This is a genomic window from Streptomyces clavuligerus (assembly GCF_005519465.1).
Taxonomy (GTDB): Bacteria; Actinomycetota; Actinomycetes; order Streptomycetales; family Streptomycetaceae; genus Streptomyces; species Streptomyces clavuligerus.
Window position 1 is genome coordinate 1609955 of record NZ_CP027859.1, and the last position, 57671, is coordinate 1667625.

At 72.3% G+C, this 57671-nt stretch carries 42 protein-coding genes (1 of these 42 cut by a window edge); 20 read left to right on the forward strand and 22 right to left on the reverse strand.

Features of this window, described 5'->3' with window-relative positions; translation table 11 throughout:
• Together CRV15_RS34940 and CRV15_RS34945 are read right to left on the reverse strand one after the other, a co-directional pair.
• Nucleotides 1-51, reverse strand: partial view of a hypothetical protein gene (locus CRV15_RS34940; protein WP_003963685.1) — the 5' portion only. Its footprint begins 1275 nt before the window's first position; 51 of the gene's 1326 nt are visible here — the first part of the coding sequence; it begins with the start codon at nt 49-51; its stop codon lies beyond the left edge, outside the window.
• Nucleotides 52-187: 136 nt separating this feature from the next.
• The gene (locus tag CRV15_RS34945; protein WP_003963686.1) at nt 188-1318 is read right to left on the reverse strand and encodes a PP2C family protein-serine/threonine phosphatase; all 1131 of its coding nucleotides are present in this window, start codon (nt 1316-1318) and stop codon (nt 188-190) included.
• Nucleotides 1319-1696: 378 nt separating this feature from the next.
• Between CRV15_RS34945 and CRV15_RS34950 the strand changes: the two genes are divergently transcribed.
• Both CRV15_RS34950 and CRV15_RS34955 read left to right on the forward strand, forming a co-directional pair.
• Entirely contained in the window at nt 1697-2176 is a 480-nt protein-coding gene (locus CRV15_RS34950) for a hypothetical protein (protein ID WP_230864285.1), read from the forward strand.
• A 214-nt stretch (nt 2177-2390) separates the two neighbouring features.
• Nucleotides 2391-3578, forward strand: a complete 1188-nt coding sequence (locus CRV15_RS34955) for a Clp protease N-terminal domain-containing protein (RefSeq protein WP_003963688.1) — start codon at nt 2391-2393, stop codon at nt 3576-3578.
• A gap of 504 nt (nt 3579-4082) precedes the next feature.
• Here CRV15_RS34955 and CRV15_RS34960 read toward each other — a convergent pair.
• On the reverse strand, nt 4083-5657 hold the full coding sequence (locus CRV15_RS34960; RefSeq protein ID WP_003963689.1) for an alpha/beta fold hydrolase: 1575 nt from the start codon (nt 5655-5657) through the stop codon (nt 4083-4085).
• A gap of 362 nt (nt 5658-6019) precedes the next feature.
• Between CRV15_RS34960 and CRV15_RS34965 the strand changes: the two genes are divergently transcribed.
• Complete coding sequence (locus tag CRV15_RS34965) at nt 6020-6919, forward strand: hypothetical protein (protein ID WP_003963690.1); 900 nt, start codon at nt 6020-6022, stop codon at nt 6917-6919.
• A gap of 268 nt (nt 6920-7187) precedes the next feature.
• Here CRV15_RS34965 and CRV15_RS34970 read toward each other — a convergent pair whose 3' ends face one another.
• Nucleotides 7188-7883 (reverse strand): hypothetical protein, encoded by a 696-nt coding sequence (locus CRV15_RS34970; protein WP_003952629.1) that lies wholly within the window; start codon nt 7881-7883, stop codon nt 7188-7190.
• A 402-nt stretch (nt 7884-8285) separates the two neighbouring features.
• Here CRV15_RS34970 and CRV15_RS34975 point away from each other — a divergent pair, with 402 nt between their 5' ends.
• Entirely contained in the window at nt 8286-8870 is a 585-nt protein-coding gene (locus tag CRV15_RS34975; RefSeq protein ID WP_003952631.1) for an SMI1/KNR4 family protein, read from the forward strand.
• Nucleotides 8871-9019: 149 nt separating this feature from the next.
• Here the strand turns inward: CRV15_RS34975 and CRV15_RS34980 are convergent, their stop codons facing one another.
• A complete protein-coding gene (locus tag CRV15_RS34980) occupies nt 9020-9469 on the reverse strand; it encodes a MarR family winged helix-turn-helix transcriptional regulator (protein ID WP_009999636.1) in 450 nt (149 codons plus the stop codon).
• Between the two features lie 83 nt (nt 9470-9552).
• On the opposite strand from CRV15_RS34980, the gene CRV15_RS34985 reads away from it, so the two are divergent.
• On the forward strand, nt 9553-10410 hold the full coding sequence (locus CRV15_RS34985) for an SDR family oxidoreductase (protein ID WP_003952633.1): 858 nt from the start codon (nt 9553-9555) through the stop codon (nt 10408-10410).
• Nucleotides 10411-10509: 99 nt separating this feature from the next.
• Here CRV15_RS34985 and CRV15_RS34990 read toward each other — a convergent pair whose 3' ends face one another.
• The 4 genes from CRV15_RS34990 to CRV15_RS38015 all read right to left on the reverse strand — a co-directional run bounded on the left by CRV15_RS34990 (nt 10510) and on the right by CRV15_RS38015 (nt 17479).
• A complete protein-coding gene (locus tag CRV15_RS34990) occupies nt 10510-14094 on the reverse strand; it encodes a CHAT domain-containing protein (RefSeq protein ID WP_009999638.1) in 3585 nt (1194 codons plus the stop codon).
• A gap of 304 nt (nt 14095-14398) precedes the next feature.
• Nucleotides 14399-15556 (reverse strand): S1 family peptidase, encoded by a 1158-nt coding sequence (locus CRV15_RS34995; RefSeq protein WP_009999640.1) that lies wholly within the window; start codon nt 15554-15556, stop codon nt 14399-14401.
• Between the two features lie 243 nt (nt 15557-15799).
• The gene (locus CRV15_RS35000; protein WP_003963695.1) at nt 15800-17221 is read right to left on the reverse strand and encodes a sulfatase family protein; all 1422 of its coding nucleotides are present in this window, start codon (nt 17219-17221) and stop codon (nt 15800-15802) included.
• A 165-nt stretch (nt 17222-17386) separates the two neighbouring features.
• Nucleotides 17387-17479 carry a putative leader peptide gene (locus tag CRV15_RS38015; protein WP_368860404.1) on the reverse strand — a complete coding sequence of 31 codons (93 nt, stop codon included), beginning with the start codon at nt 17477-17479 and terminating at the stop codon, nt 17387-17389.
• Between the two features lie 576 nt (nt 17480-18055).
• Between CRV15_RS38015 and CRV15_RS35005 the strand changes: the two genes are divergently transcribed.
• Both CRV15_RS35005 and CRV15_RS35010 read left to right on the forward strand, forming a co-directional pair.
• A complete protein-coding gene (locus CRV15_RS35005; protein ID WP_003952637.1) occupies nt 18056-18733 on the forward strand; it encodes a hypothetical protein in 678 nt (225 codons plus the stop codon).
• Between the two features lie 305 nt (nt 18734-19038).
• Nucleotides 19039-19590 carry a hypothetical protein gene (locus tag CRV15_RS35010; RefSeq protein ID WP_003952638.1) on the forward strand — a complete coding sequence of 184 codons (552 nt, stop codon included), beginning with the start codon at nt 19039-19041 and terminating at the stop codon, nt 19588-19590.
• A 257-nt stretch (nt 19591-19847) separates the two neighbouring features.
• Here CRV15_RS35010 and CRV15_RS35015 read toward each other — a convergent pair whose 3' ends face one another.
• The 5 genes from CRV15_RS35015 to CRV15_RS35040 form a co-directional block, all read right to left on the reverse strand.
• The gene (locus CRV15_RS35015) at nt 19848-21332 is read right to left on the reverse strand and encodes a class I SAM-dependent methyltransferase (protein WP_003963696.1); all 1485 of its coding nucleotides are present in this window, start codon (nt 21330-21332) and stop codon (nt 19848-19850) included.
• Nucleotides 21329-26311: a non-ribosomal peptide synthetase gene (locus CRV15_RS35020; RefSeq protein ID WP_003963697.1), complete on the reverse strand. Its 4983-nt coding sequence runs from the start codon at nt 26309-26311 to the stop codon at nt 21329-21331. The genes CRV15_RS35015 and CRV15_RS35020 overlap by 4 nt, the downstream gene beginning before the upstream one ends.
• Nucleotides 26312-26780: 469 nt before the next feature.
• Entirely contained in the window at nt 26781-28346 is a 1566-nt protein-coding gene (locus CRV15_RS35025; protein ID WP_003952642.1) for a prenyltransferase/squalene oxidase repeat-containing protein, read from the reverse strand.
• Nucleotides 28333-29325, reverse strand: a complete 993-nt coding sequence (locus CRV15_RS35030; protein WP_003963698.1) for a terpene synthase family protein — start codon at nt 29323-29325, stop codon at nt 28333-28335. The genes CRV15_RS35025 and CRV15_RS35030 overlap by 14 nt, the downstream gene beginning before the upstream one ends.
• 380 nt (nt 29326-29705) lie before the next feature.
• Nucleotides 29706-31133 (reverse strand): beta-propeller fold lactonase family protein, encoded by a 1428-nt coding sequence (locus tag CRV15_RS35040; protein WP_230864283.1) that lies wholly within the window; start codon nt 31131-31133, stop codon nt 29706-29708.
• Between the two features lie 512 nt (nt 31134-31645).
• Between CRV15_RS35040 and CRV15_RS35045 the strand changes: the two genes are divergently transcribed.
• Nucleotides 31646-37345, forward strand: coding sequence for a DUF7507 domain-containing protein (locus tag CRV15_RS35045; protein ID WP_003963701.1), 5700 nt, complete (start codon nt 31646-31648; stop codon nt 37343-37345).
• 206 nt (nt 37346-37551) lie between these two features.
• Nucleotides 37552-38199, forward strand: coding sequence for a sortase family protein (locus CRV15_RS35050; protein ID WP_009999643.1), 648 nt, complete (start codon nt 37552-37554; stop codon nt 38197-38199).
• Between the two features lie 110 nt (nt 38200-38309).
• Here the strand turns inward: CRV15_RS35050 and CRV15_RS35055 are convergent, their stop codons facing one another.
• Nucleotides 38310-38723: an SHOCT domain-containing protein gene (locus tag CRV15_RS35055; protein WP_003952650.1), complete on the reverse strand. Its 414-nt coding sequence runs from the start codon at nt 38721-38723 to the stop codon at nt 38310-38312.
• Nucleotides 38724-38876: 153 nt separating this feature from the next.
• Nucleotides 38877-39395: a hypothetical protein gene (locus CRV15_RS35060; protein ID WP_003952651.1), complete on the reverse strand. Its 519-nt coding sequence runs from the start codon at nt 39393-39395 to the stop codon at nt 38877-38879.
• A gap of 232 nt (nt 39396-39627) precedes the next feature.
• Here CRV15_RS35060 and CRV15_RS35065 point away from each other — a divergent pair, with 232 nt between their 5' ends.
• The gene (locus CRV15_RS35065; RefSeq protein ID WP_009999646.1) at nt 39628-40002 is read left to right on the forward strand and encodes a hypothetical protein; all 375 of its coding nucleotides are present in this window, start codon (nt 39628-39630) and stop codon (nt 40000-40002) included.
• A gap of 118 nt (nt 40003-40120) precedes the next feature.
• Here the strand turns inward: CRV15_RS35065 and CRV15_RS35070 are convergent, their stop codons facing one another.
• Both CRV15_RS35070 and CRV15_RS35075 read right to left on the reverse strand, forming a co-directional pair.
• Nucleotides 40121-41362 (reverse strand): ATP-binding protein, encoded by a 1242-nt coding sequence (locus CRV15_RS35070; protein WP_003963704.1) that lies wholly within the window; start codon nt 41360-41362, stop codon nt 40121-40123.
• On the reverse strand, nt 41359-42021 hold the full coding sequence (locus CRV15_RS35075; RefSeq protein ID WP_009999648.1) for a response regulator transcription factor: 663 nt from the start codon (nt 42019-42021) through the stop codon (nt 41359-41361). Before CRV15_RS35075 ends, CRV15_RS35070 begins: the two co-directional genes overlap by 4 nt.
• A 195-nt stretch (nt 42022-42216) precedes the next feature.
• Here CRV15_RS35075 and CRV15_RS35080 point away from each other — a divergent pair, with 195 nt between their 5' ends.
• Nucleotides 42217-43677: an ABC transporter permease gene (locus CRV15_RS35080; protein WP_003952655.1), complete on the forward strand. Its 1461-nt coding sequence runs from the start codon at nt 42217-42219 to the stop codon at nt 43675-43677.
• Between the two features lie 4 nt (nt 43678-43681).
• Nucleotides 43682-44368 carry an ABC transporter ATP-binding protein gene (locus CRV15_RS35085; RefSeq protein WP_003952656.1) on the forward strand — a complete coding sequence of 229 codons (687 nt, stop codon included), beginning with the start codon at nt 43682-43684 and terminating at the stop codon, nt 44366-44368.
• 85 nt (nt 44369-44453) lie between these two features.
• Here the strand turns inward: CRV15_RS35085 and CRV15_RS35090 are convergent, their stop codons facing one another.
• On the reverse strand, nt 44454-45152 hold the full coding sequence (locus tag CRV15_RS35090; protein WP_003952657.1) for a hypothetical protein: 699 nt from the start codon (nt 45150-45152) through the stop codon (nt 44454-44456).
• Nucleotides 45153-45800: 648 nt separating this feature from the next.
• Here CRV15_RS35090 and CRV15_RS35100 point away from each other — a divergent pair.
• The 3 genes from CRV15_RS35100 (at nt 45801) to CRV15_RS35110 (ending at nt 47783) form a co-directional block, all read left to right on the forward strand.
• Nucleotides 45801-46763 carry a DUF11 domain-containing protein gene (locus CRV15_RS35100; RefSeq protein WP_003963706.1) on the forward strand — a complete coding sequence of 321 codons (963 nt, stop codon included), beginning with the start codon at nt 45801-45803 and terminating at the stop codon, nt 46761-46763.
• 151 nt (nt 46764-46914) lie between these two features.
• Nucleotides 46915-47223: a lipoyl domain-containing protein gene (locus CRV15_RS35105; protein ID WP_003963707.1), complete on the forward strand. Its 309-nt coding sequence runs from the start codon at nt 46915-46917 to the stop codon at nt 47221-47223.
• On the forward strand, nt 47214-47783 hold the full coding sequence (locus CRV15_RS35110) for an EF-hand domain-containing protein (protein WP_009999651.1): 570 nt from the start codon (nt 47214-47216) through the stop codon (nt 47781-47783). Before CRV15_RS35105 ends, CRV15_RS35110 begins: the two co-directional genes overlap by 10 nt.
• Before the next feature lie 220 nt (nt 47784-48003).
• Here CRV15_RS35110 and CRV15_RS35115 read toward each other — a convergent pair whose 3' ends face one another.
• Entirely contained in the window at nt 48004-48441 is a 438-nt protein-coding gene (locus CRV15_RS35115) for a hypothetical protein (protein WP_003963709.1), read from the reverse strand.
• 530 nt (nt 48442-48971) lie between these two features.
• Between CRV15_RS35115 and CRV15_RS35125 the strand changes: the two genes are divergently transcribed.
• Nucleotides 48972-49703, forward strand: a complete 732-nt coding sequence (locus CRV15_RS35125) for a class I SAM-dependent DNA methyltransferase (protein ID WP_003952663.1) — start codon at nt 48972-48974, stop codon at nt 49701-49703.
• Nucleotides 49704-49812: 109 nt separating this feature from the next.
• On the opposite strand, the gene CRV15_RS35130 is transcribed toward CRV15_RS35125, so the two are convergent.
• Nucleotides 49813-50664 carry a hypothetical protein gene (locus tag CRV15_RS35130; RefSeq protein ID WP_003963711.1) on the reverse strand — a complete coding sequence of 284 codons (852 nt, stop codon included), beginning with the start codon at nt 50662-50664 and terminating at the stop codon, nt 49813-49815.
• 401 nt (nt 50665-51065) lie between these two features.
• Here CRV15_RS35130 and CRV15_RS35140 point away from each other — a divergent pair, with 401 nt between their 5' ends.
• The 4 genes from CRV15_RS35140 (at nt 51066) to CRV15_RS35155 (ending at nt 55919) form a co-directional block, all read left to right on the forward strand.
• Nucleotides 51066-52271: a cytochrome P450 gene (locus tag CRV15_RS35140; RefSeq protein ID WP_003952666.1), complete on the forward strand. Its 1206-nt coding sequence runs from the start codon at nt 51066-51068 to the stop codon at nt 52269-52271.
• Between the two features lie 46 nt (nt 52272-52317).
• Nucleotides 52318-53709 carry a glutamine synthetase family protein gene (locus CRV15_RS35145; protein WP_003952667.1) on the forward strand — a complete coding sequence of 464 codons (1392 nt, stop codon included), beginning with the start codon at nt 52318-52320 and terminating at the stop codon, nt 53707-53709.
• Between the two features lie 290 nt (nt 53710-53999).
• The gene (locus tag CRV15_RS35150) at nt 54000-54875 is read left to right on the forward strand and encodes a peptidase S1 (protein ID WP_230864282.1); all 876 of its coding nucleotides are present in this window, start codon (nt 54000-54002) and stop codon (nt 54873-54875) included.
• 558 nt (nt 54876-55433) lie between these two features.
• On the forward strand, nt 55434-55919 hold the full coding sequence (locus tag CRV15_RS35155; RefSeq protein WP_230864281.1) for a hypothetical protein: 486 nt from the start codon (nt 55434-55436) through the stop codon (nt 55917-55919).
• Here the strand turns inward: CRV15_RS35155 and CRV15_RS35160 are convergent.
• On the reverse strand, nt 55881-57464 hold the full coding sequence (locus CRV15_RS35160) for an NRAMP family divalent metal transporter (protein ID WP_003952671.1): 1584 nt from the start codon (nt 57462-57464) through the stop codon (nt 55881-55883). The genes CRV15_RS35155 and CRV15_RS35160 overlap by 39 nt on opposite strands.
• Between the last annotated feature and the right edge of the window lie 207 nt (nt 57465-57671).

A 57671-nucleotide genomic window follows, 5' to 3' on the forward strand; every position in this document is an offset into this window, starting at 1 on the left:
GTCCGCGGCCGGGCACGGGCCGTCCGGGGGAGCGGGGAGCTGCGTGGTCATGCGCACACCACTACCCGGTGCGCGCACGCTGCCACCCAGGGCCGCGGCGAGGCGGCCGAAACCCTCTGTGCCCGCTGCCGCTTCGGACTCCTCTTCCCTTCCCCCCGTCCGTTCCGTTCCGTCTCCGCTCGCCCCGTCACCGCGGCGGGTGGTGCTGCGGGCGGTGGACGGTCAGGACGGCGATGTCGTCCTGCTGGCCGTGGTCGCCCGTGAACGTCCGGACGTCGTCGTACAGGGCTCCTGGCAGCTTGTCGGGCGCCAGGTCCGCAAGGCGCTCAAGGCGTTCGTCGACGGGGTAGAAGGTGCCGTCCGCCGCGCGGGCCTCCATGAGACCGTCGGTGCTCAGCACCAGGGTCGTCCCGGGAGGGAACGGGAACGAGCCGACCCGGGCGGGCTCGTCGGCGAGCGCGGTGAGCCCGAGGGGGACCCCGGTGGGGAGCGACGGGCTGGTCACTGAACCGGCGCGCAGCAGATGCGGGGGAAGGTGGCCGCAGTTGACCGCCTGGACCTCGTCGGGCCCGCCGATGGTGACGACGAGGGCGGTCACGAACCGTTCGTCCTCCCCTGCCCGCTCGGCGTAGAGGTTCTGCCCGGTGACGGCCGCGTCCAGAGCGGCGACGACCGCGGTCAGCCCGGCCTCACGGCGCGCTGCCGTGCGGAAGGCGCCGATGACGGCGAACGCGGCGCCGACCGCGGCCAGCCCCTTGCCCTGGACATCGCCGATCAGGATGCGGGTTCCCCAGGGGGACTCGACGACGTCGTACACGTCGCCGCCCACGAGCCGGTCCTCGTGCAGCGGCTCGTACACGCCGTTCACCAGTACATCAGCGGTGAGAAGGGGAAAAGGGCGCAGAAACTGCCGCTGCATCGCGCCGGCCACGGAACGCAGCCGCAGCATCTCGTTCTCCCGCGCGATACGACGGTGGCAGGCGTACACCGACGCCGTGCCCAGGCACCCGGTCAGCACCAGCACCAGCACCCGGTCGAGCGGCGAGCCGCCACCGTCCACCCAGACGAGCGCGATACCGGCGACGACGAGCGTCGTCCACACGCAGACGGCGATCGTCTGACGCACGGTGCACAGCGCAGAGGAGGCCGCGGGCAGGAACACCATGAACCCGATGAGCCACACCAGCGAATGGGCCAGTCCGCCGACGACCACCACCAGGACCGTCACCGCGGCCACGCTGATCAGCAGCCGACCGCTGCTCGGGGGCCCGCCGGGTGCGACGTCCCGACCTGACGGAGTGTGACGAGTGAGCAGCACGGGATCTCCCGGTCGGCGGCCCGCCCCGGCCGCCGGGCGACTGCCGCGGCGGAGGCTCAACGGAGACCTTGGCAGCGATCCTAACAGGGCCTATGCGTTGAATTCGGGCATTTCCTGGCCTCGGGGTGTGGCGCCCGCCCCGCCGGTCCCTGAAGGCGCGCACGGCCTGTACGGTACCGCCGGAGCGGCCGTCCCGTGCGGGAGCTTCTGGAAGGGAGAGGGAATGGGGGACCACAGTCGTCACCAAGACGAAGAAGGGCAAGGCGTATATCTCGGCCACAACAAGAGCCGTCTGAACAAGCCGTTCAGCCGGTTCCTGGCCGACGGGGGCAAGGGGACCAAGGCAACGATCGTCAGGGGCGGGCCGGGATGGTACTGATGACCCCGGCCCGCCTCTGGACGGCCGCCGCCGTCGCGGTCGTGGGTGCCGGTACCGCGGGCGTCCTCTGGTGGACGGCCGACGGCCCCGCGCCCTACGCCCTCCAGGACACCCCGGCCGTCACGGTGGAGGTCCGGGCAGAGAACTCCCGTTACCCGGACACCCAGGAGACCACCGAGGACGTCAGCGAACTGGTCAAGGTCTACGTCCAGCGCCTCCTCGCGGGCGACGCGGGCGAACTGGCCGGGATCGGCGCGCCGTGGTTCACGGGGCGGGAGACACAGGCCGGTGAGTGGATCAGGAAGTACCAGCGATCGGCCGACGAGCCGGTACGGGCCACCGTGCGGGAGCCCGTCGTGCCCTATCTCGCGCAAGTGGAACTCCGTTTCGACGGAGGCGGTGAACAGGTGGTCGAACTCACCCGCGGGGACGGCACCTGGTGGGTGGTCATGGGGGACGGTGACCCCGTCAAGCCCTGACGGCTCCTGACCCGGCCGCAGTGCTCCTCCCGCTGCGCCATGGGCCCGCCGGCGGCCCATGACCGGAGCAATGTGTTTCGCCCCGTCGCTCAGCGGCGGGGCGAAACCGCTTTCCGGGCGAGCTGGTTGACCACCTGGGCGCCGCACGTGAACAGGCGGGACCGCCCGTACGTATGGGTGTGTGGCCGGTGCGGCCCGGACACAAGGGGCGGGAATGACGGAAACGGTGTTGGCGGCGGACGAGACGGTGCTGGGGGTCGTCGATGTGGCATGGGGGAACATCACCGAGGGGGGAAAGGTCATCGGCACCGAGCACCTCCTCACGGGAATCGCGGAGCTGGCGGAGGAGACCACGGCCGGAAGAGCCCTGTACGCCGCCGGCGCGACCGAGACCGCGCAGCTCGCGGTGGTACGCGAGCGGGAGCGCGGTCACGGCCCCCGGGCCGTCACCGCGGCTGTCGGCTGGCTCAGCGGCGACGGGCGCGACACCGGGGCGGACGTCGCCCAGGTCCTGACCGGCCAGGCGGAGCCCGGCCGTCCGCTGTCCGGCGCCGCCGTACGGGCCTTCACCGCCGCGCGGGAACTCGCCGGGCGGGACGGCGGCGCCGAGTTCACCGCGGGCCATCTGCTGCGGGCCCTGCTCACCGACGGAGCGAACCGGGCGACGGAGACCCTGGCCGGCTGCGGCATCACCCCCGGGCAGGTCCTTGCCCGCCTCGACGCACGCGACTACGAGCCTGCGGAGGACGGCCTCGACCGGGCCCTGTGGCCGACACGCGACGTCCTTCTCGGCCGCCCCGTCCAGGGCGACGTCCCCTTTCTGTGGCGGCAGGTCTTCACCCTCACCCGAGGAGTCAATCTCGCCACCGCCCCGGTCGTCTGGACCGCCTGGGACGCCCGCGAACAGGCCCGCGCGCTGGGCCACAGACGCGGCACCGAGCACATCCTCCTCGCGCTCCTCGCGACCTACGAGGCAGGCCGTGTCCATCCGCACCTGGCGGGTGAGGGAGGCCTCACACCCGAGGAACGCCTGGCGGGCGGGGCCCGGCTGGCGCGGCAGGGCCTCGACCACGCGACCGTGCGGCGCGCCCTGGCACAGGCGCCCGAGCTGGGCAAGGACGACGAACACCTGGACGAGTACCTGAACGACGCGCGGAAGGCCGCGACGACCGGTCCGCTCCTGGACGCGCTCCTGCGGGGCAGGAACCGGGCCGGGCGGCTGCTGGCGTCCCTCGGCTATGTCCCCGACGCCAAGGACAAGAGCGACGACGACGGCGACGACGAGAGCGGTCTGGCCGCCGAGCTGCTCGACGCGCTCGACGCCGGATGGGTCCTGGACATCGCCCCGGTCGGCGGAAAGCAGATCAGAAAGCTGTGGAGGTTCCTGCGCGACTCCGACTGAGAACACGGCCCCGGCCCGGGGCCCGGAAACGATGCGCGCCGTGCGCGCGGACCGTGGCTGTCGCCCCGCCGCCCCGGCCCGGCCCCGCACCGGGGCCGGGCCGGGGGAGCGGGCGCGAGGCGGAGCAGCGCGCCCGCGCTGTCTGATCGCGCCTCAGCCGCCACCCCTGCCCCTGCCCCGCGTGCTCCGCCGGTCGCACGCCTGCCCCGATGTCGCAGGCGTCCCGTACTGTTCCCGGAATTCCGCCGTTCTGGGAGATCACGTGTCCGTTCGCGCCCGGCTCCGTGCCACCGTCCACACCCCCCTGTCCTCCGCGCAGGCCGGTCCGCCGAAGATCGTCGGCCCGCCGGGGCGCAGGCTGCTCGTGCAGCGGGACGACGACGGGGTCGTGGCCCAGCCCCTGGACGACTCCTGTGCCGTACGCCCTGACGCACTCGGCCGAACGTGCCGTGGCCCCCGCCCCGGTCCAGGACACGGGCGGGGGCGGTCGGCCGCTCCGCGGGGTCAGCGGGTCCGGACGAGCGGGGCCGTGCCGGACAGCGGGGCGGTGCGCTGTGTGCCGACGGGCGGGGCGCAGATGGTGTTCTTGGCCGGCAGCCTCCCGCTGACCAGGTATTCGTTGACCTTCTGGTCGGCGCAGGCGACCTTCTCGCCGGCCGCCGGGTAGACGCCGTGGCCCTCACCGCCCGCGACCTGGACCAGGACGGAGCCCTTCAGCGCCCTGTTCAGGCCCCGGGCCGAGGACAGCGGGGTCTGCGAGTCCCACTCGTTCTGCGTGATGAGCGCCTTCACCCTGTTGTCGATCCGCACCTCGGGCTCCCGGCCCCTGTCCCAGTAGGCACAGGGGGTGATGGCGGACCCCAGGTCCCCGTACAGCGGATACGCGACCCTGTCCCGGGCGACGTCCTTGCGGTACGTCTTCGGGTCGCGGGGCCAGGAGCGGGTGTCGTTGCAGACGATCGAGTAGTAGGCGCCGAGCTGGTTGTCGGTGCTCGCTCCGAAGAAGTCCGGCAGGGCCGGTCCCGGCTTGCCGGTCGCCGCCGCCGTCCTCAGCCGGGCCACCACCTTCGACGCCTCCTTCACCGTGGCGAAACGGAAGGCCGTCTTGATCCGTATGCCGTTGCCCCTCAGTTTCTCCCTGCCCATGACGACGGGCTCGCGGTCGGCGTCGGCGACCAGGCCACGGAAGGTCCTGGACACCTTGGCGGGGGTGTCGCCCAGCCGGTACGTGGAGTGGCGGGCGGCGGCCCACACCGTCCAGCGCGCGTAGGCCCGTTCCGCCTCCCCGGCCATGGCCTGGAAGGTGCCCCGCCACATCAGCGCGGGATCGGCGGCGCTGTCCAGGACCATCCGGCCCGCGTTCCCCGGGAACAGTTGGGTGTAGACCGCGCCGAGGTAGGTCCCGTACGAGTAGCCGATGTAGTTGAGCTTGCGGTCCCCCAGCACGGCCCGGACGATGTCCAGGTCCCGTGCGGTATTGGCGGTGGTGATGTGCGGGACGAGAGAGCCGGACTTCTTCCGGCACTTGTCGGCGATCTTCTTCGCGTTTGCCTCGTCCCGGGCGAAGTCGACGCCCGCGTTGGGGTCGCTCTTGCGCTCGGCGGCGGTGGTGCCGCAGGTGACAGGGGTGCTTCTGCCGACGCCCCGCGGGTCGAAGCCGATCAGGTCGTAAAGGGCGGTGACGTGCTCCGGCATCGCGAAGCCGAGAGCGAAAGGCATGCTCAGCCCGGAGCCGCCGGGGCCACCCGGGTTGAGCAGCAGGGAGCCCACCCGCTTCCCCGGGGCGGAGGTCTCGATACGGGACAGCGCGATGTCGATCTTCTTGCCGCCCGGGGCCCGGTAGTCGAGCGGGACCTTGATCGTGGCGCAGGTCTCGGCCGCCACGTCGTCCGGGCACGCCTTCCAGACCGCCTTCTGCCGGGTGTACTGATCCAGCGCGCCCTCGGCCGGGACCATCGGGGCGGGGCCGCTCCGCCCCGCGTACGCCGGTGTCGTCAGGGCCGGTGTGAGCGCCGCCAGCACGCCGACGGCCAGAGCGGGGGCGAGGGCAGACGCGACGCCTCTGCGGCGAGCAGACATGGTCAATCCTTCCGTCCGGGTCCCTCCCGGTCACCGGAGAGCTTCGCCGCACGGACAGACCCGCCGCGTCCCCCGAACGGCGCGGGCACCACCGCCGAAAGACAGGCCCACGCGCTCCGGCCAACAGGCCGAACACCCTTCGGAGGTACCACTTTTGGCGGATCGGCCTCCTTCCGACACCCGGGCGGACGGTGCTGAAACAGGGCAGAAACGGAAGAGAGCGCGAAGCCGTGCGGCCGTGCGGCGTCCTCCTTTCGTCTCGCTCCCCGTCGCTGCGGACCAGCGGCACGCCGCACCAGGGCCCCGCCCTCCCGGCATCCGTATGATCACGGCTGATCGCACGGGAAAACGGGGGGAACGCCATGAAACACACGGAGAACACCACCGGAGATGTCACGGGCCACGGCCGTTGCCCCACGCGCTTCGCGGCGGCCGGAGCATGGGCCCTCGCGCTGCTGCTGACGGGATGCTCCGGAGCCGGCGGGAGCGACAAGGACGAGAGGAACTCGACGTCCCGGCCGAGCGGATCGGCGTCCACGGCCGGTGCGGACGGCGGTGCGGACGCCGGTACGGACGGCGATACGGGCGAGCGCGCGGACAGCGGCACCGACGCGGACGCGGACGCGGACGGCGGCACGGGCGGGGGGACCGGGCCGGTCAAGGCGACCGTGCTCACCGCCGGGCAGGTCGCGGCCGTGCTGCCGCGCGAGGGCGATCTGCCCGGCTGGGGCGGCCCCACGGGCGCACCCCGGGCCGTCGACCTCCGCAAGGAGGATGCGATCCCGGTGAGCTGCGTGCGGCGGAAGGACCCGGTCTGCGCGGGCGCGCTCTTCGCGAGCAGCACCCTGTTCACCCACCGGGAGGCGGGAACGATCACCATCAGCGTGTACGCGTACGACAGCGCCTCGACCGCCACGGCCGCCGCGAGGCCCCTGCTGGACCGCTACGCCGGGGCGAACCTGCTCCCGGGCGGCATCGCCGACAGCCGACTGCCCGGACCGGTCGGCGAGACCTCGTGGGCCAAACGCGGGACGAACAAGCTGCGCTCCCAGGGCTCGGTGGTCGTGAGCAGGGTCGGCACGAACGTACTGATCGTCGAGACCGGCGGACTCGACGCGAAGATCTACACCGGAGCGGAGCTGGTGGCCCTCGGCAAGGTGATCGCCGACCGTTCCCGCCAGGCGCAGAACGGCGGGACGCCGTCCGCGAGGCTCAAGAACGACGCCCTCGGCCTCGACCACCGCAGGCCGGGGACCTCCTGACCGCCGCGGAACCACGCTCCCGGCCCGCTCGCGTCGGCCACCCCGACGCGGGGCCACGGCCGGGTCCGCGTCCGGCTCCACGCCGAACGGCAACGTCGGTCCTCAACGCCCGGTGGGGCCTTGAGGACCGACGCCGCGCCAGGACGATCCGAGCCCGGGACACCGAGCCCGGGGCGCAGAGCCCGGGCCCGGGGCCCGGCCACCGGTCACCCGTTACCGGCTGCCCGTTACCCGCTGCCGAGCGGGGCCGACAGGAGCGATCCCGTTCTCAGTACGCGGCGAACGACGAGGTCCGGTCGTTCCAGCCGTAGTCGCCGAGGCTGCGTACCAGGGTGCGGCTGGGTATCCAGAGCCTGGACCCGCCCCAGTGGATGTGCTCCCAGAGCATCTGCCCACCCGGGGTGTCGGCCACGGCCGATGACGGCCTGTCGTTCCAGTCGGTGCAGAAGGGCCAGAAATAGCACAGGCTGACCTCGGTCAGATCCGGCCACCCGTACCCGGTCGACACCGACAGCGCGCCGTCGCCGTAGTCGATGTTGTCGAAGACGAACGCGTTGTAGCCGGGTGGGGCCGCGTTCGGCGTGCTCCCGCCGCCTGGACCCCTGACCGTCGGCACGGCTTGCCCCGGCTTCAGCGCCCGCGGCTCGGCCAGTGGCCGCGCGGGCCCGTTGTTCGCTCTCACGAAGCGCTCAAAATCCTTGGCCTCGGTGAAGGTGACCAGACGCCCCCGTGGACCCTCGTCCGGAAGCGCCGCCATGTAGAGAGGACGGCCGTTGTACTGGGTGATGCTCCGCGGATCGACCGATCTGCCGTCTATCGTGAGCGGCACGCTCGGCACCTGATGCACGATCGACGGGGTGACGGGAGACGGGGCGGTGCCCGCCACGCTCGGCTGTGTACCGCCGATCACGGCGAACAGCGCGATGGCGCCGACGGCCGAGGCCCGGAATGCTCGAATACGCATATCTGCTCTCCTGGGTGAGAGAGGACGGGAACCGGCTGTCCGGCGGTCCCCCTGACAGATCCCGGCAGCTCCGATGGACCGGGTCGCCACCGCCTGGCTGCGCGCAGAAGAACGGTGCCCGGCTGCCGCCGCTCGACGATCCGCTGGAAACCCCGGATCGATCCGAACCGATACTGACGTTTCTCGCATTCGAGCGTCAATGGACGTTTCCATCGACTTTGAGACACTTATTCGAGTCTCGTCAATGATCGTCGCTTCAGACCCGATTGATGGTGCTGTCGGTGAGTTCGGAACCTGATGCGATCTCACCCTCCGCCCCTGCTGATTCCGCCCGGTGCCGGACAGCCTCGGCCGACCTGCGCGAAGGCCATGCGCCGGCCGGACGGGGAGGTTGTCAGTGCGGTGGGCGAGTATGTCGCCGTGAACACCTTTGAGCACTTGATCGAACGAGTCGCGGCCAAGGCCGCCGAGAGCGAGCGGCTGCACCCCCCGGTCTCCCCGGAGGCCCTGGAGGAGGCCGAGCAGAGGCTCGGCTTCCGTCTGCATCCGCTGCTCGCCGCGCTGTATCTGGAGGTGGGCGACGGCGGGTTCGGCCCGATGGACTCGCTACTGCATCTGATGGGTGGCCCCAATCAGGACGGTGAGGAGGCCGTGGTCGAGGGCTACCTGGCGCGGTTCCCGGCTGCGGACGCGGACAGTCGGTGGTCGTGGCCCAAGGGCGTCCTGCCGGTCCTGGACTGGGGTTGTGCCATGTTCGCGTGCGTCGACTGCCTGAGCGAGGACGGAACGGTCCTCCTCTTCGAGCCGAACGCGATCAGCGGGCAGGACCTGTCCGATGCGTGGTTCGTGGACGCGGGCAGCCTCGCAGCGTGGCTTGAGACCTGGCTGACCGACCGGGGATGGTACGAGGGCGATGCCGTGGACGAAGGCTCCGGTATGACCCGGTGGCCCGAAGCCTCCGCGCGGTTGCGGGCCGTGCTCCCGTGAAGCGACCGCCCGGCCCCTGACCCCGGCCCCTGACCCGGGTCCCGAGGAGCCAGGGTGTGTTCCGGCCGTTCCGCGATCTCCCACGGCGTCCATTCCGCGTCCGGTGAAGGCGGTCAGGAGCGGGGCGTCCTCTGTCTCCTGGCTCGGACCTATTTCTTGAGCTTGGACCAGACCCTCTCCAGGGCTTCGATGTCCGCTTCGTCCAGTCGGTCGTCGAACACCTCGCGCAGGGCCTCCCGGCGGGTGGCGTCGGCCGCGGCGAAGGTCGTGCGGCCCTCGGGGGTGAGGGTGATCCGCACCGAGCGGGCGTCGAGGGGGGAGGGGACGCGGGCGGCCAGTCCCCGGGCCTGGAGCGAGTCGACGACCCGTGAGACCTGGCTGCGGCTGAGGAGGGTCTTGGCCCCCAGGTCGGAAGCGGCGACGGCGTCGTCCTGGGCGTTGAGCCAGAGCATGACCTCGAACCAGGAGAGCGGCAGATCGTGAGCGCGGACAAGCGCCGCGTCGACCCGGCCCGCCAGCGTGGTACCGGCCCAGATGAGGCCGTAGAAGGCGTGGTCGCGGTGGGTGAGGCCGCCCAGGGTGATGTCGTTTCGCGCCATACCGTTCAGGCTACCGGTTTGTGTGCACGCACACATAGAGATAGTGTGTGTGCACGCACGCACCTTCTCGATATGGAGTACCCATGGACACCCAGGGCAACGACATGAAGACCGTTCTGATCACCGGCACCTCGTCCGGCATCGGCCTGGCCACCGCCGTGGCCGCGGCCCGGGCGGGGATGCGGGTCATCGCCACCATGCGCGACACGGGGAAGGCCGGGCCCCTGCGCCACGCCGCCGCCGCGGCCGGGGTCGCCGACCGGGTCGAGGTGCTGCGCCTGGACGTCGTCGACCCCGCGTCCGTCTCGTCCTGCGTGGCGGAGGCCATCGACCGGCACGGGCGGCTGGACGCGGTCGTGAACAACGCCGGTGCGGGCCGGGTGGGCACCATCGAGATCGGCGGGACCGACGAGGTCCGCTCCACCATGGAGGTCAACTTCTTCGGGGTCGTCGAGGTCACCCGCGCCACGCTGCCCCAGCTGCGCGCCTCGCGCGGTCGGCTCATCACGGTCACCAGCGTCGGCGGCGTGGTCGGCCAGCCCTTCAACGAGGCGTACTGCGCGGCCAAGTTCGCGGTGGAGGGCTTCATGGAGTCGCTGGCCCCGGTCGTCGCGACCTTCGGTGTCGACGTCACCGTGGTCGAACCGGGAGCGGTGGCGAGCGAGTTCGTCACCAGCGCGGTCCCCGACCTGCCCGCACTGGTCAACACCGCGGGTCCGTACGCCCCGGCCCTTCAGGCGTACGTCGACCGCACCAGGAAGTCCTTCGGGACGGCCCAGACCGCCGACGAGGCGGCCGCGTCGATCATCGAGGCGCTCACGGCGGAGAAGCCCGCGTTCCGGATACAGACCTCCGACTGGGCCCGCGGATTCGTCGGGACCAAGCTCACCGACCTGGACGGGTCCGCGGTCCAGTCGCTCACCGACGCCTGGGTCCGGTGATCCGGTGATCCGGTGACCGGCGCCGCCGCCGACCCGGACCGTGCCCACCGGCCGACGGGACGCGGCTGAACGGCGTGGGCGGGACGCGCCGACGGGACCTCAGCCGAGATGACGGCCGACGGCCGACGGATTGCCCTGGTGGATGAAGGCCGCCCAGGCGACGACCGCCGTCAGCCGGGCGCCCTGCCGGTCCGTACGGGTCAGCAGCTCGCTCCGCAGACCGGGCACCGGGCGGCGGTCCGGGTCGAGCATCCACCGCTGGGCGGCGCGCAGGGCGTCCGGCGGGGCCAGGGCACCGACCGTCAGATGGTGGTGGAAGACCACCATCAGCGCGGCGGACGCCCCGTCCGACACCTCCCAGCGGGAGCCGACCACATCGGTCGCGCCCCGGGCCAGCAGCGCCGTCGTCGGGGTGAGTGCCTCGTCGTGGTCCCGGCTGCTGAGGTCGGTCTCGCAGGCGCTGAGCACGACGAGCGGCCCGCTCGCCGCTTCTGCCGTCCCGTCCGGAAGAGTCGGCACATCCGGCAGGTCCAGGACCCGGGTGACCGTGAGCCGCCCCTCCGCCGACCCGTCGGGCGCGGCGAGCCGGAGCACGGAGTCGGTGGGGCGGAGCCCGGCCGTGCCGTGGACCACGAGATGCACCAGCGAGGCCGCGGCCTCCGGCGCGCCGGAGGGCCGCCCGGGAAGAAGGGAGAGCACCTCGTCGGGGGTTCCCGGGGCGTCCTCGGGGAGGTCGTCGTACCAGCCGTAGAGCAGGGCGTCCGGATAGTGGGCATCCCGCAGGGCGAGCACCTCGTCCTGCGCCCACTCCAGATCGGCGGTCGGGTCGGCGACGAGGACCACCCGTTCGTCCGGCCGCCGCCGGGCCCGGGCGGTGGCGCGCAGGAACTCCCCGCCGGACGCGGCGTACGAGACGACCGCGCGCTCACAGAGGTAGGCGCGCGGACGGGACGGCGCGGGCACCGTTCCCCGGCCCGGTGCGAGCCGCGCGGCGTGCCAGGGGACCGCGCCGAGGTTGCCGCACACCACCAGGACCAGCCGCACCTCCTCGCCGTCGGCCGGGTCCACGCCGAGCGCGCCGAGCACCGGTTCCATCACCGACGCACCGGCCCAGTCGCAGAGCGCGTCGAGCGCCGCCTCCCAGCGCTCATGGGCCGCGTCCCGGGCGGCGGCCGTGCCCGCCCGCACGGCGGAACGGTGGGCCCCGGCGTCGAGGTACTCCGTCAGGGGCCCCTGCCCGTGCGGTGTCAGCCCGGCGGGCCGCACGGTACGCGGTTCCCCGCTGCGGGGGACGAGGAGCGCGAGCCCCGGATCGGTGTCCGCGCCGGGCACCAGGTAGACCAGCGCGTGCGCGCCCGCCGCCCGTACCCCGTCCCGCAGCTCGGCCGTACCGGGGACGCCGAGCAGCCCGGCGAGCGGGTCACCGGCGCCCCGGTGGCCGTGGCGCAGGGTGTCCAGGGCGCGGCGGCGCAGCTCGCTGGGGATGCCCCGGCCGGGCCGCGCGGCCGTGCGCCACCGTTCCGCCAGCTCCTGTTCGCCGCGTGCGGAGAGCTGTTCGGCGACCCCGGCCGACGCCGCCACGGACCGCAGCACGATGGCCCGGCCGGTCTCCAGCGCCTCGACGACGAGGTCGGCGCGCCCATCGTCGGCGGCCCAGCGGGCCGCGGACAGCCCCTTGCTGGCTCCCGCGCGGGCCGCTTCGAGGCTGTGCTCGGCGCTCAGTTGCAGCAGCACGTCCTCGGCGACGACCCTCAGCGAGTCCCGCGCGGCGGTGACGGCGGCGGCCCGGTCGCCACGGTCCGGATCGCCGCGCAGACGGTACGCGTCGGCGAGGGCCCACAGGACGCGCCGGGCGATTTCCGGTGACACCGTTCCGGCGAGGTCCAGGTCCCCGCGGGCGGTCTCCAGCTCCTCGACGGCTTCGGTGAGGGCGGCGTGGTCGCGGTGGGAGTGGTACAGGTTGGTCAGGGCGTAGCCGATCCCCAGCCGGGTGGCCACCTGCTGATCCGCGGTGAAGGACGGCCTGCCCAGGCTCCGGCGGGCCTGTTCGACGGCCGCGCGGGTCTCGGTGGTGTCGGGCTCGTACCAGGTGGAGAACGATGTCAGGAACGCCCGGAGCGTGTCCAGCAGGGGGCGGGCGAGGGCGGGGACGTCGGGGTGGTCCATGCCCTCGCGCAGATCGGCCAGGGCGGCGCGCAGCGTCGGAAGGGAACTGTCGCGCACGGCCTGTTCCAGCCGTACCAGGCCGGTCTGGAGTGGAAAGGAGTAGTGCCCGGGACCGTCGGTATCGGTTTCCGAGCGGAGGCGCAGCAGTTCCGCGAGCATCGTGTCGAGTTCGTCGGGGTCGCCGGGGCCACCGGGATTGCCGGGGCCGTGCCCCGTCTCTGCCCTGTTCCCCTCCAGCGTCGCGCCGAGTCGGAACAGTGTGTGCATGAACCGGCTGTGTGTCCGCAGCTCCCGCAGGTGCGGGTCGGGGGCATCGAGGGCCGGGGTCCCCGACGCGAGAAACGAGTCGAACAGGTCCCGGGCGTGGTCCCGGTCCGTGAGGTTGCCGCCCATCCGGCCGGCCAGTGTCAGAAGCACCGGCTGGAGGATTCGGGCCAGCGGTTCGAGAGGCTCGGGAGCGGCCCCTTCGCCCATGGCGTCCATCAACCGTGCCGCTTCCGCGAGTTCACGGTAGTCGCCCGTCCCCATGCCGCCGGCCAGCCGGAGCAGCGCGTTCAGGAGTGTTTCCACGGGCTCGCCGTTCCCGCTGCCACCCCGCCCCTCGTCGACCAGGTTCTTCAGCTCCTGCGGGCGCAGCAGCCCCGGAGCGTTCGTGCGCAGCAGGAAGGCGAGGTCCCGAAGCCCGTTCGCGTCGTCGGCCGGCCGGTCGGGAACGCCGCGGTCCGGGTGCGGGTGGTCCAGGTCGCGCACGCTCTTGAGCAGGTCGCCGAAGCCGTCGAAGGGCCCGGTGAGCTGCTCGGGAAAACGCTCCAGGAACCCTTGCAGTACTTCCGTCGCACGGTCGAGATCCCGGTAGGTCCGCACTCCGGCGTACGCGTCGAACAGTTGGGCGTACGACTGGGCGAAGGATGCCTGCCCGGTGGGCAGTTCCGGCAGAAAACCGGTGATCAGCTCGCTCAGCTCGTGGAGATCCCGCAGGTTCTCGGGGTCGCGCCGGGAGAGCAGACGGCCCGCTTCGTGCATGTTCTGAAGACCGTGCAGGCTGCCGTCCGGGGTACCACTGAGCATCACGGGCGGCAGGAGGAGCATCAGCAGATGCGCCCGGGCCGACCGGTCGGCGCCGGTGTCGAGCGCGCCGGAGGCACGGGCGGCGCGCAGGGCGGCGACACCGCGCCGACGGTCGGTTTCGGTGGGACCGGCCAGATAGCGGGTGGCGCACACGCCGCCGAGCCGGGCCCGCAGCAGGGCGAGACCGGGGTCGTCGCCGGGGAGCACGGCGGTCAGCTCGGTCTCCAGCGCGTCCAGTTCGGCGAGTGTGCGATCCAGCAGGGCGGGGTCGACCGTGAGCGGAATCCGGACCGGGCCCGGCCCGGTGGGCAGGGGCGGGCGGTCGGACCGGGTGCCGGGCGGGCGGTCGACCAGGGTCCTGAGTGCGAACGGCAGGGCCTCGGCCGCCGCCCGCCGGGCCCGCTCCCGTCCTGCCGCCGTCCTGTCGTCCCCCGACCGGCTCCGCTCCATGGCCGCTCCCCCTTCGACACGTCATGGGTGTCCCCGGTACCCATGGTGCGACGGCCTGCCGTAACGGGGGAAGCCATGGGCGGTGTCCTGCCGGGAATCGACCGGCAGCCGCCCGGGTCCGGTCCGGGTCCGGTCCGGACCCGGACCGGACCCGGGCGGGGCGCGCCCCGGCGGCCGTCCTCGCGGTGACGGGGCTCCCGGTGCCGGGTGGACCCTGGCGGCGCCGGGACACCGCCGCCCGCTGTCCGCGTGCGGCAGGGCCGGTGCGCGGTGGTCGCCGGGACGGCCCGGGCGCCGGTTGCGGTCAGGCGGTGTGCAGGGTGAGGCCGTAGCGGCCGAGGATCTCGTTCACCGGCTGGAACCAGGTCTGGCCGCCGGTGGAGCAGTTGCCCCAGCCGCCGGAGGTGACGCCCTGGGCCTGGTCGCCGCTGATGAACGAGCCGCCGGAGTCGCCGCCCTGCGCGCAGACGCTGGTCTTCGTCATCTGGTGCACGGCGCCCTGGCTGTAGTTGACCGTCTCGTTCTTGCCGAGGACGGTGCCGCAGTGCCATTTCGTGGTGGAGCCCGAGCGGCAGATCGACGCGCCCACGGGTGCCTCGGCGGAGCCGCGCACCAGCCGGTCGGGGATGGCGCCCCAGCCGAGGACGACGGGTACGGTCCACCAGCCGCTGTGGATGCTCACGTACGCGTAGTCGTTGCCGGGGAACGAGGAGCCCTGGAAGGTGCCCATGGCCGAGCCGTCCCAGCCGCGCACCGCCGCTCCGGCCGGGCCGCAGTGACCGGCGGTGACGAACCCGCCGTGCACGGAGAAGCCGATCGAGCAGCGTACGTTGCCGGTGTAGTACGGGTCGCCGCCGACGGTCCCCGCCGCGTAGGTACGGGGCGCGGTGGCCGCCTCGGCGACGGTGACGGGCCCGTTCGTCCGTGCCTTCGCGACGAAGGCGCGCACGGCGGGGGTGTCCCGCTCGGCCCGTACGACCGTGACGACGACGCTGTTCCTCCTCGGGTCGACGTGCCAGCCGGCCACGCCCTCCGGCGCGGTGAGCGTGTCGAGGCGGGCCTTGGCCCGGTCGAGGGCGGCGGCGCTGTGGCGGACCACGCGGGTGTCGGCGCCGAGCGCCCGCACCCGGTCCTCCTTGGCGGGGTCGGTGAGGGCGACGACGATCCGTTCCGATGCGGGGTCGAACCACGAGCCTCCGTAGCTGCCGCCCGCCGTCCGCCGGGCGGTCTTCTCGACAGCCGTCGCGGCCTTCTCGGCGCGCAGCCGTTCCTCGGCCCGGGCCGGGGTCAGGCCGAGGTCCCGCTGGAGGGCGTCGAGCAGCCCGGCCGAGGCGGCCGGGGCGGAGGCCGAGGCCGGCTCGGGGGGCGGTGCGGCGTTCGCGGTCCCGGTGTGGGTGGCGCCGAGACCGAGTGTCAGTAACAGGGCCGTGAGGGAGGAACCCAGGGGGATGATGCGTTTCACGGAGCCTCCTGGTGGGGGGAGTCGAACGCCGGAGAGCGTTCGCACGGGGCGTGGGCCGTTACGGTAGCGGCATTGACTTGACAGGTCCATACCAAGGTGCGGAGGTGTTCGCCGGCCCCGCGCCGCCGACCCGGCCGGTCGTCGGAGGTCAGGCCGGTACCGAGCCGCCGGAGGGCTCGGACCGGTACCGAGGCCGTACCGCCGGCCGGGCCCGCTCCACGGCCCCGGTCGCGCGGGGGTTCCTCACCCGGGGTACGGCAGCAGCCCCTGGTCGATCCGCTCCCACGCGGCCCTCAGCTCCGTCAGCAGTCCGGGGTGTACGGCGGACCGGTCGGCCTGCTCACGGATGTCTTCCGACAGCCGGTGGAGGCGTTCCCTGCCGTCCCTGCCCCGGTAGTACTTCCACTCGCCCCGCCGCAGCGCCCGCTCGCCCCGGACCCGCCAGAACAGGTCGCGCGCGGGCGCCTCGGCGCCGTGCAGCAGATGGCCGGCGAGGCTGACTCCGTCGAGGGGGTACGCCGGATGGGGCCGCGCCCCGCCCACCTCCAGGAGGGTCGCGGTCCAGTCGGGGGAGTACACCGGCACCCGGCTGACCTGCCCGCCCTCGATCCGCGCGGGCCAGCGCAGGATCGTGGGCACCCGGATGCCGCCGTCCAGGAGCGACCCCTTGCCGCCGCTGAGCGGCCAGGTGTACGAGAAGCGTTCGCCGCCGTTGTCGCTGGCGAAGACCACCAGGGTGTCGTCCTCCTGCCCGGACCGCCTCAGGGCCGCGAGCACGGCGCCGACCGAACGGTCGAGATCCTCGACCATCTGCCGGTACGTCGCGAGCGAACCCCCGTCCTGGTGCCACAGCGCCCGCCGGTCGCCCGCTCTGATCCGGCGGACGATCCGGGCGCTGGTCTCCTCGTCGCCGTCGGCGATCCACGGCCAGTGCGGGGTGGTGAAGTTGAGGTTGAGGAGCCAGGGGGTGCGGCCGTGGTCGCGGCTGACGTACCCGACGGCCCGTTCGGTCAGGACACGGGTGTAGTAGCGCAGGTCGCGGTATTCGGCGTCGCCTTCGTAGAGGTCGTACTCGCCGCCGGAGCCCAGCTTGGAGTAGTACTCCAGCGCCCCGCCGAAATTGCCGAAGAACTCCTCCCAGCCGGACCGGGTGGGGCTGTGGTCGGGCAGATGGCCGCAGTGCCATTTGCCGATCAGCGCGGTCCGGTACCCGGCGTCGCGCAGCAGCGACGCGAGGGTGGGATGAGCGGGATCGAGCCCCACCGACCGATCGGCGATCGGCTCGGCGAGCCCGCCCTCCGTGCGGCCCGGGTAGCGGCCGGTGTAGAGGCTGAACCGGGTGGGCGAGCAGGTCGCGGAGCCGCTGTACGCGTCGGTGAACCGCACGCCCCGGCGGGCGAGCCGGTCCAGATGGGGGGTGCGGATCTCCGGGGCGCCGTAGCAGGACAGATCGGCCCAGCCCAGGTCGTCGCCCAGGATGAACAGCACGTTCGGGCGGCGGGCACCCCGGCCGGGCGTGCGGGCGGCACAGAACGGACGCTCGGCGGGAGGGGCTCCGCCGCTGTCGGCGGCGGCACCGGCGGCGGGCAGCCCGAGAGCCGCCACGGCACCGGCGGCCGTACCGCCGAAGGCACGCCGGGACAGAGGGGAGTCGAAGGAGGTCACAGGGGTGCTCCAGGGCAGGAGTGGGGGCCCGCGCGGATGCGGGGCATCGCGCGGGGACGGGAACCCGGGAACCGGAACCGGGGTGGCGAGCTGCGGGGGCGGACGCTCCCGGACGCGCCGGATCACCCACAAGGCCGACAGGGCCTCAGGACGCGGCGGAGTGCGTCAGACGGGACGACAGATGGCGCTCGCGACACGGACCAGGTCGACGTGGCGGCGCTCCACACGATGGACCCGCAGGTCACCCAGTGGCTGCATGGCTCCAGACCATTCCCGATGCCCCACCTCCTGTCAACGGCCCGCCCATCCCTCGGACCTCCGCCGGGGCCCGCCCGACGGCGGGCGTGGGCAAGGGGCGGTGGGCAAGGGGCGAGGCGATACGCCGACCGTTGTACGCATCGTGACGACGGGGAGCCGCAGGGGCAGGTGCTGTGGGCGCGGCGGATGTTCGCCGAAACCCTCGGAGACGTCCGGCACAGGTCGTTCCCGCTGAGCGTCAGGCCCGTGGCGGGTGCGGCACCCCGGACCTCCGGGGCCCGGCGCAGCAGTGGCTCCTGGGACCGCGTCCACCCGGCATCTCCTCCTCGCCGGTGTGGACAGGGGCGTCCGGCAGCCGACCGGCCGTCTCCGCCCGGCGCGGGCGGCATGCCGCGTCCACCTCCCCCCCCAAGGAGCAACGACCCGATTGATTCCGCGGGTTCCTGTCGGGGGAGGACATCACGGCCGTACGGTACGGCGACGGCGTCCGGCCTGCCCTGAGGCCGGAACTCCGCGGGACAGCGGGCCCCTTGACCCCGTGACACCCGTCCGGAACACGAGCACGGAGAGACACCCATGGCTGAGAACACCGGCACGACCCCACCACGACCCGGCGGAACCTCCCCCGAGGAGGGGCCGCCGCAGCCCGCGAGCAGCCCGCGGCCCCGGCTGCGGACGCTGTTACGGGACCGGACCCACTGGACGACACTCGTCGTGCTGCCGCTGCTGGGCGCCATCGCGTTCTGGGCCGTCCAGGGCTCATGGGGATGGATTCGGGACAAGGTCTTCGGACCTCCGGGGCTGACGGCGTACACCTCGGGCCCCACCGCGTGCACCCCCGCTCTCCTCCCCCTGGTGCTCCAGACGAAGAACGCGCGGGCCATCGTGGTCACCGGGGTCAGGGCCGAGGTCCTGCCCGGCGGGGAGGCCGTCCAGGACGAGGAGAAGCCCGCCGCGGAGAACTGCGCGGGCAGCGCGCACCAGCCCGTCTTCGATGTGCGTCTCGATCGGACCCCCGCCCTGGCGGTGCCCACGGTCGAGAACCCCGAACCCGACCGCACCGACTTCCCGTTCACTCTCTCCGCCGACCAGCCGAAGCAGCTGAACCTCAGAATTCATCCGGGCGGGCGCGAGGTCCGTTTCACCGTGACGGTCGAATGGGTCGCCGACGGCGAGTACGGCAGGGTGACGCTCGACAACGACCGCGACCGCGATCCCCTGACCGACGGCGGCGGATACCGGGCCGGAGCATGAGACTCCGGGCCGGACCGCCCCGCGCGGGGAGTGCCGCCGAACCGGCCGGTGGATACCGCGCCGACCCGTCAGCCGGTACCCGGGCCGTCCCTCGTCCGTGTGTATGGTCCGCCGCGTCCGGGACGTACGGATGCCGCCCGATCCGTCCGCCACAGGCTCCCCGGGCCCGGTGCCGTCCACGTGGCGGGGACGCGCCGGCCCCGGCGGCGGGCGGGCGGCAGGCCGGGACTCGTCCCTGGGCCGCGGGGAACGACCGCGCCTGGACGTACCATGCCCTTCACCACCTTCCCGGAAAGAGGAAACCCATGTCATCGTCCTGCGACCCCGGGTGCGCTCCCGCCGGCGATGTGAGCGCGGCGCTCATGAACACCGATTCGCGGCTCAGGGAGATCCATGCCGGACGGCCCGGGGAGGGCCCCGAGCAGCGGATGCTGACCGAGCAGTTCATGGCGTCCCTGGGGCCGGGGGAGGCCGACGCGCTGCTGGACGGGACGTGCACCCTGATCTTCCTGTTCATGAAGTGGCTGCGGGAGGCACACGAGGACCAGGACGAGGATGTTCTCGCGCATGTGGTCCCCAGTGTCGTGGCCATGATGCGGGCGATGCCCAGGAGTGTGCGTCCCGAGGCGATCCCCACGATGTCCGGTCTGCTCGTCGCCTCCGCCATGGGACTGAGCCCCGGCCTGTGGCGCAAACAGTACGGATACTGGACCAAGGAGGAGATGACTCCCCTGGAAGTCACCGCCGTTCTGCTCGCGGAACACATCAACCGCCTCGCCGGTGACCCCGACTACGCCACTCGCATCATCATTGACGCTCTGTCCGACGACGGCGACGAGGAGGACTCCGAGGACTGAGCGGACGGGTCCGGGCCGGACCCGGCGGCCGTCGCCTCCCGAGTCGCCGGGTTCGCGCGCGCTGCGCCGACAGGTCGGCGGCCCGTGCCGAACCGGGTCGCCGACCAGCGGCAGAAGTATGGTGAACGGACCCGCCCCGGCTCCCGGGCGTCCGGCGCGCCTTCCGGGGTCTCCTTCGGCGCTCCGTCGGCGGCTGCGGCACCTGCGGTCACCCGCCCGCGATCACCGTCCACGGTCCGTCCGGATGCGCGGCGGTGTCAGAGGGCGGGCACGACCGTGATCCGGCCGGGGAGCAGACCGGCCGGGAGGCGGTCGGTGAGCCGTTGACGCAGGAGCTGGGGGGCCTTGCGTTCCAGATAGGCGGTCAACGGTTCATTGGCGAGCCGCGCCGGGTCGGCCGGTGGCTCGTCCCACAGCTCGCAGTGCAGACCGCGAGGTGCCGCGACGACCGCCAGATCGCCCTCGGTCCGGCCGGTGGGGGAGAGGCACACCTGGGCCGGAAGACCGGCCAGGGCCTCGGCCAGCTCGGCGGGGGTCACCCCCGCACCGCTCGGATGCGGCGCGGTGAACGGCCGGACCAGGCGGTTGGGTATCCCGGTCACCCGGACCGCCCGGCCGAGCGCGGTCGCGGACCTGACGGTCGCCCGCAGGTCCGCGAGGCCGTCCGTCCCGTGCCACTGCCACGACACGGTGCCGCACGTCCGCGCGACCGTCGGTTCGACGGTCAGGACGACGTCGTAGCGGAAGCGGTTGAGTTCGTTCTCCGCCGTCCCGAGCTTGGGCCGTACCGACACCCGGACCGGGCGCGGCCGGCCGTTCGCCCACACGGAGAAGAACGCCGGGTCGACGAGGAGTTCCCGTTCCGTCCGTATGCGCTCGGCCACCCGGCGGTCCTGCTCGGCGCCCGCCGGGTCCGGACCGGCCGCCCGTTCCAGCGAGGTCGCGAACGCGCCTTGCAGCGCGAGGTTGCGCACATCCCCGACCACGATGGTGCCGCCGGGCCCGAGCAGTGCGACGGCCGCGTCCAGGACGTCGGTGAGATAGGCGGCGGACGGGAAGCACTGGGTGACCGAGTTCATCAGCACGGTGTCCGGCCGGTGCGGGGCGGGCAGACCGTGCAGGGCTGCGGCGCAGCGGCCGGTGAAGCCGGGTGCGCCGATGTCCTGGGCCGACGCCTGCATCAGCCGGACCCGTCCGGTCGCAGGACCGAGCCGTTCCCCGAGATAGGAGATGGCGGTGGCGGAGAGGTCGAGACCGAGATACCACTCGGTGCGCGGCGCGAGCCGGAACAGCAGCAGCCCGGTGCCGCAGCCGATCTCCAGCACCCGGGACGGACCCGTCCCGCCGACCAGATCGACGGTGTTGTCGATCCACTCCAGCATCTGCCGCTGCTCCAGCGGCTCACCGGTGTAGCTGTCGTGCCAGCCGCTGAGGTTGAGATCGGCGGCGATCAGACGGTCGCTCCGGGTGTACGTCCACTCGTAGACGTCCTGCCAGTCGTGGATCAGGTCGGCGGCGGCTGCCGTGCTCCCCCGGGACTCCTCGACGGCCTGCGGTGCCAGCACGACCTGGGCGACGGGCCGGCGACGGCCCCGGCGGTCCGGCTCGACGGTGACCCGGGCGGCGGCCACCAGATCCAGCGCCAGGAGTGCTGCCGTCACCTGCTCGACGGCGCGGGCCTCGGCGGCGGCCCTCTCCTCGGCTGCCCTTCCCTGACCGGGAACCGTTCCGTCGGCCGTCATCGCGTCCCTCCCCGCCGGAGTCCCCCGTGGCCGCCCGGCCGGCTCTCCTGCTGTATCTGCCGCTGGATGGCCCGGGCGATCACCGCGGCCCCGGGCTCCTCGATCAGGTCGTAGTGGTGGCCGGGAACCGTGACCTCGCGCACGGCACCGGTGATGTGCGGCCGCCAGCCGAGCAGCTCCGCCTCCCGGGCGTCGTCCACGCCGATGCCCGTACGGGAGTTGCGCGGCGCGGGCTCGGCGGCCCGTAACAGCAGGGCGTCCCCGTGGAAGGCACGCGGCCGGTGGGCCAGCAGCGCGCGCAGATGCCGTTCGAACACCCGTGTGCGGAACGTGAGTTCATGGAGCGCGCCGTCCCGGGGGAGCAGCCCGGCGGCCGACAGCCGGTCCGCCACCCGCTCGGCCCGGTCCGGCCCCGGCAGCGCGGTCAGCTCCTGATCGGTCTCGGCGAGCAGCGGCAGCCCGTGGCGGGCCTCCAGGGACCGGGCGAGGCGCAGCATCGGATACGCGTCGCCGGGCTCGTCGAGCCAGCCGCGTGCCGCGATGGCGTCCGGGGCGTTCGCGTCGATCAGCGCCAGCAGGGACACCCGTTCACCGGCCTCCTGGAGTCCGCAGGCGATCTCCTGGGCCAGGACCCCGCCCAGTGACCAGCCGGCCAGGGCGTACGGGCCGTGCGGCTGCCATGCGCGGATCGCCCGCAGATAGCGGGCGGCCATCTGCGGGACGGTGGCCGCGCCGTCGGCGGGTGCGCGGCGGTCCGGCGAGGCCGGGTCCTGGACGCCCACGACGGGACGGTCGCCGGTCAGCCGGGCGAGCCGCGCGTAGCACAGCACATCGCCGCCGGAGGGGTGGAGCAGGAACAGGGGCCTGCTGTCCGCTCCCGGCCGGATCAGCACGGTGATCGCGCCGTCCTCGGCCGTGCCGCCGGCCCCGCCGCTCGCGGGCGCGCCGTCCAGCAGGGCCGCGAGGCCCCGTACGGTCGGCGCGGCCAGGAACGCGGCCGGGCGCAGGTGTCGGCCGAACTCCCGCGCCACGGCCGTGAGAAGCCGGATGACGAGCAGGGAGTCGCCGCCCGCCCGGAAGAAGTCGGCGGTGACGGAGATCCGGTCCACTCCGAGCACCTGCTGCCACAGCGCGCAGAGCGCTTCCTCGACCGGGCCGTCCGGCGCCTGGTGGGTGTCCGCGCCGGGGGCGACGGCGGCCATCGGGTGGCGCAGCACCAGTGTGGCGTCGTCCGTGCCGTCCGCCCGCCGGTCGGTGCCGATGGCCCGTTCCCATGCCCCGTCGCCCGCCGCGAGTTGGCAGACCAGTTCCTGGAGGTCCGAGGCGAGGGTGTCGATCGTCCCCGGCACGAACAGTTCCTCGGTGGCGTCCAGGTTGTACCGGAGTTCGCCGTCCTGCTCGTACACCTGGAGATCGAGGTGTACCTGGGGGGTGCGGACGCGTTCGTACACGTCCCGGACGGTGATCTGCTCGGTCTGCGGCCTGCGGTACCAGGAGCTGAACCCGATCGTGCTGGTGAAGACCACCGGCATCAGCGGCACATCGGTGGCGCCCTGCCGCCGGGTCAGCTCCCGGATGGCGTCCACACCCGAGAACAGGTCGTGCGCGACCGCCCTGCCCAGGTCCCGGCGGAGCCGCAGCGCGCGAGTGGTCAGATCCGACGCGGCCGAGCCGTCCGTCTCCAGGAGTGTGGTGGTCGCGAACGGGCCGAGGGTACGGCCGAAGTCCGGGTGGAGCGGCAGCCGGTTGAAGTAGAGCACGTTCAGGGTGAACCGCGACTCGGGTGTCCGCCGCGCGATCACCTCCGCGTACGCGGCGGCCAGCGCCATCGAGGTGGTGAGGCCGCGCTCCGCGCAGCGGGCCCGGAAGGTCTGCCACGACGCGGGTCCGAGCCCGCCGACCCGGCGGGTCATGAGGTCGGTACGGGACCGCTCCGGGGCGTCCACCAGGGGGAGCCGGGGGGCGGGGGGCAGGGTGTCGAGCCTGCGCAGCCAGTACTCCCGGTGCCGTCGGTAGTCGTCGCCCGCCCGCAGCCGCTCGCGGGCGAGCACATAGTCGCGGAAGGTCACCCGCAGGCGTTCGAGACGGGCGTCCGGGTCGCCGTGGACGGCGAACAACTCCTCGAAGAAGAGGTTGAAGCTCCACCCGTCCGCGATGAGCAGACTGCAACACAGGTACAGCCTGCTCACGCGCTCCGTCAGCAGGTCCACCCGGAGGTCGAACAGCGGCCAGGACTCGGGGCGGGGTCCGCTGCGCGCCAGCTCCTCCCGGGTGTGCTCGACGGTCGCGTCCTGCTCGGCGGCGCCGAGTCCGCGCAGGTCCCGGACGCGCAGCGGGTAGGCCGGCACCTGCTCAGGGTTGAGGATCTCCTGCCGTCCGTCGTCCAGGAGCCGGGCGCGGAGCATCGGCTGGTGGGCCACGATCCGGTCCACGGCCCGTTGCAGCGCCGCCGGGTCCAGCCCTTCCGCCTCGAAGTCCAGAGAGAAGTGGGCGGAGTGGTAGCTGAGCCGGTAGAGATCCTGCTGACCGATCCAGTACGCCTGTTGCAGATCGGTGAGCGGGAACGACCTCTCGTCCGGGTCGGCGGCCAGGGCCTCCGGAGCCGCCGGGCGGTGGTCGTCCCGGTCGGTCATCATCCGGGCGAACTGTTCCAGGGTGCAGCCGTCGTAGACACCGGACACCGGGAGCGCGACGCCCAGCCGCGCCTTGACCGCTCCGGCCATCCGGGCGGCGAGCAGCGAGTCACCGCCCAGCCCGAAGAAGTCCTCGTCCAGACCGATGTCGTCGATACCGAGGATCTCCGACCAGATCCCGGCCAGCGCCTTCTCCGCGGGGGTGGTGGGCACCCGATGGGCGTCGGCGGGTGTGTCAGGGGCCTCGGGATCGGTGTGCGGGTCGGGCAGCGCGGCGTAGTCGATCTTTCCGTTCGCCGTGGTGGGCAGCCTGCCGAGGCGGACGATCCGGCTCGGCAGCATATAGGCGGGCAGCAGCGCCGCCAGGTGCTCGTGCAGTACCTGCTCGGCGTCGGACAGCGGCCCGTGCAGGACCGCGTAGGCGATCAGCCGGTCGCCCTGCCCGGCGCGCAGCACCTTGACCGCCGACTGCCGCACCCTCGGGTGGCAGGCCAGCCGGGCTTCGATCTCCGCCAGTTCGATGCGGTGGCCGCGCAGTTTGACCTGGCGGTCGTTGCGGCCGAGGAACTCGATGGTCCCGTCGGGGTGCCAGCGTCCGAGGTCGCCCGTGCGGTACAGCCGGTGGCCGGTCACCGGGTGGACGAGGAACCGCTCGGCCGTGCGCTCGGGGTCCCCCAGGTACTCGCGGGCCAGTCCCGCACCGCCGATGAACAGCTCGCCGACCGCTCCGACGGCCACCGGCCGCAGTTCCTCGTCCAGGATGTGGAACCACTGGTCGCGCAGCGGGACACCGTACGGGACGCTGCGCCAGGCGGGGTCCACCTCGCCGATCGGATGGTGGATGGACCAGATCGACGCCTCGGTGGCGCCGCCCAGGCTGATCACCCGGGCCCCGGGGGCGAGCGCCCTCAGCCGGTCGGGCAGGGTCACGGGTATCCAGTCGCCGCTGAGCAGGACCAGGCGCAGCGAGGAGAGGTCGGCGCGGGCCTGCTCCGGGTCGCCCTCGCTGTGGTCGACCAGCATCTCCAGCAGCGCGGGCGCGGTGTTCCACACGGTCACCCGGTGGGTGGCGGCCAGTTCCCGCCAGTGCGCCGGGTCGTGCTGCGCGGAGGGGTCGGGCAGGACGATCCGGCCGCCCGCGCCGAGGACGCCGAAGATGTCGTAGACGGACAGGTCGAAGCTCAGGGCGGACAGGCCCAGCACGCTGTCGTCGGGTCCGACGCCGAACCGCTCGGTGATGTCGTCGACGGTGTTGCGGGCCGCCGTGTGTTCGACGGCGACGCCCTTCGGGGTGCCGGTGGAGCCGGAGGTGTAGATGACATAGGCGAGGTCGTCAGGTCCGGCGGTGTCTTCGGCGGGCCCTCCCTGCCCGGCGGGCGGGGCGGGCGGCGTGGTGTCGACCGTCAGCAGGCCGACGGAGGGCCGTACCCTGCCTTGTTCCACGAGGTCCGTGGTGGTCAGCAGGGTCTGTGCGCCGGACTGTTCGATGACCTGGGAGACCCGTTCCGCGGGCCAGTCCGCCCCGATCGGCACGTACGCGGCCCCGGCGCCCACCACCGCGAGGACGGCCGCGATCTGTTCCGGGCTCTTGTCCAGGGCCACCGCGACGACGTCGCCCGGGCCCGTGCCCCGTTCATCGAGACGGGCGCGCAACGCGTCGACGAGGGAGGCCAGTTCGCCGAAGCGGACGGTCCGGTCGGCGGTGTGGAGCGCGGGTGCCTCCGGGCGGGCGGCCATGGCCTGCCGCACCGGTCCGTCCAGCGGGCCGCAGCGGGCGGGCGGCTCGTTCGGGAGGATCGGGTCGAAGCCGGGTATCCAGCCGAGGTCGGTACGGCTCCAGGCGGCGTCGTCCGTGGCCAGCAGGGAGAGCAGGCGCCGGGTGGCGGCGTGGAGACCGGCGGTGTGGCCCGGCAGTGCCCTCCCGGCCCGCGCGGCTTCCCCGCCTTCCCCGGCCTCGGTGTCTTCCTCGGCCTCCTTCGCCGCGCTGCCTTCCTCGGTTCCCGCGCTCTCCTCGGTTCCCGTGCTCTCCTCGGCAGACCATCGCAGGGTCAGTGCCGGATCCGTCCCGAGGACGGCGAAGCTCACGCGGACCCGCGTGGGTCCGCCGGTGAGCAAGGCCCCTCCGCTCCGCTCCCCGGCGGGCAGCAGGTGCGCGCGGTCGGCGACGGACCGGCGGGTGGGATCCCCGTCCCAGGCCCCGGCCACCAGCGCGCAGGCGGCCGCCACGGCGGTGACAGGGACGATGCCGTGTTCCTCGGACCTTTCGCCGAAGGCTTCCCATCGTTCGGCGTCAAGGACTTCGTCCTCGACCTCTTCGGGTGAACAACCCTGTTCAGGACGTCGCATGGGCTGGAGGTTCCCTTCATCCGGGTGGATCGGAACGTCTTCAGCGGCAGGTGGCAGGAGATGGTGCCGTCCCGGCTCGGCGGGACTCACCACCCCTTGGCGGACTCACTGCCGTCGACGTGTGCGGTTCTTCCTCCCATCACGCGCCCATCCCACCCGAGGTTCGAAATTCAACTTAATATTCAACCGAAGTGCCGTTGTGATGCGTATATATGTAGTGGATCGCCCGTTCACAGTGATGAACAAGAGGAACCTGAACGAATCAGAGGGAAACGCGATGAAGCGGTAAGCGGGTGGAACGTACGGGGAATGCGGCCCGTACGGCAGGGGCGCGCGGAACCTCACCGGCGCGCGCGGTCCTCAGCAAGCAGGCAGCAGGCAGCAGGCAGCAGGCAGCAGGCAGCAGGCCGGGCCGGAGGCCGGGGCGAAGGCGGGACGGACGGCTGCGAAGGCGGGCGGGCGGGCCCGGTCAGGGAAGCAGGGCGGCGAGGCTGCGGGCGGCGTGGACCAGGCCGCGCAGGACATACACCCGGGGCAGGCTGGTGATCTCGATCATCAGCGGCCGGGGCGAGTAGGTGTCGTACTCGGCGTCGACCCGCCCGGCCGTGTCGACGCGGGAGCACAGGAAGGCGGCTCCGGCGGGTGCGGCCTGGTGGCGGCCCGCCAGGGAGAGGGTGGTCAGCGCGTAGGCGGTGGAGATCGCGTCGCTGTGCCGGGTGGGGCGGAAGCCCCAGCCTCCATCGCTGTTCTGCGAGGTCAGCAGCCGGGTGACGGCCATGTCGACGGCCTTGCCCGCCCGGTGGGCGAGGCCGTCGGGCAGGACACCCGCGTCGGTGGCGCGGAGCAGGGCGTAGACGGCACGCAGAATGACATTGCCTTCGCTGGCGCTCCACTCCAGGCCCCATGTCCCGTCCGGGCACTGGCCGTCGATCAGGAAGCGCACCGCGTCCTCGATACGGGCGGCGTACCGGTCGGCGTCGGTACGGGCCCAGGCGGTGACGGCCTCACCGGTGGTCGCGGCCTCGGAGGGGTTGCCGCGCGCGTACAGGGGCAGGCCGCCGTCGGTGTTCTGCATACCGGCGAGATAGGCGCATCCGGATCGGAGCGCGCCGCGGTGGCGGGCCGGGTCGATCGACGCCAGGGCTTCGAGGACGAAGGACGTGGTCTCGATGTCGGTCTGGGAGGTCTCCGCGGTGTAGTTCCACGCGCCCGAGGGGTGCTGGCGGGCGGCGAGCCAGTCGCCCAGCCGCGCCTGCGCCGCCGGGTCGGCCCCGGATTCGGCCAGCGCGGTGCCCGCCAGACCGGTCAGCACCGGGTCCATGTCGGCCACCAGCGGAAAGCCTCCGTCCGGCCGCTGTCGCGCGATCAGCGTGGCCAGACCCGTACGCACCGGGCCGTCGTGCCCGGGGTGCCGGGCCAGGGCGTGCAGGAGCAGCACATGGTCCAGGAGGTTGCCCTCGAAGACCTCACCGGCCCGCACCGTCCCGGCCAGCAGGGCGAGATCCTCGGCGGTGACCCGCTCCGGCCGGCCGAGGGCGGCGGCGAGGACGGCCTTGCAGGCGGTCATCTCGATCTGCTTCCACACCTGTAGATGACGGGCCTCGAACGCCTCCCAGACGGGTTCGGCGACCCGGTCGACCGCGCCGGTGAGGTACAGCAGCGTCTCCAGCAGGAGCCGTTTGCGCACGGCGGTGAAGTGGGTGAAGCCCGTCAGGAGCCTGTCCGTCAGCTCGGGTCCGGCCGGGACGCCGGTGCCGAGCGCCGCCGCCACCACCATCCGGTCCAGCTCCGACGCCCGCTCCTTCTTCCCGGCCTCGCACAGGAATCCGCGGGCCCGGGCCACGGCCGGATCGGACGGCACCAGGAGCTGCAACAGCCGCAGAGCCGCCGCCGACTCCAGCACCCGGCTCTCGCACGTGCCCGGATACCGGCCGTCCTCCGCCACCAGAGCCGCTGTCGACGCCGCGACCAGTCTGACCGCGTCGCGCACGGCCTCCGCACCCGCGACGGCGGCCTGTTCGTCAGAGCGCCGCATCCCGTTCTCCGTTCGGGGTCGTGCCCGCTTCCCGGGCCGGGTCGGTGTCGCGGTAGCGGCCCAGCTCCGGCAGCGACCGGGCGGTGGCCGCGAACCGGCGCGCGGCCGTCACATACCGTTCGGCCTCCGCACGGTCCGCAGGGGGGAGAGCGCCTTCTCGGACGAGCTTCCCGGCGGCGGCGTCGAAATTGTCGAGGCGCCGCGCGCACATCTCCCGCAGCCGCTCCCGGGCCGTCCGGAGGCAACCGTCACCCTCTGCGGCGAGGGCTTCGACCAGGTTCGGGTGCCCCAGGGCCCGGTCCCTCCCGACCGAGAACAGGTCGTTGGCGAAGCCGATCGCGTCCGCCAGCGCCCTGTGCATGTCCCCGGCGGCGTCGAGGGTTTCCACGGCTCCGGGGAGCCGGATTCCTTCCGCCGCTTCCAATATGTGCAGCGCCGGAACGACGGCGGACGTCCGGCGACGAAGCGCCATCCGGGCGCCCAGTGCCAGTACCTCGCCGTTCGCGCGGACGCGGACCTCCTCGACGCACGCGTCGAGGAGGTCGGCGAAACCGGCGGTGAACCGCGTCAGCCAGGACCCGTCGGCCTCCCCGCCGACGCGGGTCACGAGATCGTTCAGGGCATGCTCGAACGGACCCCGCCCCTGCTCCGCCGTCCCGTCCAGGACGGCCCGCAGCCCCCCGGCCAGAGCCGCCACCTCGTCGGCCTGCACACCGGGCCGGTCGAACGCGTCGTCCAGCAGGCACACCAGCGCCGCGAACTGCGCCACCAGCGCCACCGGCTCCAGCTCCCGGCGGGAGACCACCGCGAGAGCGTAGTGGTGCAACCCCATCCCGCTCAGATTCGCCCGCTCCTCCGGACCGTCCACCAACGCCAGCGCTTCCGCCCAGGTCAGCAACTGCCGCTCGACCAGCGCGGGGGACACCTCGGGGGGTGTCCCGCCCGTTCTCGCCCCGGGTGCGCCGTGCGCGTCGCCCATCGCCACCACTCCGACTCCACCTGACTCCAGGGTCTTGAGTGGCCATGTAGTAGCGGAAGGCGTCCGGCGTGCACCAGTGCGAGCCCTCGCGCCCTGGCCGAAACCGGCTCAGCGCCCGCCGGGAGCGGGAAGGCGGTGCGACAAGCCCGGTCCGGACCGGACCTCACACGGCCGACCGCCCCTGGGCGGTGAGTTCGGCCGACCGATCGTGGAACCCGGCCGGACCGGTGGTCGACCATGCGAACGGATTGGCGAAATCATGATGGGTGAGACCCCGGCGGGACCCCGGTAAGACCCTGGAAACGCGGACGCGGGGCCGGTGACCGGAGTGACGGTCACCGGCCCCGCCTGCTGTTACGGGGATCAGAGGTGTGGACGTGTCACGTGCAGCGGATGATGAGGGAGGTGGTGGCGGTGCAGGTACGGCTGGCCGTGTCGTTGGCCGGATCGGGGTCGGTGGGGGTGGAGTCGGTGCGGGTCGCGGTGGCCGTGTAAGGGGCGCCCAGGCTGAGCAGACCGACGGGGACCCGGAAGGTGCGGGTCGTGCTGGCTCCGGGCGCCAGGTCGGTGAGGGTGCAGCGCACCGTGCCCGGACCCGTGGCGCAGTCGGTGCTGGTGGGTGTGGTGCTGCCGGTCAGGGTGGTGGTGACGGTGCCGGTGGCGGCGGTGGCGGGGCCGTTGTTGGTGACCGTGAGGGTGTAGTCGATCCGGCCCGTCAGACCGGGCACCGGGGTGGCGGCCAACGCCACGGCCAGGTCGGCTTCGGGGCGGGCCGGGGTGATCACCACATAGGCGGGCTGCTCGGAGAACGGGATGCTCGCGGTCGTGGCGTGGGTGGTGGTGTCGATGACGGACACGGTGCGGCCGGCCACGTTGGGGACGTAGGCGTGGCGGCCGTCGGGGGTGAAGGCGATGTCGTAGGGGCCGTCCCCGGCGGGGACGGTGGCGGTGACCGTGTTGGTGGCGGTGTCGAGGATCGACAGGTTGTCGCTGCCGGCGTTGGCGGTCCAGGCGCGGGCTCCGTCGGCGGTGACGCGGGTGGCCATGACGTCGCTGCCAGTGGTGACGGTGGCGGCGACCGTGCGGGTGGTGGTGTCGACGACCGCGACGGACTGGTCGTTGCCGCCGGAGGCGACGTAGGCGCGGGTGCCGTCCGGGCCGAAGGCGACGGAGCGCGGGTGGCCGTAGGTGCGGATGCCCCGGGCGGCGGTGTTGGTGGCGGTGCTGATCGCCTGGACCCCGCCGGCCACGGACAGGGAGGCGTACACCTCCGTCCCGGCCGGGTTCATCTCGACGTCGTACACGTCACCGATGGTCTGCACGGTGGTGATCTGTGTCTGGGTGGCCAGGTCGTACACCTTGACCTGCCGCTGGAAGCTGTCGCCGATGTACGCGCGGGTGCCGTCCGGGGTGATCGCGATGTCCGTCGGCAGGCCCCCGACGCTGAAGCTGGTGGCGGTGTTGGTCGCGGTGTCGATGACACCGATACCGCCGGAGTACTGACCGGCGACATAGACACGGGAACCGTCCGGCGACACCGCCAGTTTCGCCGTCTCGACACCCACCGGGATCCTGGCCACCGTCTCACCGGTCACGGTGTCGATCGCGGTCACCGTCCGGCTGTTGAGCGCGGAGACATACGCCGTCGGATGCGCCGGCGGCTGCGCCGCCCGCGGCGATCCCGCCGCTGCCGGGGCCGCCTGCGCGGTCTGGGAGACCAGTCCGGACGCGGCCAGCGCCAGCGCCCCCGCCCAGACGGCGGCACCCCGGCCCGCCCGGCACAACCTCTTGTTCGTCACCACACGCACGACACACCTTCTGCTTTCTCCCGCCGCTCCCTCACCCTCTGGTGACACCGGGAGCACGGCGGGCGGTACGGAGCAACACATCTGGTACGCCGTCACCGTCCGGGCGGGCCGTCCGCGGCACAGCGGCATCACAGCCGGCGCATGGATGGTGACAACAGGTAAAGAATCTTGTGTGGGGTCACCCTCCCGGCAAGGAGATTTCAGGCCAACACCGGCTCCGCGCGGTCGGCGCCGACACGGAGGCCCTCTCCGGTCGTGGACGGCGGTGCCGGGGGCGGCCGGGTCCTCGGTCGCGTGCTCCAGTCGCCTTCAGCCCTGAGGCCCGGCGGCCGGGGTGGGCTGCCAGGGTGAAACAACCTCGACTCCGGGGCCCGCATCCCCGGTGGGCCGCCCGTGGACCGCTCCAATGAACGGGATTGCGCGCACGTCCTTGACACCCCTCCGGCACCGGCCCCCCTGTGCCGTCGGCCCGTGCGCGCGCGCCTGTCACGCGAGGAGAGGTCACACCCCGGATGTTGAGAAGAACACGGCTGGCGGCGGCGGGCGTGGCACTCGCCCTCGCGCTCGGCGCCGCCGCCACCTCCACGCAGGCTCAGGCGCATGCCTCCACAGCCTCCCGGCCCGGCATGGCCGCCCCTCCGGCCGCCGCTCCGCACCGGGCTCCCGCCGCGCCCGGGGCTCCCTCGAAGGCCCCGGCCGCGGCCCGCGCACAGGCCCCCTTCACCTGCTCGGGTGACATCCTCCTGGAGGCGGGAAGCACGGCGAGCCAGCTCTACAGCGGGGTGACGGGCCCGGGGGAGATCGCCTTCATGCCCGTGGGCGCGGCGACCGTGGCGTACAACGCCATGAGTGTCGACCCGGACGACCACTACATCTACGCGATCCAGCGCGGTACCACCCCCAACCTGCTGCGGATCGACGACACCGGGGCCGTGACCACCCTCGGCACCGTCGGACTTCCCGCGCCCTCGGGCGGCGGGGGGAACTACGCCTCGGGCGCGTTCGACGACAACGGCGCCTTCTACGTCGCCAACGGCTACAACAACCAGATGTACCGGGTGGACATCACCGGGATGACGTCCACACTCGTCACCCTGAGCCAGTCCCTGAACGGCGTCATCGACTTCGCGTACAGCGGAGGCTATCTCTGGGGCGCCGACGTCGACGGTGCCGTGGTCCGTATCGACCCCGCGACCGGAACCGTCACCAGCTACCCCGGCGTCCTCCCCAACCCCGCCCCGGGCGACGGCTTCGGCGGCACCTTCACCTACGGCAACGGCGACCTGGGCTTCTACCAGAACAGCGGCACCATCCACCGGGTGCAGCTCACCACCCCCGCCACGCCGATGTTCACCGTCCTCTCCTCCCAGTCGGCGCCCGCCATGTCGATCGCGGTGGACGCGACCTCCTGCTTCCAGACGCCCGCCGACCTGGCGGTGACCAAGACGGGCCCGGCCTCGGTGCCCGCGGGCGGCAGTGTCTCGTACACGATCACGGTGACGAACAACGGACCCGACCCCTCCTCCGGCTGGACGCTGACCGACACGATCCCCGCCGGACTGCTGAACGCGGCCACCACGACCGCCGGATGCAGCGTCGCGAGCGGCATGCTCTCCTGCACGGGCGGCGCGCTGGCGGTGGGGGCGAGCACGACGATCTCGCTGACCGGTACCGCCGCGGCGGGCGTCACCTCCATCGTGAACACGGCCAAGGTGTTCGGCAACGACCCCGATCCAAACCCGGACAACAACGAGTCCACCACCACGACCACCGTGAACGCGTCGGTGGACCTCGCGCTGACGAAGACCGGCCCGGCCGAGGCCATCGCGGGCGACGAGGTCGCCTACACCATCACCGTCATGAACAACGGCCCGTCGGACTCGACGGGCTGGACGGTGAGCGACCCGATCCCCGCCGGGCTCCAGGACCCGACCACCACCACCTCCGGCTGTTCGGTCAGCGGCGGAACGCTGACCTGCACCGGCGGAGCGCTGGCGGCGGGTGACAGCACGACGATCACCCTGATGGGTACGGCGGCGGCGAACGCCGCCCGTATCGTCAACACCGCCACCGTCGAAGGCAACGAGCCGGACCCCGACCCGGACAACAACGAGGACACCGCCATCACCGGGCTCGAACGCCGGGTCGATCTGGCGGTGACCAAGACGGGCCCCGCCACGGTGGCGGCCGGGGGCGAGATCTCGTACACGATCACCGTGACGAACAACGGTCCCTCCGACTCCACCGGCTGGGGGCTGACCGATCCGATCCCCGCCGGTCTGCTGAACGCCGCGACCACGACGCCGGACTGCTCGATCAGCGGTGGGAACCTGGTCTGCATCAGCGGCGTCCTCGCGGTGGGCGACAGCATGACGATCTCGCTGACGGGTACGGCGGCGGCGAACGCCACCACCATCACCAACATCGTGACCGTCGACGGGAACGACCCCGATCCGGACCCGGGCAACAACGAGGACACGACCACGACCACCGTCACCGCGGCCGTCGACCTGGCGGTGGCGAAGACCGGCCCCGCCACGGTGACGGCCGGGGGCGAGGTCTCGTACACGATCACCGTCACGAACAACGGCCCGTCCGCTTCGACGGGCTGGACGCTGACCGATCCGATCCCCGCCGGGCTCCAGAACGCGGCCACCACCACCCCGGGCTGCTCGGTGAGCACGGGGACGCTGACCTGCGCCGGCGGTGCCCTGGCGGTGGGCGACAGCGTGACGGTCTCACTCACCGGCACGGCCGCGGCGAACGCCACCCGTATCGTCAACACGGCCACCGTCGAGGGGAACGACCCCGATCCGGACCCGGACAACAACGAGTCGACCACGACGACCACGGTGACCCCGTCGGTCGACCTGGCGGTGACGAAGACCGGCCCGGCCACGGTGACGGCCGGGGGCGAGGTCTCGTACACGATCACCGTCACGAACAACGGCCCGTCGGACTCGACCGGCTGGACCCTGACCGACCCCATCCCCGCCGGGCTCCAGGAGGCGGCCACGGCCACCCCCGGCTGTTCGGTCAGCGGCGGAACCCTGACCTGCGCCGGTGACACACTCGCCGTGGGCGACAGCGTGACGATCTCGCTGACGGGTACGGCGGCGCCGAACGCCACCCGTATCGTCAACACGGCCACCGTCGAGGGCAATGACCCCGATCCGGACCCGGACAACAACGAGTCGACCACGACGACCACGGTGACCCCGTCGGTCGACCTGGCACTGACGAAGATGGGCCCGTCCACGGTGACCGTGGGCGACACGGTCTCGTACACGATCACGGTGACCAACAACGGCCCGTCGGACTCGACCGGCTGGACGGTGAGCGACCCCATCCCGGCGGGCCTGGCCAACGCCGCCACCACCACCCCCGGCTGTTCGGTCAACGGCGGAACCCTGAGCTGCACGGGCGGCGCGCTCGCCGTCGGCGACAGCACGACCATCACCCTGACCGGCCTGGCGGGGACGGTCGGTACGATCACCAACACCGCCGAGGTGACCGGCGACGATCCGGACCCGAACCCGGACAACAACGAGGACACCACCACCACGACCGTGTCGCCCCTCCCGGTGCCGGAGGTGGACCTCGCGGTGACGAAGACCGGCCCGGCGAGCGCCTCCCCCGGGGACACGGTCGCCTACACCATCACCGTCACCAACAACGGCCCCGACCCCTCCACCGGCTGGACCCTCACCGACCCCGTCCCCGCCGCCCTGACGAACGCGGCGACGACCACCCCCGGCTGTTCGATCAGCGCCGCAACCCTGACCTGCACCGGCGGTGCGCTGGCGGTGGGCGACAGCGTGACGGTCTCACTCACCGGCACGGCCGCGGCGAACGCCGCCCGTATCGTCAACCGCGCGACCGTCGAAGGCGACGAACCCGACCCCGACCCGGACAACAACGAGTCCACCGCGATCACCAGGATCACCCCCTCGGTGGATCTGGCGGTGACGAAGACCGGCCCGGCGACCGCGACGGCCGGGGACGAGGTCTCGTACACGATCACCGTGACGAACAACGGTCCGTCGGACTCGACCGGCTGGACGGTGAGCGACCCCATCCCCGCCGGGCTCCAGAACGCGGCCACCACCACCCCCGGCTGTTCGGTCAGCGCGGGAACGCTGACCTGCTCGGGCAACTCCCTGGCGGCGGGCGCCCAGGTGACGATCTCGCTGACGGGCAAGGCCGCGGCGGACGCGAGCAGCATCGTGAACACGGTGACCGTGACCGGGGACGACCCTGACCCGAACCCGGACAACAACGAGGACACCACCACGACGACGGTGGGGCGCTCGGTGGATCTGGCGGTGGCGAAGACCGGCCCGGCCACGGTGACGGCCGGGGGCGAGGTCTCGTACACGATCACGGTGACGAACAACGGCCCGTCGGACTCGACCGGCTGGACCCTGACCGACCCCATTCCCGCCGGGCTCCAGAACGCGGCGACGACCACTCCCGGCTGTTCGGTCAGCGGCGGCAGGCTGACCTGCACCGGCGGTGCGCTGGCGGTGGGCGAGAGCGTGACGATCTCACTCACCGGCACAGCGGCGCCGAACGCCGCCCGTATCGTCAACACGGCCACCGTCGACGGGAACGACCCCGATCCGGACCCGGACAACAACGAGTCCACGACCACCACGACGGTGGGGCGTTCCGTGGATCTGGCGGTGACCAAGAGCGGCCCGGCCACGGTGACGGCCGGGGGCGAGGTGTCGTACACGATCACGGTGATGAACAACGGTCCGTCGGACTCGACGGGCTGGACGGTGAGCGACCCGATTCCCGCCGGGCTCCAGAACGCGGCCACGGCCACCCCGGGCTGTTCGGTCAGCGGCGGCAGGCTGACCTGCACGGGCAACTCCCTGGCAGTGGGCGACCGTGTGACGATCTCGCTGACGGGTACGGCCGCGGCGAACGCCACCCGTATCATCAACCGGGTCACCGTGACCGGGGACGACCCCGACCCGGACCCGGACAACAACGAGGACACCACCACGACGACGGTGGGGCGCTCGGTGGATCTGGCGGTGACCAAGACCGGCCCGGCGACCGCGACGGCCGGGGACGAGGTCTCGTACACGATCACCGTCACCAACAACGGTCCCTCCGACTCCACCGGCTGGACCCTGACCGACCCCATCCCCCTCCAGCTCCGGAACCCGGACACCACCACCCCCGGCTGTTCCCTCAGCGACCGGACGCTGACCTGCACGGGCGGCGCCCTGGCGGTGGGTGACAGCATGACGATCTCACTCACCGGCACGGCGGCGCCGAACGCGGACCGCATCGTCAACACCGCCGCCGTCGACGGGGACGACCCGGACCCCGACCCGGACAACAACGAGTCCACGACGACCACCACGGTGGGGCGCTCGGTGGACCTGGCGGTGCACAAGTCCGGCCCGGCGTCCGTGGAGGCGGGAGCACGGATCGCCTACACGATCACCCTGACCAACAACGGTCCGTCCGCTTCGACGGGGTGGACGGTGACCGACCCGATCCCCGTCCAGATCCAGAACCCCACCACCACCACTGAAGGGTGCGGTATCGGCTCCGGAAGGCTCATCTGCACCGGCGGCGCGCTCGCCGTCGGAGAGAGCGTCACCCTCACCGTGATCGGCACGGTGGCCGACGACGCCACCGGCACCCTCACCAACACGGCCACCGTCGAGGGCGACGACCCGGACCCGGACCCGGGCAACAACGAGTCCACCACCACGACGACCGTGACCGGCCGGCCGGGCCTGACCATCACCAAGAAGCAGAACGGCCCGGCGACCGTGAAGGCCGGGGCCACGGTCGAGTACACGATCACCGTGACCAACACCGGCGCCACCGCCTACCCGGCCGCCGGACCGGCCTCGTTCACCGACGATCTGAGCGAGCTGCTGGACGACGCCCGCTACAACGGCGACGCCACCGCCACCCGCGGTACCACCACCTATGACGAGCCCGTCCTGTCCTGGAGCGGAGCCCTCGCCCCCGGGGAGAACGCCACCATCACCTTCTCCGTCACCACCAACGCCCGTACCTTCGGTGACCTCAAACTGATCAACACCGTGGTCTCCGACACCCCCGGCAACAACTGTCCCCCGCGCGGCGACGACCCCCGTTGCACCACCAACGGCACAGTCACCCCCAAGGACAAGGACAAGGACAAGCCCAAGGCGGTGAAGGGAGCCCGCGCCGCCTGAGCGGCCGAGGGGCAGGGGCTGTGCCCGGCGACCACGGTCGCCGGGCACAGCCCCTGTCGGCGGTCGGGGCGGGTACGCTGTCCGGGTGACCCTCCCCGCCGCCCCGGGATGTCGGCGCCCGCCGCGCGCGTCCGCTCCTAGGCTCTGCTGCGGTGAGCCCGTCCGCCGGGGACGGCCCCGCACAGCTGAGGACGGGGATGGGAAGCATGAGGAGTGCGGCGTACGGATCGAGGCCGCGGCGGGGGCCGTACACCCTCTGGCTGTCGGCCCTGATCGCGGCGTCCGTATCGGTGACGGCCTGCGGAGCGCCGCCGGGCCACGGCGGAGCGGACTCCCGGCCGGGTGGTGCCAAGGCCCCCCGGGCCCTGACCCTGGAGAGGCGCGGCGCCCAGGCCCTGGACATCGTGGAGATCACGGGCGGGAAGGACCGGAAGGTCACCGCGCCCGAGGACGGGAGGGTCGGCTGGCCGGCCGCCGCCACCGCGCCCGGGGCCCGCAGCGTGGTCGTCCTCACCGGCCGGGCCGGGACGACGGACCACCCCGGTCCCCTCCACGGCCTCATCCGCGCCGTGGTCGGCGACAAGGCGAAGATCACGCACAGGGACGGCACCACCACGTCCTTCACCATCGGCCGCATCCAGATGATCAGCCGGGACCTCCCCACGGTCGCCGAGGCCGCCCAGGGCGCCCAGGGGCGTGAACTGCGCGTCATCGCCCTCACCGGCAGCGGGAAGGACGGCGGCGAGGACCGGGGGAGAAGCCGGGAGAAGGACGGCGAGGACAGCGGCGCGGAGGGCCGGGGCGCGGTCTCCGAGCAGGTCGGACTGCTGGTGTCCGCGACCGTCTCGCGCTGAGCCCGTTCCTCGTGGGGCAGGAGTCCGCGCGAGGCCGCACACGACCCGGCCGGCCATCCGGCCACCGGGTCCGGCCGGGCGCCGTCGCCGGGACGGCCCCTGGCGGGACCCTAGTGGAGGATCTTCTCCTTGGCCCGCTGGAACTCGGCCTCCGTGATGTCGCCCTTGGCCTTGAGTTCGGAGAGCTTGGCCAGTTCGGTGGCGCTGCCGCCCCCGTCGCCGCCCGCCGTCCTGCGGATGTAGTCGTCCATCGCGGCCTGCCGCTCCTGGGCATGACGGATCTCGCGCGTGCCCATCTTCTTGCCGCGGACGATGACGTACACCAGCACGCCCAGGAAGGGGACGATCAGGACGAAGATCAGCCATCCCGCCTTTGTCCAACCGTTGAGGCTGTCGTCACGGAAGACATCGGTGATGACGCGGAACAGCAGCAGGAACCACATCACCCACAGGAAGATCCACATCACGGTCCAGAAGGCACCGAGCAGCGGATAGTCGTACGCCAGGATCTGCTGGCCCTCCATCGCAGTCCTCCCTGTTCGCCATGGTCCAGATGTTCCACTTGTCCGGGCCGCGGGTGCGCCCGTGTCATCTCCAGCATGGCCCGGGAGAGGAATCCGCGCTCATCGCGCCGTCCGGCCGGGGTACTCACCGGGTCATGGGCGGGCGTACGGGCCTCAGTGCTGGAGGGCGCCCTTGAGCAGCACCACGAGCAGGCCGAGCAGCAGATTGGCCGCCCCGGCGACCAGTACCAGCCGTCCTGTGGCACCCGCCCGGAGCGCGGCGACCGTCGCCCAGCCGACCTGACCCGCGATGGCGACGCAGAGCGCCAGCCAGAGGGTCCCCTCCGGGCCGAGCCCGAGCAGCGGACTCACGGCCACGGCGAGGGCCGGTGGCACCGCCGCCTTGACGATCGGCCACTCCGCGACGAGATCCCGCCAGATCTTCTCGCGACTGAGCGCCGGGTCCGCGATCCGCTCCCCGAACACATGGGCGAAGACATGCGCGGCCCAGAACACCACACCGGTGCCGAGCAGCAGCAGTACGAGCCGCAACCGGGAGAACGACTCAGCCCAGCCCGCGCCGGCCACCACCGACGCGGCGAGCAGGGAGCCGTACACGGCCCCTGTGTAGTCGACCCGGTCCACGGCGTTCGGCGGCCCCGGTGGATTCTCCGCGGCAGCAGGGCCTCTCATGCCTCCAGTGTCGTCCCGCCCCCTCCGCCCCGCGCGACGGGCGCCGCCTCGGCGCCAGCCCTCCGGTGAGGGGGAGGCAGACCACGCACAAGAGAACACATGTACCCACCGGTGCGGTCGGTGCTCCGTGGACCGGGGCCGTATCGGGGCCTCGGCCCCGTCGTTGAAGAAACGGACCGGCACCGTGGTGGTGCCGGTGGCCGACCGAGTGATGTGTGCACGGAGGGGACGGATGATGAAGACGATTTCGACGGGGGTACGAGGGGCCATGGCGACGCTGTTGTGCGCGGTGGCCATGTGCGGTCTCACCCAGGGGCAGGCGGTGGCGGTGGAGAACTCCTATGCCGACCGTGCCCCGATCGCGGTCGCCGAGAGCCAGGCGATCGGTGAGGCCAGCGTGTTCTGCCGCGCGGGCTGGCACGCGACCGGCGGCGGGTTCGCGCTGACGAGCGGGTATGTGTACACGACCGCCTCCGGCCCGGCGTTCGAGCAGGGCAGCAGCGTGCCCCGCGGCTGGCGGGCACAGGTGCGCAGGAACCCCGGGACTCCGAACCTCGCCATCAGGAACGCCGGTTACGTCAACGTCATCTGCGCCAAGGACGCCTGAGAGCCGGAGAGTTCAGGGGAGGCCGTCCGGTGCGGCGGCCTCCCTCGCCCGGCACGTTTCTCCCGGCAGGCTTCCCCCGACAGGCTTCCCCTGGCAGACGAACGGCAGGAGCCCGTCGTCACCCCGGCTCCGGCGGCAGACCGGCGCGTACGGTCAGACCGCCGCCGGGGTTGGCGTGCGCGGTCACGGTGCCGTGGTGGGCGTGCACGATCGAGCGGACGATGGCGAGGCCCAGGCCATGACCGGAGCGGTCGCTGGTGACACGGGAGTCCTGCCGGTAGAAGGGCTCGAACAGACGCCGGGCGACGAGGTCGTCGATCTGCCGCCCGGTGTTCCCCACCTCGATGACGACCCCGTCCCCGCGCAGGACCGCCAGGCGCACCGAACCGCCGGGCTCGTTGTAGGCCAGGGCGTTGTCGAGCAGGTTGAGCAGGAGCTGACGGAGCAGGGTGGTACTGCCGGGGACGGTGCAGCCGGGTCCGGCGTCGACCTCGACGCGCACACGCGCCGTGGCCGCCTGCGCGGCCCGCTCGGCGACCACGTCCGCGGCGAGGGCCGCGAGGTCGACAGGTTCGGGGTCGAAGGGCGCGTGCTCGGCCGCCGCCAGGGCCAACAGGGCATGGACGACGCTGATGTTGCGTTCGTTCGTCTCGACGAGCATCGGGGCCAGCTCGGCGAACTCCTCGCCGCTGGGGTCGGCGGTGGCGATCTGGAGGACGGCCCGGGTGGTGGCCAGCGGTGTGAGCAGCTCGTGCGAGGCGTTGGCCGCGAAACGCCTGTGGGCGGCGAAGGACTCCTCCAGACGGGCCAGCATGGTGTCGAAGGTGTCGGCGAGCTGCTTGAGTTCGTCGGCGGGGCCCTCGGCGTCGATACGGTACTGGAGCTGGCCCTCGGCGGCCTTCGCGGCGGCCCGGCCGATGACCCCGAGCGGCGCGAGCAGCCGCTTCGACAGCCGCCAGCCGACGGCCAGGCCGATCGCCGTCACCAGGACGAGCCCGCCGACGGACAGCCACAACAAGGTGTTCCACACATCCTCCTTGCTGCGGATCGTCCCCTCGGCCCGGGGCCCCGGCGTGACCCCCGGCGGAACGCTCGCCCCGGGGAACGGCTCCACCGAGCGGGGCGCCTGGCGCGGCCCCCCGGGGTCCGAGATGACGACGGTGTCCTCGAACTCGTACGTCGGCACGAACCGCATGCCCGCGTAGATGACAGCCACCATCAGCACGGCCGAGACGGCGAGCGCGCCCGCGAAGCCGAGGAAGAGCCGGGCGTGGATGCTCCGGGACCGCCGGGGCCGCCCCGGACGGCAGAACGGCCGCCGCCCGGGCCGCCCCGGCCCCGGCCGGGAGAACGGCCTCATGCGACGTCCAGGTAGTAGCCGGCGCTGATCGCCGTGTGCACCAGCCGGGGCTCGCCGAGCTTGCGGCGCAGGGTGTGCACGACCAGCCGTACCGCGTTGGTGAGCGGGTCCGCGTACGCGTCCCACGCCTTGTCCAGGAGGTGTTCGGCACTCAGCACACCGCCGTCGGCGCGCATCAGCAGCTCCAGCACGGCCAGTTCCTTCGGCGTGAGACGCACCTCGCGCCCCGCGCGCAGCACCCGGCGGCGATGCGTGTCGAAGGCCAGGTCGGCGAAGGTGAGAACAGGCGCGTGGGCCATCGGGCTGCGCCGGTACAGCGCCCGCAGCCGGGCGACCAGTTCGGGAAAGTCGAAGGGTTTCGCCAGATAGTCGTCGGCGCCGAGACCGAGCCCTTCGACCTTGTCACCCAGGCGCCCGGCGGCGGTGAGCATGAGGACGCGGCACTCCAGCCGCATGGCGACGATACGGCGGCAGACCTCGTCGCCGTGGACCCCGGGCAGATCGCGGTCGAGGACGACGGCGTCGTAGTCATAGACCGTCAGCCGCTCCAGAGCGGCCTCCCCGTCGTGCGCGACATCGACGGCGATGGCCTCGCGCCGCAACCCGATCTCCAGGACCCGGGCCATGTACCGCTCGTCCTCCACCACCAGCACGCGCACGACCCGCGCCCCTTTCCTGTGAATTCACCGGTGCTTTCGACATCCCGACCACCCCACACCTATCAGACGCGGGATGTGAACCGTGTATGAGCCGCCACCCGGTCCGCGCATCCGTCAAACACGGCTCACATCGCGGTCTGGCTACGGTGGCACGCAATTCAACGCGATACGCCGGGCAGGGAGTTGTCGTACACAATGAATTTTTTCAAACGGGCGTGGTGGCGGCTGACCAGCCACCTCGGAAAGACCGTGATGCTGGTCGGTCTCTTCTTCGTCATCTGCACCCTGGTGCTCTCCGGACTGCTCATCCGGTCCGCCGCGGCCCGGGCCGCCGACGAAGCCAAGGAAACCGTCGGCGCCGTCGCCACCATGCAACTGGACATCAACGCCCTGATCGGGTCCGGGCAGGCGCCCCTGCCCGACGGCAACGGGGTCGGCACGATCGGTCCACGCGGTGAACTGCGGCGCAGCCTGGTCGACAGGATCTGCGCAGCTCCGGTCGTCGAACGGTGCAACTACACGACGGACTCGGTGGCCGCGCCCACCGGCCGCTCGAAGCTGTACCGGCCGGTGCCGCCGCCGGCCGGCACCGCCACCGAGGGCACCGACCTCTTCAAGGCCGACGGGGTACGCGATCAGCAGTCGGTGGCCTCGTTCCGGAACGGCGACGCGAAAATCGTCGAAGGGCACGGCATCGGCCCGAAAAGCACGCGCGATGAGATCGTGGTCGAGCGGCGCCTCGCCCAGCAGAACCGCTGGAAGGTCGGCGACAGAATCAAGCTCAAGGTCGGCGAAATGCCGACGCCGGGACAGAAGAAGAACGAGGACGAGTTCACGTTCAGGATCGTCGGTATCCACAGCAGCGGCACCGCGGACAGCGGACAGTACCTGCCGGCCATGATGGACCCGGTGAACCAGCTCTATGTCACCCCGGACGGCGCCACCCTGCTGCTCGGCAAGAAACTGGACGCCGACGGGGGCGAGGTCGTCCAGGCCACCTTCACCCTGTCCGACCCTGCGGACATGGACCGGCTGCGCCGGCACGCGAAAGCCTCCGGCGCCGACCTCGGCGTCTTCCCGATGACGGTCAACGACAAGCAGTACCGGCAACTCGTCGGACCCATCACCAGGACCGCGGACTTCGCGACCCTCACCGTATGGATCGTCTCCTTCGCGGGCACCGTGATCCTCGCCCTGATCGTCGCCTCGTCGCTGCGCGAGCGCCGCAAGGAGCTGGGCATCCTGCTCTCCCTCGGTGAGAGGAAGCCCCGACTGCTCGGCCAGCACCTGGTGGAGGTCGTCGCCTGCGCGGTGATCGCGGTGGGCCTCTCCTCGGCGGGCAGCCAGTTCCTGTCCCAGGCCATCGGCGACCGGCTGCTGTCCAGCGAGGTGTCCTCGGCCGGGGACACCGCCGCGGACAGCGACGGCGGCGCCGACCACAGCGCCGTCACCGTCACCGGCGCCGGGGGTCCCACCCCCGTCGCGGACGACACCCCGGAGACCGAGCCCATCGACACCCTCGACATCCGGCTCGGCGCCGCCGACATCGCCAGGACCGGCGCCACCGGCCTCGGTATCGCCGCCCTGGCCACGCTCCTCCCCGGCGCGCGGGTGCTGCGCCTCCACCCGCGTGACATCCTGACGAAGGGCGACTGAAGCGATGACCTCCCTCCCGCAGCCCCCGGTGCTCGAACTCCATGGGGTGACCCACTCCTACCGGACCGGCAACCGCGGACGCGCCGTGCTCAAGGACATCAGCCACGCCTTCCGGCCGGGCCGCATGTACGCCGTGATCGGCTTCTCCGGAAGCGGCAAGACCACGCTGCTCTCCCTGGCCAGCGGCCTGGACTCGCCGAGTGCCGGAAGTGTCCGCTTCCGCGGCAGGGACATCGCGGAGCTGGGCCTCGGCCGCTACCGCAACCGTCACGCGGCCACGGTCTTCCAATCGCTGAACCTGCTCACCTATATGACGGCGATCCAGAACATCACCTCCGCCATGGAGATCACCGGGGTACGGCGGGGCGACAAGAACCGGCGCGCGGCCGAACTCCTCGACCTGCTCGGGGTGGACGCGGCCGACCACAACCGCCGAACCCTGCGGCTCTCCGGCGGGCAGCAGCAACGTGTCGCCATCGCCCGTGCGCTGGCCTGCGAGGTCGACATCCTCTTCGCGGACGAACCCACCGGCAGCCTCGACCGCGAGACGGCGGGCGGGATCGTCGCCGTGTTTCAGCGACTCGCGCACGACGAGGGCAAGTGCGTGGTGGTGGTCACCCACTCCCGTGAGGTGGCGGAGGCCTCGGACGAGGTGCTGCAACTCAAACGGGGCAGGCTCAGCGCACGGTAGGTGCGATGGGCGGGAGCGGTGCGGACGGGTGTCGTGGGCGGCCCGCGGGCGGTGTCACCGCCGTCCCACCGCCGTCCCGTTGCCGTCAGCGTTCCGTACGGGAAGGCCCACCGTAGGCGTGGAAGTCGTCGAGCATGCCGCTGATGCGGTCGAAGACGGTGTCCGTGATGGTGAGGGCCCGGGGCCGGTCCGCGCCGAGGTCGATGCCGGACAGCTCGCGGTCGATGTCGTCGGCTCCCATGGCGTGGCCGGTCTCCAGGGCCGCGTGTTCGCCGCCGAAGTAGCGCAGGGGCCTGCCGGTGGCCGCGGTGTAGTCGGCGGCGGCCTTGAGGAAGGCGTCCCACAGGACGGCCCCGGTGGCCTCGACGGCTTCGACCAGGGCGAGGCGCAGGGGCGGGGTGGTGGTGCGGGCCAGGTCCATGATCGTGTAGACGGCCTCGCGGGTGCGCAGGGTCTCCTCGCTCCACAGGGCGCGGATCGTGTCCACGGGGTCGGCGGGGGTGGTGAGACCGAGGGTGGCGAGGTCGTCGAGGTAGAGCGGCCAGTGGTGGTCGTCCTCGCGGGTGTGCTCGTTGATCAGGTGTTGCAGGGGGTCGTCGTCGGCGGACTCGTCCCGTAAGCCGAGGGTGTTGATGTCGGCGAAGCCCATGACGAAGGGGGCGAAGCACGGGGCGAAGTCCATCCGCCGGACGGGGTCGCGGAGGGAGTCGGCGAGGCCGAGGAGAAAGGGGTGCCGCGCGAGTCGTTCGCTGTGCTGGGCGATGTGCGCGAGGACGGATCGCATGGGGGACTCCTGTCAGGGATCGGCCGGGTGGCCGGGTGGTGTGACCTTCGGGGCTCGGAGCCGGACACCCGTCGTCGGACGGTGGTGACCTCCGGCGTCCTGACGGTCCTGCCCCGGGCGGGACGGACCGTCCGTCGGGGAGGGGGGCGCGGTCGCATCGCTGCCGGGCGGCGCGGCCCGGTGGGGCGTCGCGTCAGCCGGTGGTGCGGAGGGCGCAGGCGGCGGGGGCGGTCGCGGTGGTGCTCCCGAGACAGCCTCCCAGGAGGAGGGCGATAGCCATGAGACGGGAGGGGACAGCGGGCATCCGGAGATCTTTCGTCGTGGTCGGACCAGGTGCGTGCGGGTGCTCCGCCCCTCGTACGGGTGATCGGGCGGCGCCGGTGGACCGTGCGGGGCCGAGCCGGGGACAGCACTTCCGGGCCCGGAGCGGAGAGTTCCGAGTGGGCAGCGAAGCATACAGAATCGCACTGCTCCATCTGCCCCCATAGGCAGCTTTTCGGACTTCTATCAGTCCTGTTTTCGTCTCCGGCCGATGAGGGTGTTCTTCCGGCGGAAGCCTTGATCGCGTACAGCGACGAGGTCCGGGGCACGCGCCCCGGCGAGGAGCGGTCCCGGCATGGCCGGAACCGCAGGTAAGGATGTGGCGTGATGGTGTTCCAGGGACGGAAGCAGACCGTACGCGCGGCGGCGGGGGCCGTGGCCGCCGGACTGGTGCTGTGGGCCGGTCAGCCCGCGGTGGCCGCCCCGCCCACCGCCGCACCGGCCGTATCGGGTTCCCCGGTGCGGGCCGCCGACACCTTCGTCCTCACCTCGGCCACGGCGGGCGGCACCCAGACCCTGATCGTGCCGAAGACGGTGACGCCGGGCGAGTCGATCGACCTGGTGGCCTCGTACACCAACACCACCGACCACGCCGTCGAGGTCGCTGGCATGGACATCCTCTTCCCCAAACCGTCCGACGCCCAGGTGGACGTCAATGACTCCTCCTACACGGACGCCGGCGGCGGCTACACCGTCGGCGCCGGACCCCGGCCCAGTGAGGACGGCAGCCTTTTCTATGTCACCTGGCGCGACATCCCGGCCGGTGCCACCGCGTCCACCCGCATCGGCATCACCCTGCGGACGGCCTCCTCCGGGCCGGTGGAGATCTCCGCGACGGGCGGCGGCTCCGGCATCGGGCGCTTCGACCTCGGCAAGGGAACCATCAACGCCGCCCCGGCCGCCGCCGACCTCGGCGTCTCCCTCACCGCCACCCCCAAGGGCCTGGGCACCCTCAACGCCTCGTTCACCGCCACCGTCACCAACCACGGCCCCGCCGACACCACCGCCGCCAAGCTCCGCTTCACCTACAGCCCCGGGTTCCACCTCCCCCAGGCCACGGGCTGCACCACCGACCCCGCCACCCGCACCGCGACGTGCGACCTCGGCCCCCTCGCAGGCGGCGCCAACGTGACCCGCACCCTCGCGCTCCAGGCCGGTGCCCTCACCATCGGCCTGTCCCTCCCGGTCACCGCCACCGTCACCGATATCGCCCCCGCCGACCCGGCCCCCGGCAACGACACCGCCACCCACTCCTGCGCCGCCCTCACCGCCCTCCTCGTCATCTGCTGACCCGGCAGCCGGATGCGGACGCCCGTGCGACACATCGCCGGTGACGGTGGACCCGGCCGCCAGGACGTTCGCCCCGGGCCGTACGGGAAAGGGGAGTCGTGGCGCTCGTCACCCGGGCGCCGTTCCCGCGTTGCCACCTCCGGAGGTCCTCATGTCCCTGCACCCGAACGCCCCGGTCGACGCGCAGCCCCCGGGGCACCGGGGGACATACGCGGTGACGGTTCCGGTCACCGGCGACGACGGATATGTGGTGACGCGCTGGCTCCGGCGGCCGGGCGAGACCGTGCGGGAGAACGAGCCGCTGGTGGAGGTGGAGGCCGCCAAGACCGTCCTCGATGTGCTCGCCCCGGCCTCGGGCGTGCTGCACCGCATCCACGTCGGTGAAGGAGCCACGGCGGCCCCCGGCGAGCGCCTCGGCACGGTCGTCCTCCCGGGCCCGGGGGATCTGCCGTGGAACTGACCGGCCTTCAGCGGGCCAAGCTCGCCCTGCGGTTCCGGCAGATGGACAAGGACGGCAACGGCTGGCTCCAGGCCGCTGACTACGAGGCCATGGCCCGGCGCCTGATCACCGCGAGCGGCACACCCGCCGGCTCCCCGGCCGCCGTACGGATGACGGAGCTGGCCCTCGGCATGTGGCGGGCCCTGGAGAAACGGATGGACACCGACGGCGACGGCAGGATCAGCCCAGAGGAGTTCATCGCCTCCACCGCCCGCTCCGTCATCGGACACGATGGCTATGACCGGGTCATCCGTCCCATGATGACCCACATCATCACCCTCTTCGACACCGACGGCGACCGGCGGCTGTCACAGGACGAGTTCTGCGCCCTGTTCACCTGCTGCGGTCTGACCCCGGCCGACGCCGGTATCGCCTTCGGCAAGCTCGATGCCGACGGTGACGGACATCTGACCTGCGACGAGATCAACACGGCCGTCCGCGCGTTCTTCGTCAGCACCGACGCGGACACTCCCGCCAACTGGCTCTTCGGTCCGCTCCACCACCCATCGACGGGAGGGTGAGCGGACGCCGTGACCAGGGGGCGGAGACACCTTCTCCGCCCAGGGCCGTGGCCCATGGCCCGTGTCAGCACGGTGTGCGGCGGCAGCCGCACACCGTCGGCGCCCGCTCCCGGTAGCCGTGGGCGGCACCCGCGACGGCTGTGACGACCGCTTCGGTGGTCCGTCAGCCGTCAGCCGTCAGCCGTCAGCCGTCAGCCGTGGGTCGCCGGTCGGCCGGCTGTCATGTGGCTGTGGGCCACCACCAGGCGTAGAGGACCTCAAGGGAGCTGACGCGGTCGTTCCACCCGGCCGGCATGGCGGGGATGTTGCCGTCCACCCTGGTCATCGGTCCGTACCGCTTGATGTGGTCGAAGGCGTAGCCCCCGCACAGGCTGCCGGGAATCCGCATCGAGCTGATCTTGTCGTTCCAGCCCTGCGGAAGCTGGTCGTACTTGTGCGACGGCGTCGTGGGCGAGCAGCCGTTGATGTCGCTGAAGAACTGGAGGTACGCGCCACCGTAGTTGCTGTGCTCCCAGGCGGTCGCGGCCAGGAAGTCGCCGCTGCCGAACCGGGTGATCAGGGGAGTGTCGGCGGCCTGCGCCGTACCGGTCGTACCGAAGAGGAGCGATGTGCATATGGCCGACGCGATCAGTGTCGCGGACCTGAGCCGTTTGAGCATCGTTGCCCTCCCTGGGCGGGACGGATGGGGGGAAGAACGGGTACACGGGGTGCGGGGGATACGACCGGCCTCGGCACCCCCTCCGGGGGGGAGAATCCGGAGGGTGGGCACGCGGGTTCCTGTCGTCCGTGCGAGGGGGCGCACCCCATCGCACGGACGGGCATGCCGGAGGGGTTCACCCGGCCCTTCCGCGCCGACCCGTTCCGGCCGGTCCTGGAACCGCACCGCACCACCGGCCGGGGTCACGACCGGATGCGACGGTGCACCCCGTGACCTCTCACCCGGCGTGGCCGTGGCTCCTGACGGTGGCTGGTATCGGCCTCCGCGTTCCGGACCGGACCGGAGATCCGCACGGTCGTCCGCCGTCGCTCTCCGCGCAGGGACAGGGCCGCCGCGACGGCCTCCCCGCGGCCCGCTCCTCCCCGCCGGGCGCGCGGACCGACCCGCCCGGGACACCGCCCCCGAGAACCCCTCGCACGGTGCCGTAATTCCCTGGCGCGCCATGCCGCGCGCTGGTTGACTCCACCGCCGTGACCGGACTCAACGATCCTGCTTTCTTTGACCGTTACGCCCACGAATACGACGAGGGGCACGTCTACGAACCGACGCGGACCGTCGACTTCCTGGCCGGACTCGTCCCGGCGGCCGGACGCGTCCTGGAGCTCGCCATCGGCACGGGCCGGGTCGCGCTTCCCCTGGCCGCACGGGGGTTCGCCCTCGAAGGAATCGACGGCTCACCCGCCATGGTCGAGCGACTGCGCGCGAAGCCCGGCGGCGCGGAGATCCCCGTGACGATCGGCGATATGGCCGACGTGGCGGTCGACGGCCCCTTCCAGCTGTCCTACCTGGTCTTCAACACCCTGTTCAACCTGCCCAGCCAGGCCCGCCAGGTCGACTGCTTCCGCAACGTCGCCCAGGTCCTCGAACCCGGCGGGCTGTTCGTCGTCGAGTGTTTCATCCAGGATGTGACCGAGTTCGACCGCCATCAGCGGGTCGCCACCCGCGCCCTCGCCGAGAACTCGGTGAACATGGAGTTCCTGCTGCACGACCCTGTGGAACAGGCGGTCACCTTTCAGCGCGTGACGTTCGACGCGAAGGGCACCACGCTGCGCCCGCTGCGGCTCCGGTACTGCTGGCCGAGCGAGCTGGACCTGATGGCCCAGCTCGCCGGGATGCGTCTGCGTGAGCGCTGGACCGACTGGGACCGCAGCCCCTTCACGGCGGCCAGCCGGAGGCATGTATCGGTCTACGAGAAGCGGTGATCGCGCCCGTTCGGGACGAACGACGGCGGACATCCGACGCCCCTGCGCCCACCGGCCCGGTGCCGCAGAGCCGGGGAAGTCCTGCCCCCGGCGATCCCGGGCCGGGCGTTCAGCCGTCGTGCAGCAGAGCGTGCAGCGGGTGTGAGGCGGAGTGCGCGGCGGGCCGTGTCAGGTGCAGGGCGGTGTGGAAATGGCCGTCGGTCTCCTTCCCTCGGGGGTCGTGGCCGGCCGCGTACACGGCGTCGACGGCGGCGCGTTGCTCGTCGGCGTCGGTGAAGCGCCGTTGCGGGTAGGTGCGGCGGGTGTACTCCTGGGTGGTGAGACCGAAGCGGTCCAGACCCTCGGCGATGGCCCGGTAGGAGCCGGTGCGCAGGACGAAGGCCGCCACCCAGGGAGGCTCGCTCCTGCCCGTCAGAAGTGGCTCGAAGGTGCGGGCCGACAGAAAGCTCACGCCGCCGGTCACCGTGATCAGACGCACCTCGCGCGTGGCCCGGTAGAGCGCCTGGCTGGGCGCGCCGGTCTCCAGATTCTCGGCGAACCCCGCTGCCAGCAGGCCGACGGCGTGCGCGTACGCGATGGCCGGGGCCGCGATGTCGAGGCCGACGACGGGGACGGCGTCCTCGCGGCGGCGCGCCGCGTAGTAGCGGCGGTCCGACGCGATCAGCTCCCCGGTCGTCATCCGGGCGACCGCGGGCGAGGTGTAGCGCTCGTGCAGTTCCTCCCATGTCACCTGGTGGTTGAGCAGAGCCGCGTTGATGCCGTACGAGCAGCAGATGTCCAGGACCACGGCCCGGGAGGCCCGGTCCGCCGGGTGCCCGCCGCCCTCGGAGGCGCCCGCGAGGGGCAGAAGGCGGCGGAAGACGCCCTGGGCATGGTGGGGTGTCCGATACTCCAGCGGTCCCAGAGCGGCGAAGTACGATCGCGGGTCCGGCCGGCTGTAGACCTCGTCGAAACGTGTCATGCTCACCGGCACATCGGGCCGGTGCCGAGTCTCCTCAGCGCTCACCAAGGCTCCCTCCTCGATCAGAGGACACTTGCATAGCGCACCCAGGCCCCCGGCAGGAAGAACACCTCACGCCGATCCGGTGACCCTTGGCCCGTGGTGACGCCCGTTGAACAGGGCCACTGCCCGGTGGCGCGGGCGGTGGGGCTCCCGGAGGGCCGCGCGGCGGCCGGTGCCCTGCTCCGGCCCTTGCTCCGGCCCCTGCTCCGGCCTCTGCTCCGTCCCGGCCACCGCCCCGCTTCGGCCACCGCCCCGCGGAATTCCACACCTTCAGGCGAGATCTTCTCTCCGGCACTTGACGCGCCCGCGCACCGTACGAGTCCCTGGTACCACCATCCACCCCAGAGCCGGAGGTTCCCATGACGGGTCCCGCCCCGACCGGCAGCGTCCCCGTGTTCGACGCCGCCGACCCGGGCTTCAGCATCACCTCCGCCGCCGTGCACAGGGCCCGCGAGAACTCCTGGTACGCCCGGACCACCTACGGACTGGCGGTCCTGCGGCACGCGGAGGTCGCCGAACTGCTCCACCACCCCCGGCTCCGCCAGGGCAGCGTGTCCTGGCTCGCCCGCAACGGGGTGACCGAGGGGCCCCTCGCCGACTGGTGGGCGAGCTGGGTCCTCCACCGTGAGGGGGAGGACCACCGCCGATTGCGCCGACTGCTGAATCCGGCGTTCTCCTCCCGGTCTGCCACGGCTCTGCTGCCCCGCTTCCGGGCCCTCGCCACCGAGCTGACGGACGCGTTCGCGGACCGTGACCGCTGCGAGTTCGTCGCGGAGTTCGCCGAGCCCTACGCGGCCCGTGTGATCGCGATGCTGCTCGGCATCCCGGAGCAGGAGTGGCCCGTCATCGCCCGCGAGTCCGCCGTGCTGGGACTCGCCCTGGGGGTGACCGTCCGCCAGGACCTCGACCGCGTCGAACGCGCGCTCGCCGCGCTCCACGCCTACGCCGATGAACTGATCGCCGACCGACGGCGCCGGGAGCGTGACGACTTCCTCTCCCGCCTGGTCCACGCGGACCGCGACGGCGACCGCCTCGGCGACGAAGAACTCCGCGACAGCCTGGTCCTGCTGGTCTTCGGGGGCTTCGACACCACCCGCAACCAACTCGGTCTCGCCCTTCAGACCTTCGCCCGCCACCCCGCCCAGTGGCGGTTCCTCGCCGATCGGCCGGAACTGGGCGCCAGGGCCGCCGAGGAGGTGATACGCGTCAACCCCACCGTCCGCTGGATCACCCGGGAGGCGCTGGAGGACTTCACCTTCCGGGGCCTGGACATCCCCGCCGGGACCACCGTCCAACTGTGGACCGAGTCCGCCGGTACCGACCCCCGCGTCCACGGGCCGTACTCCTTCGACATCACCGCCGAACGGGAGCCGCACTTCGGCTTCGGCGGCGGGTTCCACCACTGCCTCGGCCACTTCGTCGCCCGCGCCGACATCGCCGAGGCCCTGCCGGTGCTCGCCCGGCGCCTGCGGGACCTCCGGATCGCCGAGGACGCCGTCTGGCTCCCCGACTCCGGCAACACCGGCCCCGTACGCCTGCCGCTCCTGTTCACGCCCGCTCCCTGACCGGGTGCCCCCGTCCCACCGCGCTACCCCTGTGAGGTGCCCCACCATGACCGCCCGTCCCGCCAGCACCACGGCACTCGACCGCCACCGTGAACGGAACAGCGACCGGAGCGCGGTGGACACCGTGCGCGAACGGATCGCCGAGACGGGGGTCGAGTACGTCTACTACCAGTCGGTGACCCTCAGCGGCCGGGCCGTCGGCAAGGTGGTGCCCGCTGTGCATCTGCTCCGCAATCTGGAGAAGGGCGTCCAGATGCACCGCTCTGTCGTCGCCGACTTCCAGACCGACCGGAGCGGTGCCCTCCTCGGCGGCGGCGCGCGGGCGGCCGAGTTCACCGCCCTGCCCGACCTGGACACCTTCGCCGTGCTGCCCTGGGACACCACGGTCGGCCGGTTCTTCTGCCGCCTCTACGAGCCCGCGCACCTGCCGGAACGCGGCGGGGAGCCGTTCGCCGCCGACGCGCGCGGCAACCTCATCCGGCGGCACCGCGAGTTCACCGGACGCACCGGACTCGTCCTGCGCTCCGGCTGCGAGCCCGAGGCGACCTGGACCGGACCCGGTCTTGAGGTACCCCACCGCCCCGACGCCTGCCCCGCGTACCGGATCGATCTGCTGGAACGCGCCAGGCCCATCTACCAGAAGGTGATCACCTACGGCAGGGCGCTGGGACTCGACATGATCGAGGGCGACTACGAGGACCCCGGCCAGCTCGAACTGAACTGGATGTACGACCGGGCCGAGCTGACCGCCGACCGGCTCGTCACCTTCCGGCAGATCTGCCGCCAGGTCGCCCGCGAACTCGGCGTCACGGTCAGCTTCATGCCCAAACCCGCCATCGGCGTCATGGGCAACGGCTGCCACCACAATCTCAGCCTCTGGAACGGCACCGAGAACGTGCTCGCCGAACCCGGCCGCCGCGAACTGCACCTGACCGAAACCGGACAGCACGCCCTCGGCGGCATCCTGGCGCACGCCGCGGGCGCCATGGCCGTCATGGGCCCCACCGTCAACTCCTACAAGCGGTACTGGGACACGGGCCTCTTCGCCCCCGAACGGATCGACTGGGGCATGGACGACAAGACCTGCACCGTCCGCCTGTCCGCCAACGGGCGCCTTGAGTACAAACTCCCCGACGCCATGGTCAACCCCTATCTCTCGCACGCCGTCCTGCTCGCCGTCATCGCCGACGGCCTGACGAACCGGACCGACCCCGGCCCGCCCCAGGGCACCGCCCGGGAACTCGGGCACCCGTTCCCCGCGCTGCCCCTGACCCTGGGCGAAGCCCTCACCGCCTTCACCGAGGACACCGTGGTCACAAGCGCGCTCACCGAGGAGATCTGCTCCGTCTTCCTCGCCGGCAGGTCGGACGAATGGGCCCGCTTCTGCGCCGCCGTCACCGACTGGGAACACCAGATGTACGCGGAGGGCACCCCCTGATCCGGAGCCGCCCCGGGCGGGCCGCGGCGGCGGGCCCAGGTCTGTCCCTCCACCGTCCGGCCCGTTTCCGTCCGGGGGTCCGTGCCGACGGACTGTACCCGTACGGGTGAATCCCGGGCGGTCCTTCACGATGTGCGCGCCGTACGACTGGCCGGTCGCGTCAACCCGGCGGTTCACCCGCGCGGGGGATGTCACCCCGGTGGAGGGTGGTGGTCGACTTCTGCGCCGGGCCGGTCGTCATGACCGGACCCACGTCGCGCGATCCGTGTATCCCTCAGGAGGCTTCGTCCGTGATCACCAGGAAACTGCCCTTACTCGCCGCGGCGCTGATCGCCTTCGGCATGCTGACCGCCGGTTCGGCGACCGCCACCGTCTCCGGGGACGGAGGCAACCGGATCGGAATCCTCAGGGACAACGGTGAGGCGTATGTGAAGGAGGGTGGTCTCAGCGCCACCTGGGTCCTTGAGGCCGGGAACATCAAGCAGGTCGTCCTGTCGGGGAACCGGATCGGGGTCCTCAAGGGCAATGGCGAGGCGTACGTCAAGGAGGGCGGCCTGAGTGCCGCCTGGACCCTGGTCGCCGGACAGACCAAGCAGATCGCCCTCTCCGGCAACCGGATCGGGGTCCTCAAGGACAACGGCGAGGCGTACGTCAAGGAGGGCGGTCTCAGCGCCGCCTGGACCCTGGTCGCCGGACAGACCAAGGAAATCGAACTCTCCGGCAACCGCATCGGCATCGTGAAGGGCAACGGCGACGCCTATGTGAAGGAGGGCGGCCTGAGTGCCACCTGGGTCCTTGAGGCGGTCGATGTCATCGACATCGACCTCGCGGGCACCCGTATCGGCGTCTTCACCGGCGGGGGCGAGGCATTCGTCAAGGAGGGCGGTCTGAGCGCCCTCTGGGTCCTGGAAGCGAACGATGTGATCCAACTGGAGCTGTCCGGCAACCGGATCGGGGTCCTCAACGACAAGGGCGAGGCGTACGTCAAGGAAGGCGGTCTCAGCGCCGCCTGGACCCTGGAAGCGAACAATGTGATCCAGATCGCCCTCTCCGGCACCCGGATCGGCATCCTCGTGGGCAGCGGTCAGGCGTTCGTCAAGGAGGGCGGTCTCAGCGCCGCCTGGGTCCTGGAAGCGAACGACGTCACCGAGCTCGTCCTGTCCTGACACACCCCAGCGGGCGCCTCAGGGCGCCGCACGGTGGCGTACCTCTCCTCGGGGTACGCCACCTCCGCTTGTCCGGTACCGGGTGGCGGAGACACCGGCCCTCCGCGTCTTCCGAACCCGGCCGGGCACACCTGGTTGAACCCCCGCCAACGGGCAGATGCGCAACGGGCGTCCTCGGCTCCACCCGTTCCAACGATGAGGAGGAACGGATGACGGAGCTCCACCCGGACGCGGAGCCTTCCCGGAAACCGGGCCTCCGCATGTGCCGGCGTGGCCCCCGGTGAGCAGGTGGTCGCCCACCGTCATGTCCTGGACCGTGCCGGGACAGCTCACACCGCGGGCCGCGGCCTCCAGGACATCGGCGGGCACTGCCCGCATCGTGGAGTGCACACCGGGTGGAACCACCCGCCACTTCATCTTCATCCTTGGATTCCGACGGGGCGCGGAGCAGCGTCGATCTGCCCCGCGCGGCCCGGTGGAGTCGCCGACGTCCGGTCCCGGGAGCGTCACGTTCCGTGTGCGGGACGAGGGAGTGATGATGGAGGTGAGGAGGTGGAGGTGGTGAGGACTCGCCGGTTCCCGGACGGTGCCGTGGCCTTGGTGGTGGGCGCGCTCGCGATCACCGCTGAGCTGGTCGCCTTCCTGGTGCCCGCACCGGTCCGTCCCGGTGTCGGTGTCATCGTGGCGGGGGCGGTGTTCCTGGGGCTGCTGGTGTGGATGGGGATGGCTGTGAAGGAGCGGTTCCGGGGCCGCTGTCGGGCGCCGACGGGGTGGGACGACGGTGGCGGGGAGTGGTTCACCCGGCAGAGCCTGGAGGGATTCCCGAGGTCCGAGGTCTGTGCGAGGACGGGCGGCGCGGGCCTGGTCCGGGCCGAGGAAGCATGGGTGTTCGCCCGGCACGGATACGGGACGGCGTGGCTGACCAGCCGGTTGGGCGTGTCGAACGAAGTGGCCCGGACGCTGGTCAGAGCGGTTCAGGAACAGGCGGTGGGGGTCGGTCGGGGTTCATCCGGTGCCGAGGCGGACGGCCTTGACCAGCAGTAGCAGGGCGCCCGCGAGCAGATAGCCGCGCAGGAGGACCATCCCGGCCCGCCGTCCCGCTGACCATCGGACCGGCTGGAGGAGGGTCAGCGGGGGCATGCGCCAGGCGGCCTTCTCCGCGGTGGTCATGACCGGAATGCCCGGACGGGCGGTGCGGTGGCGGACAGCGCGCACGGCCGCGGGGCCCAGTGCCGCGGTGAGTGCCCCCGCGAGCACGAGGAGGGTCCGTCCGACATCGAGGTGGGGGAAGAGGGTGGAGACCATCAGGGTGCCGGAGAGCAGCAGCAGGACGGCGATGATCAGACCGGCGAGAACGTTGAGCCAGCGGGGGTTGGCCCAGGGCCCGAGGACGTCGCGGTCATTGCACAGCAGCAGCAGGAAGACCGTGGCGGAAGGCAGCAGCAGCCCGGCCAGCGCCTGGACGGCTTCGGTGATGACACCCAGAGGTGCGCCGGGGATCAGGACGACGGAGGCGGCGGCGAGGACGAGAAGGCTGTAGGAGAGGTAGAACGGTCTGGCCTCGCGGAAGCCGCGGTGCAGGGAGTGCTGGAGGTGGAAGACATCACCGAAGGCGTAGCTGGTGGCGAGGGTGACGGCGGCGGCACCGACGATGCTGGCGTCCAGCAGGACGACGGCGAACATGACGCCGAGGGCGTGGCTGTGTCCGCCGAGCGCCTGGGCGACTCCGGCGGCGTCGGTGAAGTGCCCTTGCGCCGGTGTCCCCCGTACGGCGAAGTCGGCGACCATCATCAGCGCCGCCGCGCCGGTCACGACGACGAGTGAGCCCAGGAAGGTGTCGGCGCGCTCGTAGCCGATGAAGCGCGGGGTGATGCGCTTGTCGATGACGTTGGACTGCTGGAAGAAGAGCTGCCAGGGGGCGACGGTGGTGCCGACGATGGCGATGACCAGCAGTACCGCGTCGCCGGTGATCCCGCCCCGGACCCCGGGGACGACGAAGTCGTGGGCGGCCTGTCCCCAGCGGGGCTCGCTCAGCAGGGTGAGCGGGACGATCAGCAGGCTCACGGCGATGAAGACGAACATCGCACGCTCCCAGCGGTGGAAGGCCCCTCCGGTGGTGACCGCGATCAGCACGACGGCCGCCAGGGGAACGGCCACATACCGGGGAACGCCCAGGTAGGAAGCGGCCAGCGAGACGCCGATGAATTCGGTGACGAGGGTGAGGAAGTTGAGGACGAACAGGTCGCCGACGCTGAACCAGCCCCAGAAACGGCCGAACCGTTCCATGATCAGCCGGGCGTGGCCGACTCCGGTGACGGCGCCGAGGCGCACCACCATCTCCTGGTTGACGACGAGGACCGGGATCAGCAGGAGCAGTACCCACAGCAGGGAGTACCCGTAGTCCTGTCCGGCCTGGGCGTAGGTGGCGACCCCGCCGGCGTCGTTGTCCCCCACCATCACGATCAGCCCCGGCCCGACCACCGCGAGCAGTGTGAGCGCGCGGCGCCGCAGGCCCCGGTCGCCGTCCCCGCCGTCGACGGGCACGCGGCCGAGCGCCCCGCGGATCTCCTCCGTCCCGGGCGTGCCCACGGCTGCCGCGGCGGGGCGGGGCCCCGGGGAGCGCCGCTCCTTCGGGGCGACGGGCTTCTCCCGTCCTCCGGGTGGTGGACCGGAGGGCGTGGCGGGCGGGCGCGGGGCCGGACGCCGGTCGGCCTTCCCCGCGGCCCGGGTGTCCGCCGGTCCGCCGCCCGGTCCGGGGGCGGGACGCGGCGTGTCGCCCCGGCTGTCCGGCCGGGC

Coding starts and splice junctions, on each gene's coding strand:
- CRV15_RS34950 (WP_230864285.1), top strand. CDS start 1,697: ATGACCCCGGCCCGCCTCTGGACGGCCGCCGCCGTCGCGGTCGTGGGT.
- CRV15_RS34955 (WP_003963688.1), top strand. CDS start 2,391: ATGACGGAAACGGTGTTGGCGGCGGACGAGACGGTGCTGGGGGTCGTC.
- CRV15_RS34960 (WP_003963689.1), bottom strand. CDS start 5,657: ATGTCTGCTCGCCGCAGAGGCGTCGCGTCTGCCCTCGCCCCCGCTCTG.
- CRV15_RS34965 (WP_003963690.1), top strand. CDS start 6,020: ATGAAACACACGGAGAACACCACCGGAGATGTCACGGGCCACGGCCGT.
- CRV15_RS34970 (WP_003952629.1), bottom strand. CDS start 7,883: ATGCGTATTCGAGCATTCCGGGCCTCGGCCGTCGGCGCCATCGCGCTG.
- CRV15_RS34980 (WP_009999636.1), bottom strand. CDS start 9,469: ATGGCGCGAAACGACATCACCCTGGGCGGCCTCACCCACCGCGACCAC.
- CRV15_RS34985 (WP_003952633.1), top strand. CDS start 9,553: ATGGACACCCAGGGCAACGACATGAAGACCGTTCTGATCACCGGCACC.
- CRV15_RS34990 (WP_009999638.1), bottom strand. CDS start 14,094: ATGGAGCGGAGCCGGTCGGGGGACGACAGGACGGCGGCAGGACGGGAG.
- CRV15_RS38015 (WP_368860404.1), bottom strand. CDS start 17,479: ATGCAGCCACTGGGTGACCTGCGGGTCCATCGTGTGGAGCGCCGCCAC.
- CRV15_RS35005 (WP_003952637.1), top strand. CDS start 18,056: ATGGCTGAGAACACCGGCACGACCCCACCACGACCCGGCGGAACCTCC.
- CRV15_RS35010 (WP_003952638.1), top strand. CDS start 19,039: ATGTCATCGTCCTGCGACCCCGGGTGCGCTCCCGCCGGCGATGTGAGC.
- CRV15_RS35015 (WP_003963696.1), bottom strand. CDS start 21,332: ATGACGGCCGACGGAACGGTTCCCGGTCAGGGAAGGGCAGCCGAGGAG.
- CRV15_RS35020 (WP_003963697.1), bottom strand. CDS start 26,311: ATGCGACGTCCTGAACAGGGTTGTTCACCCGAAGAGGTCGAGGACGAA.
- CRV15_RS35025 (WP_003952642.1), bottom strand. CDS start 28,346: ATGCGGCGCTCTGACGAACAGGCCGCCGTCGCGGGTGCGGAGGCCGTG.
- CRV15_RS35030 (WP_003963698.1), bottom strand. CDS start 29,325: ATGGGCGACGCGCACGGCGCACCCGGGGCGAGAACGGGCGGGACACCC.
- CRV15_RS35045 (WP_003963701.1), top strand. CDS start 31,646: ATGTTGAGAAGAACACGGCTGGCGGCGGCGGGCGTGGCACTCGCCCTC.
- CRV15_RS35050 (WP_009999643.1), top strand. CDS start 37,552: ATGAGGAGTGCGGCGTACGGATCGAGGCCGCGGCGGGGGCCGTACACC.
- CRV15_RS35055 (WP_003952650.1), bottom strand. CDS start 38,723: ATGGAGGGCCAGCAGATCCTGGCGTACGACTATCCGCTGCTCGGTGCC.
- CRV15_RS35060 (WP_003952651.1), bottom strand. CDS start 39,395: ATGAGAGGCCCTGCTGCCGCGGAGAATCCACCGGGGCCGCCGAACGCC.
- CRV15_RS35065 (WP_009999646.1), top strand. CDS start 39,628: ATGATGAAGACGATTTCGACGGGGGTACGAGGGGCCATGGCGACGCTG.
- CRV15_RS35070 (WP_003963704.1), bottom strand. CDS start 41,362: ATGAGGCCGTTCTCCCGGCCGGGGCCGGGGCGGCCCGGGCGGCGGCCG.
- CRV15_RS35080 (WP_003952655.1), top strand. CDS start 42,217: ATGAATTTTTTCAAACGGGCGTGGTGGCGGCTGACCAGCCACCTCGGA.
- CRV15_RS35085 (WP_003952656.1), top strand. CDS start 43,682: ATGACCTCCCTCCCGCAGCCCCCGGTGCTCGAACTCCATGGGGTGACC.
- CRV15_RS35090 (WP_003952657.1), bottom strand. CDS start 45,152: ATGCGATCCGTCCTCGCGCACATCGCCCAGCACAGCGAACGACTCGCG.
- CRV15_RS35100 (WP_003963706.1), top strand. CDS start 45,801: ATGGTGTTCCAGGGACGGAAGCAGACCGTACGCGCGGCGGCGGGGGCC.
- CRV15_RS35105 (WP_003963707.1), top strand. CDS start 46,915: ATGTCCCTGCACCCGAACGCCCCGGTCGACGCGCAGCCCCCGGGGCAC.
- CRV15_RS35115 (WP_003963709.1), bottom strand. CDS start 48,441: ATGCTCAAACGGCTCAGGTCCGCGACACTGATCGCGTCGGCCATATGC.
- CRV15_RS35130 (WP_003963711.1), bottom strand. CDS start 50,664: ATGACACGTTTCGACGAGGTCTACAGCCGGCCGGACCCGCGATCGTAC.
- CRV15_RS35140 (WP_003952666.1), top strand. CDS start 51,066: ATGACGGGTCCCGCCCCGACCGGCAGCGTCCCCGTGTTCGACGCCGCC.
- CRV15_RS35145 (WP_003952667.1), top strand. CDS start 52,318: ATGACCGCCCGTCCCGCCAGCACCACGGCACTCGACCGCCACCGTGAA.